At 66.3% G+C, this 56,308-nt stretch carries 57 protein-coding genes (2 of these 57 cut by a window edge); 28 read left to right on the top strand and 29 right to left on the bottom strand.

Going from position 1 to position 56,308, the window contains the following annotated elements; all coding sequences use genetic code 11:
* Nucleotides 1-473 carry the final stretch of a DNA primase regulatory subunit PriL gene (priL, locus tag NP511_RS10950; protein WP_049965161.1) on the top strand. 619 nt of this gene lie to the left of the window's left edge, so 473 of the gene's 1,092 nt are visible here — the last part of the coding sequence; its start codon lies off the left edge, out of view; it ends in the stop codon at nt 471-473.
* A gap of 93 nt (nt 474-566) precedes the next feature.
* On the opposite strand, the gene NP511_RS10945 is transcribed toward priL, so the two are convergent.
* Nucleotides 567-830, bottom strand: coding sequence for a DUF7472 family protein (locus NP511_RS10945; RefSeq protein ID WP_006183232.1), 264 nt, complete (start codon nt 828-830; stop codon nt 567-569).
* 189 nt (nt 831-1,019) lie between these two features.
* On the opposite strand from NP511_RS10945, the gene NP511_RS10940 reads away from it, so the two are divergent.
* Nucleotides 1,020-1,658: a hypothetical protein gene (locus tag NP511_RS10940; RefSeq protein WP_084158262.1), complete on the top strand. Its 639-nt coding sequence runs from the start codon at nt 1,020-1,022 to the stop codon at nt 1,656-1,658.
* Nucleotides 1,659-1,753: 95 nt separating this feature from the next.
* The gene (locus NP511_RS10935) at nt 1,754-3,589 is read left to right on the top strand and encodes an acyl-CoA dehydrogenase family protein (RefSeq protein WP_049965163.1); all 1,836 of its coding nucleotides are present in this window, start codon (nt 1,754-1,756) and stop codon (nt 3,587-3,589) included.
* 6 nt (nt 3,590-3,595) lie between these two features.
* Here the strand turns inward: NP511_RS10935 and hjc are convergent, their stop codons facing one another.
* The 3 genes from hjc to NP511_RS10920 form a co-directional block, all read right to left on the bottom strand.
* The gene (gene hjc / locus NP511_RS10930) at nt 3,596-4,117 is read right to left on the bottom strand and encodes a Holliday junction resolvase Hjc (RefSeq protein WP_006648579.1); all 522 of its coding nucleotides are present in this window, start codon (nt 4,115-4,117) and stop codon (nt 3,596-3,598) included.
* 83 nt (nt 4,118-4,200) lie between these two features.
* Nucleotides 4,201-5,013, bottom strand: a complete 813-nt coding sequence (locus tag NP511_RS10925) for a CPBP family intramembrane glutamic endopeptidase (RefSeq protein ID WP_049965164.1) — start codon at nt 5,011-5,013, stop codon at nt 4,201-4,203.
* A 76-nt stretch (nt 5,014-5,089) separates the two neighbouring features.
* Complete coding sequence (locus NP511_RS10920; protein ID WP_049965165.1) at nt 5,090-9,586, bottom strand: PAS domain S-box protein; 4,497 nt, start codon at nt 9,584-9,586, stop codon at nt 5,090-5,092.
* A 260-nt stretch (nt 9,587-9,846) separates the two neighbouring features.
* Between NP511_RS10920 and ddfA the strand changes: the two genes are divergently transcribed.
* Complete coding sequence (ddfA, locus tag NP511_RS10915; RefSeq protein ID WP_006183226.1) at nt 9,847-10,104, top strand: DdfA family disk-determining factor; 258 nt, start codon at nt 9,847-9,849, stop codon at nt 10,102-10,104.
* Nucleotides 10,105-10,167: 63 nt separating this feature from the next.
* Nucleotides 10,168-10,941 carry a PAS domain-containing protein gene (locus NP511_RS10910; RefSeq protein WP_049965166.1) on the top strand — a complete coding sequence of 258 codons (774 nt, stop codon included), beginning with the start codon at nt 10,168-10,170 and terminating at the stop codon, nt 10,939-10,941.
* 3 nt (nt 10,942-10,944) lie between these two features.
* On the opposite strand, the gene NP511_RS10905 is transcribed toward NP511_RS10910, so the two are convergent.
* The 3 genes from NP511_RS10905 to NP511_RS10895 all read right to left on the bottom strand — a co-directional run bounded on the left by NP511_RS10905 (nt 10,945) and on the right by NP511_RS10895 (nt 14,831).
* Nucleotides 10,945-12,234, bottom strand: coding sequence for an adenosylhomocysteinase (locus NP511_RS10905; protein WP_006648574.1), 1,290 nt, complete (start codon nt 12,232-12,234; stop codon nt 10,945-10,947).
* Nucleotides 12,235-12,486: 252 nt separating this feature from the next.
* Entirely contained in the window at nt 12,487-13,383 is an 897-nt protein-coding gene (locus NP511_RS10900) for a hypothetical protein (RefSeq protein ID WP_049965167.1), read from the bottom strand.
* Nucleotides 13,384-13,532: 149 nt separating this feature from the next.
* Nucleotides 13,533-14,831: an amidohydrolase gene (locus NP511_RS10895; protein ID WP_049965168.1), complete on the bottom strand. Its 1,299-nt coding sequence runs from the start codon at nt 14,829-14,831 to the stop codon at nt 13,533-13,535.
* A gap of 133 nt (nt 14,832-14,964) precedes the next feature.
* Between NP511_RS10895 and NP511_RS10890 the strand changes: the two genes are divergently transcribed.
* Nucleotides 14,965-15,642 carry a stage II sporulation protein M gene (locus NP511_RS10890; RefSeq protein ID WP_049965169.1) on the top strand — a complete coding sequence of 226 codons (678 nt, stop codon included), beginning with the start codon at nt 14,965-14,967 and terminating at the stop codon, nt 15,640-15,642.
* Between the two features lie 101 nt (nt 15,643-15,743).
* Nucleotides 15,744-16,751: a DUF4382 domain-containing protein gene (locus tag NP511_RS10885; protein ID WP_049965170.1), complete on the top strand. Its 1,008-nt coding sequence runs from the start codon at nt 15,744-15,746 to the stop codon at nt 16,749-16,751.
* A 95-nt stretch (nt 16,752-16,846) separates the two neighbouring features.
* Here NP511_RS10885 and NP511_RS10880 read toward each other — a convergent pair whose 3' ends face one another.
* Complete coding sequence (locus NP511_RS10880; RefSeq protein ID WP_049965171.1) at nt 16,847-19,444, bottom strand: heavy metal translocating P-type ATPase; 2,598 nt, start codon at nt 19,442-19,444, stop codon at nt 16,847-16,849.
* A gap of 84 nt (nt 19,445-19,528) precedes the next feature.
* Nucleotides 19,529-20,119, bottom strand: a complete 591-nt coding sequence (locus NP511_RS10875) for an AsnC family transcriptional regulator (RefSeq protein WP_049965172.1) — start codon at nt 20,117-20,119, stop codon at nt 19,529-19,531.
* A 126-nt stretch (nt 20,120-20,245) separates the two neighbouring features.
* Here NP511_RS10875 and NP511_RS10870 point away from each other — a divergent pair, with 126 nt between their 5' ends.
* Nucleotides 20,246-20,443, top strand: a complete 198-nt coding sequence (locus NP511_RS10870; RefSeq protein WP_049965173.1) for a CopZ family metallochaperone — start codon at nt 20,246-20,248, stop codon at nt 20,441-20,443.
* A 28-nt stretch (nt 20,444-20,471) separates the two neighbouring features.
* On the opposite strand, the gene NP511_RS10865 is transcribed toward NP511_RS10870, so the two are convergent.
* Complete coding sequence (locus tag NP511_RS10865; RefSeq protein ID WP_049965174.1) at nt 20,472-21,869, bottom strand: permease; 1,398 nt, start codon at nt 21,867-21,869, stop codon at nt 20,472-20,474.
* Between the two features lie 405 nt (nt 21,870-22,274).
* On the opposite strand from NP511_RS10865, the gene NP511_RS10860 reads away from it, so the two are divergent.
* The 3 genes from NP511_RS10860 (at nt 22,275) to hisG (ending at nt 24,356) form a co-directional block, all read left to right on the top strand.
* The gene (locus NP511_RS10860; RefSeq protein ID WP_049965175.1) at nt 22,275-22,643 is read left to right on the top strand and encodes an SHOCT domain-containing protein; all 369 of its coding nucleotides are present in this window, start codon (nt 22,275-22,277) and stop codon (nt 22,641-22,643) included.
* 10 nt (nt 22,644-22,653) lie between these two features.
* Nucleotides 22,654-23,292, top strand: coding sequence for a hypothetical protein (locus NP511_RS10855; protein WP_006648566.1), 639 nt, complete (start codon nt 22,654-22,656; stop codon nt 23,290-23,292).
* 206 nt (nt 23,293-23,498) lie between these two features.
* Nucleotides 23,499-24,356, top strand: a complete 858-nt coding sequence (gene hisG / locus NP511_RS10850; protein ID WP_049965176.1) for an ATP phosphoribosyltransferase — start codon at nt 23,499-23,501, stop codon at nt 24,354-24,356.
* 16 nt (nt 24,357-24,372) lie between these two features.
* Here the strand turns inward: hisG and NP511_RS10845 are convergent, their stop codons facing one another.
* Both NP511_RS10845 and NP511_RS10840 read right to left on the bottom strand, forming a co-directional pair.
* Entirely contained in the window at nt 24,373-24,792 is a 420-nt protein-coding gene (locus NP511_RS10845) for a DUF7344 domain-containing protein (protein WP_006648564.1), read from the bottom strand.
* 452 nt (nt 24,793-25,244) lie between these two features.
* Complete coding sequence (locus NP511_RS10840; protein WP_004267580.1) at nt 25,245-25,805, bottom strand: TATA-box-binding protein; 561 nt, start codon at nt 25,803-25,805, stop codon at nt 25,245-25,247.
* 170 nt (nt 25,806-25,975) lie between these two features.
* Here NP511_RS10840 and NP511_RS10835 point away from each other — a divergent pair, with 170 nt between their 5' ends.
* Together NP511_RS10835 and NP511_RS10830 are read left to right on the top strand one after the other, a co-directional pair.
* Complete coding sequence (locus tag NP511_RS10835; RefSeq protein ID WP_049965178.1) at nt 25,976-27,097, top strand: RNA methyltransferase; 1,122 nt, start codon at nt 25,976-25,978, stop codon at nt 27,095-27,097.
* A 273-nt stretch (nt 27,098-27,370) separates the two neighbouring features.
* Nucleotides 27,371-28,309 carry a hypothetical protein gene (locus tag NP511_RS10830; RefSeq protein ID WP_211249102.1) on the top strand — a complete coding sequence of 313 codons (939 nt, stop codon included), beginning with the start codon at nt 27,371-27,373 and terminating at the stop codon, nt 28,307-28,309.
* Between the two features lie 698 nt (nt 28,310-29,007).
* On the opposite strand, the gene NP511_RS10825 is transcribed toward NP511_RS10830, so the two are convergent.
* Nucleotides 29,008-29,445 (bottom strand): acyl-CoA thioesterase, encoded by a 438-nt coding sequence (locus NP511_RS10825; protein ID WP_049965179.1) that lies wholly within the window; start codon nt 29,443-29,445, stop codon nt 29,008-29,010.
* A gap of 98 nt (nt 29,446-29,543) precedes the next feature.
* Between NP511_RS10825 and NP511_RS10820 the strand changes: the two genes are divergently transcribed.
* A complete protein-coding gene (locus tag NP511_RS10820) occupies nt 29,544-30,059 on the top strand; it encodes a CNNM domain-containing protein (protein WP_049965180.1) in 516 nt (171 codons plus the stop codon).
* 31 nt (nt 30,060-30,090) lie between these two features.
* Here the strand turns inward: NP511_RS10820 and NP511_RS10815 are convergent, their stop codons facing one another.
* Nucleotides 30,091-31,095, bottom strand: coding sequence for an AAA family ATPase (locus NP511_RS10815; RefSeq protein WP_049965181.1), 1,005 nt, complete (start codon nt 31,093-31,095; stop codon nt 30,091-30,093).
* 63 nt (nt 31,096-31,158) lie between these two features.
* Nucleotides 31,159-32,277, bottom strand: coding sequence for a DUF7282 domain-containing protein (locus NP511_RS10810; RefSeq protein ID WP_049965408.1), 1,119 nt, complete (start codon nt 32,275-32,277; stop codon nt 31,159-31,161).
* A 268-nt stretch (nt 32,278-32,545) separates the two neighbouring features.
* Here NP511_RS10810 and rnz point away from each other — a divergent pair, with 268 nt between their 5' ends.
* The gene (gene rnz / locus NP511_RS10805) at nt 32,546-33,484 is read left to right on the top strand and encodes a ribonuclease Z (RefSeq protein ID WP_049965182.1); all 939 of its coding nucleotides are present in this window, start codon (nt 32,546-32,548) and stop codon (nt 33,482-33,484) included.
* Nucleotides 33,485-33,674: 190 nt separating this feature from the next.
* Nucleotides 33,675-35,651, top strand: coding sequence for a DUF460 domain-containing protein (locus NP511_RS10800; RefSeq protein WP_049965183.1), 1,977 nt, complete (start codon nt 33,675-33,677; stop codon nt 35,649-35,651).
* A gap of 6 nt (nt 35,652-35,657) precedes the next feature.
* Here NP511_RS10800 and NP511_RS10795 read toward each other — a convergent pair whose 3' ends face one another.
* Both NP511_RS10795 and NP511_RS10790 read right to left on the bottom strand, forming a co-directional pair.
* Nucleotides 35,658-35,912, bottom strand: coding sequence for a DUF8015 family protein (locus NP511_RS10795; RefSeq protein WP_049965184.1), 255 nt, complete (start codon nt 35,910-35,912; stop codon nt 35,658-35,660).
* 59 nt (nt 35,913-35,971) lie between these two features.
* Nucleotides 35,972-36,151: a DUF7470 family protein gene (locus NP511_RS10790; protein ID WP_006648556.1), complete on the bottom strand. Its 180-nt coding sequence runs from the start codon at nt 36,149-36,151 to the stop codon at nt 35,972-35,974.
* 136 nt (nt 36,152-36,287) lie between these two features.
* Between NP511_RS10790 and eif1A the strand changes: the two genes are divergently transcribed.
* Both eif1A and NP511_RS10780 read left to right on the top strand, forming a co-directional pair.
* Nucleotides 36,288-36,578 (top strand): translation initiation factor eIF-1A, encoded by a 291-nt coding sequence (gene eif1A, locus NP511_RS10785; RefSeq protein ID WP_006183204.1) that lies wholly within the window; start codon nt 36,288-36,290, stop codon nt 36,576-36,578.
* A gap of 449 nt (nt 36,579-37,027) precedes the next feature.
* The gene (locus tag NP511_RS10780) at nt 37,028-38,371 is read left to right on the top strand and encodes a S8 family peptidase (protein ID WP_049965185.1); all 1,344 of its coding nucleotides are present in this window, start codon (nt 37,028-37,030) and stop codon (nt 38,369-38,371) included.
* A gap of 18 nt (nt 38,372-38,389) precedes the next feature.
* Here NP511_RS10780 and NP511_RS10775 read toward each other — a convergent pair whose 3' ends face one another.
* The 6 genes from NP511_RS10775 to NP511_RS10750 all read right to left on the bottom strand — a co-directional run bounded on the left by NP511_RS10775 (nt 38,390) and on the right by NP511_RS10750 (nt 43,249).
* Complete coding sequence (locus NP511_RS10775; RefSeq protein WP_257720305.1) at nt 38,390-38,524, bottom strand: hypothetical protein; 135 nt, start codon at nt 38,522-38,524, stop codon at nt 38,390-38,392.
* Between the two features lie 124 nt (nt 38,525-38,648).
* A complete protein-coding gene (locus NP511_RS10770; RefSeq protein WP_049965186.1) occupies nt 38,649-39,761 on the bottom strand; it encodes a pyridoxal-phosphate-dependent aminotransferase family protein in 1,113 nt (370 codons plus the stop codon).
* Nucleotides 39,762-39,913: 152 nt separating this feature from the next.
* Entirely contained in the window at nt 39,914-40,555 is a 642-nt protein-coding gene (locus NP511_RS10765) for a plastocyanin/azurin family copper-binding protein (protein WP_049965187.1), read from the bottom strand.
* Nucleotides 40,556-40,621: 66 nt separating this feature from the next.
* Nucleotides 40,622-41,200, bottom strand: coding sequence for a plastocyanin/azurin family copper-binding protein (locus NP511_RS10760; RefSeq protein ID WP_233274325.1), 579 nt, complete (start codon nt 41,198-41,200; stop codon nt 40,622-40,624).
* Between the two features lie 226 nt (nt 41,201-41,426).
* Nucleotides 41,427-41,894: a plastocyanin/azurin family copper-binding protein gene (locus tag NP511_RS10755; RefSeq protein WP_049965189.1), complete on the bottom strand. Its 468-nt coding sequence runs from the start codon at nt 41,892-41,894 to the stop codon at nt 41,427-41,429.
* 122 nt (nt 41,895-42,016) lie between these two features.
* Entirely contained in the window at nt 42,017-43,249 is a 1,233-nt protein-coding gene (locus NP511_RS10750; protein ID WP_049965190.1) for an MFS transporter, read from the bottom strand.
* A 118-nt stretch (nt 43,250-43,367) separates the two neighbouring features.
* On the opposite strand from NP511_RS10750, the gene NP511_RS10745 reads away from it, so the two are divergent.
* Nucleotides 43,368-44,024, top strand: a complete 657-nt coding sequence (locus tag NP511_RS10745; protein WP_049965191.1) for a DUF6517 family protein — start codon at nt 43,368-43,370, stop codon at nt 44,022-44,024.
* A 32-nt stretch (nt 44,025-44,056) separates the two neighbouring features.
* On the opposite strand, the gene NP511_RS10740 is transcribed toward NP511_RS10745, so the two are convergent.
* Complete coding sequence (locus NP511_RS10740; RefSeq protein ID WP_049965192.1) at nt 44,057-44,395, bottom strand: DsrE family protein; 339 nt, start codon at nt 44,393-44,395, stop codon at nt 44,057-44,059.
* A 147-nt stretch (nt 44,396-44,542) separates the two neighbouring features.
* Here NP511_RS10740 and NP511_RS10735 point away from each other — a divergent pair, with 147 nt between their 5' ends.
* The 3 genes from NP511_RS10735 (at nt 44,543) to NP511_RS10725 (ending at nt 48,107) form a co-directional block, all read left to right on the top strand.
* Nucleotides 44,543-45,922 (top strand): O-acetylhomoserine aminocarboxypropyltransferase/cysteine synthase family protein, encoded by a 1,380-nt coding sequence (locus tag NP511_RS10735; RefSeq protein WP_084158264.1) that lies wholly within the window; start codon nt 44,543-44,545, stop codon nt 45,920-45,922.
* Complete coding sequence (metX, locus tag NP511_RS10730) at nt 45,919-47,178, top strand: homoserine O-acetyltransferase MetX (RefSeq protein WP_049965193.1); 1,260 nt, start codon at nt 45,919-45,921, stop codon at nt 47,176-47,178. Before NP511_RS10735 ends, metX begins: the two co-directional genes overlap by 4 nt.
* 137 nt (nt 47,179-47,315) lie before the next feature.
* Nucleotides 47,316-48,107, top strand: a complete 792-nt coding sequence (locus tag NP511_RS10725; protein WP_006648544.1) for a DUF7978 family protein — start codon at nt 47,316-47,318, stop codon at nt 48,105-48,107.
* Between the two features lie 147 nt (nt 48,108-48,254).
* Here NP511_RS10725 and NP511_RS10720 read toward each other — a convergent pair whose 3' ends face one another.
* Together NP511_RS10720 and NP511_RS10715 are read right to left on the bottom strand one after the other, a co-directional pair.
* A complete protein-coding gene (locus NP511_RS10720) occupies nt 48,255-48,632 on the bottom strand; it encodes a hypothetical protein (protein WP_049905506.1) in 378 nt (125 codons plus the stop codon).
* Between the two features lie 166 nt (nt 48,633-48,798).
* Nucleotides 48,799-49,491, bottom strand: coding sequence for an HAD family hydrolase (locus NP511_RS10715; protein WP_049965194.1), 693 nt, complete (start codon nt 49,489-49,491; stop codon nt 48,799-48,801).
* Between the two features lie 119 nt (nt 49,492-49,610).
* Here NP511_RS10715 and NP511_RS10710 point away from each other — a divergent pair, with 119 nt between their 5' ends.
* On the top strand, nt 49,611-49,778 hold the full coding sequence (locus NP511_RS10710; RefSeq protein WP_158413753.1) for a hypothetical protein: 168 nt from the start codon (nt 49,611-49,613) through the stop codon (nt 49,776-49,778).
* Between the two features lie 140 nt (nt 49,779-49,918).
* Complete coding sequence (locus tag NP511_RS10705; protein ID WP_049965195.1) at nt 49,919-51,376, top strand: PAS domain S-box protein; 1,458 nt, start codon at nt 49,919-49,921, stop codon at nt 51,374-51,376.
* 9 nt (nt 51,377-51,385) lie between these two features.
* Here the strand turns inward: NP511_RS10705 and NP511_RS10700 are convergent, their stop codons facing one another.
* The gene (locus tag NP511_RS10700; protein ID WP_006183188.1) at nt 51,386-51,841 is read right to left on the bottom strand and encodes a universal stress protein; all 456 of its coding nucleotides are present in this window, start codon (nt 51,839-51,841) and stop codon (nt 51,386-51,388) included.
* Nucleotides 51,842-51,985: 144 nt separating this feature from the next.
* Here NP511_RS10700 and serA point away from each other — a divergent pair, with 144 nt between their 5' ends.
* Nucleotides 51,986-53,572, top strand: a complete 1,587-nt coding sequence (gene serA, locus NP511_RS10695) for a phosphoglycerate dehydrogenase (protein ID WP_049965196.1) — start codon at nt 51,986-51,988, stop codon at nt 53,570-53,572.
* A gap of 69 nt (nt 53,573-53,641) precedes the next feature.
* On the opposite strand, the gene NP511_RS10690 is transcribed toward serA, so the two are convergent.
* Both NP511_RS10690 and NP511_RS10685 read right to left on the bottom strand, forming a co-directional pair.
* Entirely contained in the window at nt 53,642-54,082 is a 441-nt protein-coding gene (locus NP511_RS10690) for a PIN domain-containing protein (RefSeq protein WP_049965197.1), read from the bottom strand.
* Nucleotides 54,079-54,375: an AbrB/MazE/SpoVT family DNA-binding domain-containing protein gene (locus tag NP511_RS10685; protein ID WP_049965198.1), complete on the bottom strand. Its 297-nt coding sequence runs from the start codon at nt 54,373-54,375 to the stop codon at nt 54,079-54,081. Before NP511_RS10685 ends, NP511_RS10690 begins: the two co-directional genes overlap by 4 nt.
* A gap of 182 nt (nt 54,376-54,557) precedes the next feature.
* Between NP511_RS10685 and NP511_RS10680 the strand changes: the two genes are divergently transcribed.
* The 3 genes from NP511_RS10680 to NP511_RS10670 form a co-directional block, all read left to right on the top strand.
* Nucleotides 54,558-54,815: a hypothetical protein gene (locus NP511_RS10680; protein ID WP_006648537.1), complete on the top strand. Its 258-nt coding sequence runs from the start codon at nt 54,558-54,560 to the stop codon at nt 54,813-54,815.
* 77 nt (nt 54,816-54,892) lie between these two features.
* Nucleotides 54,893-55,261, top strand: coding sequence for a phosphoribosyl-AMP cyclohydrolase (gene hisI, locus NP511_RS10675; RefSeq protein ID WP_006648536.1), 369 nt, complete (start codon nt 54,893-54,895; stop codon nt 55,259-55,261).
* Between the two features lies 1 nt (nt 55,262).
* Nucleotides 55,263-56,308 carry the 5' portion of a DUF7118 family protein gene (locus tag NP511_RS10670; RefSeq protein ID WP_049965200.1) on the top strand. 133 nt of this gene lie beyond the right edge of the window, so only the first 1,046 of its 1,179 coding nucleotides appear in the window; its start codon is at nt 55,263-55,265; its stop codon lies off the right edge, out of view.

Here is a 56,308-nt window from a genome sequence, read left to right as displayed (position 1 = left end):
AGGCCGACGAGATCCGCGAGGTACTCGCGGAGATGGACCTGACACAGGACATCGACACCGTCGTTCCCGACCTCTTCCCGCCGTGTATGAAGGCGCTGCTCGACCAGATCCAGAAGGGCGAGCATCTGCCACATCACTCCCGGTTTGCGATCACGGCCTTCCTGACGAGCATCGGGATGGACACCGACGAGATCGTCGACCTCTATCGGGTCAACTCGTCGTTCGGCGAGGAGATGACCCGCTACCAGACCGACCACATCCGCGGGGACACCTCGCCGACGGAATACTCGCCGCCCTCGTGTGCCACGATGCAGTCCTACGGCGACTGCGTGAACAAGGACGACCTCTGCGAGCGGATCCCCCACCCGATGGCCTACTACGAACAGCGGATCGACGACGCCGACGACGAGGAGTTAGAGGACTGGCGGGAGAACGACGACGGGAGCGACGGCAGCGCCGCGAGCGGCGACTGACGGCGTTCGCTCGCGCGGAGGAAGTGGTACTGCACGGTCGGTTCTCGAGCAGTATCGGCCGGGACGAACCGAAAACGGTGACCGAATACCGCCTCAGAACGTTCCGTTCGTTTCCGTCTCGTCGGCCGTCGCGTCGAGGTCCTCCTCGTCTTTCAGGGTGTAGGCCAGCCCGATACCGACCGCCGTCACCAAGAGGATAAAGCCAGTAATAGCCACAACGAGCAGCTGTGCCCCTTCGGAGGAGAGACTCCCGTTGTCGGCAGTGTAGGAAGAGCCGATGGCGATCATCGTCGCAAGCAATAGGAGGACCGCACCGACCGCCGAAACGATTTCGATGAGCTGTTCGCGATCGAGCATTGTCGGATCGGTTTCGTCGGCCCGGTGAAAAGCGCTTCGAAGGGGGCCTCGGCGGTGGTCGGACGGGAGCCGTCTCGCTTGCTCTTTTAAACGCCGACCTTGCGAGTTCAGGCGAGTTCGTTATCCCCATCGGCCCCCTAGCGCGCTCGAATCGCCAGCCGACCACCGAGTTCACCCCTTGACGCATCCATGAAAACAACAGCGTCACCGAAAGCGCCGCTGCCAGTACCGTCCGCGGATCACCTCACCGAGCGATCCCGCCGCGCCCGCACCGAACCGATGTCGGTGCTGGCGCTGGGCGACGGCCTCTACGAGGTCGAGTCCGCGAGCGACCACACCTATCTCGTCGATCTCGAGGCCGGCAGGTGTACCTGCCCGGATCACGTCTTCCGCGAGGCCCGCTGTAAGCACGTCCGCCGGGTCGCGATCGAGATCACGGAGGGTCGGACCCCGCCGCCGGGCGAGATCGCCGTCGCGTGTCACGACTGCGGCGAGACGTGTTTCGTCGCGGACAACGACCCCGCGCCGTGTTACTGCGACGACCACGCAATTTCGCCGGGCGACATCGTCGTCGATCGCGAGACCGGCGACCGGCTCACTGTCGTCGACGTCTCCGAGCTGCGGGCCGACGCCGTCGAGATCGGGGCGGCCGACTGCACCGTCGCCGAATACGGCACCAACGAGGACTACGATCCCGATGTGCCGGTCGTCGGCGCGGTCTACCCCCACGCAACCGTCGCCGCGAACGGTGTCGTCCCCTCGTCGCTGAAAGTGTACGTCTTCCCGCGGACCCGCCTCGAGCGAGCGACACCGAGGGCGAGCGACTGAGACCGCCGTTCCCTCCAGTCGGGAGACAACGGCTTGCAACGCGCGTGTCGTTGCTATCGTCCCGTTTCTTGTTACCCGGTATCGAATGACGACCTATGGGAACCGGTATCGAGTACGGCGAGTTCGACGAGGGACGGCACGTGAACTACTGGGAACTCGACCGCACGCTCCAGCGGGAACTACGGCGGGTGTACGACGCCGACGAGTTCGAGTGGGCCGAGCCCCGACTCGCCGAGTTCGGCGAGCTGATCGGGCACACCGTCGCCGACAACGCCGATTACGTCGACGACCACGGGCCGGAACTCGAGACCTACGACAAGTACGGCGACGTACACAACGCCGTCCGGTATCCGGCCGAACAGCTCGAGAACGACGAACTGGCCTACGGGGCGGGCATCGTGGCCGACGCCTTCGAGGCCCCGCCGGACCGCGACGAGCCGATGCCGATCAGTCACTTCCTCGGGATGTTGCAGTTGCTGTGTTACGCCGACGCCGGGTTCGGCTGTCCCGTCGCGATGACTGCCGGGTCGGCGCTGATCCTCGAGCGCTTCGACGACGGCGACCTCGAGCCGTACTACCGGGCGCTGACCAGCCGCGACTACGACGACCTGATCGAGGGCGCAATGTTCCTCACAGAAGAGCAAGGCGGCAGCGACGTGGGAGCTAACGAGACGACGGCGCGGTACGACGACGAGGCGGACTGCTGGCGGCTCACCGGGGAGAAGTGGTTCTGCTCGAACATCGACGCCGAGGGGACGCTCGCGCTCGCACGGACCGAGGACGCTCCCTCGGGGACCGACGGCCTCTCGATGTTTCTCGTGCCCCACGGCGATCCCGACGAGGGGGTCCTGACGAAGGGTGATCGCCGCGAGTTCGAGGGGCCGCCGCCGGGCGACGCGCTCAACGACCAGCTGTACCGCCGCCTGAAGGACAAACTCGGAACCACCGCCGTTCCGACCGGCGAGGTCGAGTTCGACGAGACGAAGGCCGCCCTCGTCGGCGAGGAGGAAGCCGGCTTCAGACAGATGACCGAGATGCTGAACCTCGAGCGGCTCGCGAACGCCGCGGCCTCCTGCGGACTGATGGGGCGGGCCCTGCTCGAGAGCAAGGTGCAGGCGGCCACCCGCGAGGCCTTCGGGACGACGATCGACGAGTTCCCGCTGATGCGCGAGGACCTCGTCGACATGACCGTCGACTACGAGGCCGCGACGGCGTACGTCCACGAGGTCGGGCGGCTGTTCTCGGCGCGCGAACGGGCGCGACGCAACGACGCGGCGACCGAGGACGAGGACGCCTACCGGCTGCTGCGACTGCTGATCCCGATCGCCAAGCTCCGCACGGGTCGAATGGCCGTCGACACCGCCTCCTACGCCATGGAGATCCAGGGCGGGAACGGCTACGTCGACGACTTCGTGACCAACCGCCTGCTCCGGGACGCGCAGGTGCTGCCGATCTGGGAGGGGACCGAGAACGTTCTCTCGCTCGACGTCGTCCGCGCCCTCGAGCGCGAGGAGGCCCACGAGCCGTTCACGGAGACGGTCGAGCGGCGACTCGAGGCCGTCACCCACCCCGCGCTCGCGGACGCGGCCGAAACCGTCGCCGCCGAGTACGAGGACCTGACCGGCGCGCTACTGACGCTGGCCGGCGAGGATTCGGAGTACGCCCAACTGTCGGCCAAGCGGCTGGCACACTACCTCTTCGAGGTGTTCACGGCCGCGCTGTTGCTCGAAGAGGCACAGGCCGACCTCGAGGACGGCGACGGACGGACGGCGATGGTCGCACGGCGGTTCGTCACGAACGAACTCGAAGCCGAGGAGGCGCGGGGGATCACCGACGGCGACCGGTTCGTCCTCGAGGCGTTCGAGCCGATCGTCCACCACGCGGCGGTCGATCCCGAGGCGGTCGCGGAGGCGGTGCCGGCAGACGACTGAGATAGGCTACTCGAGGGCGTCGGCGGCCTCGTCGACGTCCATCACGCCCTGCTTGACGGCGTTGAGGACGCGCCGCAGGTCCTCGTCGGTGTCGTCGTCGCCCCCGTCGGCGGCCTCCTCGAGGGTGACCTTCTCGGACTGCCCAGTGAATTCGGGGAAGTCCGTGCCCTCCGCCAGCGCCGTTTCCTTCTTGACGCGGTAGTTGCCCCCGTCGGTGACGTAGAGATCGCCGGGGTGGAAGAAGTACCAGTCCTCGCGGTCGAAGCGGACGCCGATCCGGGGTTTCGCGCCGAAGTTCCGCGCGAAGAAGGTCAGCGCCTCGACCTCCTCGCCGGTGAGATAGATCGGGTCGCCCGAACTCGATTTGGCCTCGATCGCGTAGAAGCGCTCGCCGTCGCCGGCCAGCACGTCGGGGAGTTCCCGCTCGGTCGCGGAGCCGCTGGCGGGCGCTCGCATCACCGCGAAGCCGGCCTCGTCGAGTTCGTTGACGAGTTCCCGCTCGCGGCGGTCGCCCTTCGCCTGAGACATGGACGATTCTCTTCCGCGGGCGGTAATAAAGGACCGGACGGCGGCGGATGGCGCAGTGAAAGTGGTCGCCGATGCAGCAGGCGTTACAGCGGGATCGCCGTGACGACCGCGAGGATCGCCTCGCCGGCCGGCGTCGCCTCCTCGAGGTCGTACTCGAGGGCGAAATACAGCAGGCCGAACTGGAGGGCGTTAAAGGCCGCATGAGCGGCGATCGGGACTAGCAGGTTGTCGGTCTTCGCGTAGAGGTAGCCGAAGACGGCGGCACCGCCCATGACGACCGCGACCGGGACCATGGTCGCGAGCAGCGATGGCGAACTGACCGCGTAGACGGGGAAGTGGATCAGTCCGAAGACGAGACTGGCGATGGCGACCGCCTGCAGCCGGGTGAAGGCGTCGTAGAGGCGTTTCTGGACGATGTTCCGGTAGAGGAACTCCTCGGCCGGCGCGTTGAAGAAGAAGACGATCGCGATCATGACGAGGACCATCGTCTGGTCGTCGCCGATGAAGCTCGCGACCTGGTTCTCCGAGGCCGGCAGCGAGAGCAGTTGAATGGTCACGCTGATCAGGACGTAAAACGCGACGCTGGCGACGATACCGAGCAGGACGTACGCCCAGCCGCGTCGCGTCGGCGGCCGAACGTCGACGTACGACCAGCCCCGGTCGGTGACGACGAGATAGACGGCCCCGACCAGCACGAACCCCGCGAAGTTGAGGACGAAAAAGAGCGTTCGGCTGGCGATCGACGTCTCGGTCGGTGCCGTGGCCAGCCGGACATCGAGCAGGAGTGCGGGCAGCGTCGTGAACTGCGTCGCGAGCAGGCCGACGATCGCGAGTCCGGCGGCGACGAGCGTCGAGCGGAGCGGCCCGTCGGTCCGGCGGCGCGTTGATGTTGCCATGACCGGTCGTACGGCCACCGGACCCTTGGGCGTTTCACTCCCGGCCATGGAAACGGTCGCTCGAGCCGGCTCGAACTCAGTTCGAGTCGAGCGGGATCTGATCCTCGAACAGCTGTGCCAGCAGTCGGCCCTGTGCGAGCCGCAGGTGACGGTTGACCGTCGGCTGCGTTACCGCGAGCATCTCGGCGATCTCCTCGCCGGTACTCTCGCGGGGCCACTCGAAGAAGCCGGCGAAGTAGGCGGTCCGGAGAACCTCGAGCTGGCGGTCGGTCAGGGCGTCGAACAGCGACGTCACGAGTTCGCTGCGCGTCCCCATCGACCGCTCGACGTGGCGACGCGCCCGCAACTCGACGCCACCGTGTCCCTCCCCGAGCGTCTCGACGAACTCGCGGACGTCGGTCCCGGTCGGGACGTCGACGACGACCTCGAGCCCCTCGCCGTCGGCCCGTATCGAGCGCGGACTGCCGCCGTGACGGACCAGCCGGGCGGCCAGTGGGTCGCCGGAGACGGTCGCCTCGAACCGACACGTCCCGTCGGCTTCGCTGATCAGCCGGGAGTCGGTGACCGACACCAGCTCCGCGAGCGCCGATCGAACGTCGTCGGGCGCAACGCCGTCGGTCTCGACGAACAGCAGCGTCTCGTCGCTCGAGTGTGACCCCATGCCCGCGTACTCGACGTCGGCCCCTGTCTTCGCCGCGAGCCGCGAGAGGGGGTCCTCGTCGCCGGCGATCCGGAGCGTAAGTTCGAGCAACCGTTCGGCGTGGAGCGCCTCCCGGGTTTTCATCGCGGTGATCGAGTTGGCGATTCCTTCACCCAGTTCCGTCAGGACCGTCCGCTCGAGGTCGCCGAAGGCGTCGGGTTCGTCGGCGTAGATCGTCAGGACGCCGTAGGAGTACTCCGCGTGGGACAGCGGGACACTGATGACCGACTGGAACCCCCGGTCGACCGCCCGACGCCGCCAGGGATCGCCCTGCAGCCCCTCGACGACGTTGGAGACGACCGTCGGCGTCCCGTCGATGGCGGTTCGGACGGCCGGCTCGGCGGCGTCGTCCGCGAGCGAGACGTCGTCGAGATACGCCTCCCCGTCGCCGGCCCAGGCACGGGGCTCGAGACGGGTCCCGCTCGGGTCGCGGTCGCCGATCCAGGCGAACGCGACCGAGTCGGCCTCCAGTAGTCGCTCGGGAACGGTCCGCTCGATCTCCCCGCGGCTCTCGGCCCCGATGAGGACCTGATCGATCCGCCTGATCAGTTCCGTCGTCTCGATCTGTCTGTTGAGCCGCTCGTTTCGGGCCTCGAGTTGTGCCTCCCGCTCGCGGAGGCTGGCCTCGCTCTCGAGGCGGTCGAACGCGGCCTCGGTCGTCGCGACGAGCGTCTCGATCAGCCGCCTCGCCTCGGCGTCGATCGGCTCCGCGTCGGTCGCGACCGTGAAGACGCCGTAATCGCCGATCGGGACGATGACCCCGCTCTCGACGGTCGGACCGAAGACCTGCGACCGATCAACCGACGACGGATCGTCGACGACGGTCCCCGTCCCGGTCACGTAGGTACTCCAGAGGGCGGACTCGCCGTCGCCGATGGCGACCGACGGAGCCCCGTTACAGAGGCGGTCGAACGCCTCGGTCGAGGCGGCGGGGACGAGTCGATTGACCGCCGGATCGAGCCGGTACACGGCCGCACCCGACGCCTCGAGGATGTCCGCGGCGGTCTCGACGACCAGCGCCGATACCTCCGCTTCGGTGTCGGTGCCGAGCAGGTCCCTGGCCGCGTCGTGTAGCGACTCGAGGGTCAGTTCGCGCTCCTTGCGGTCGGTGATGTCCTGAATCGTCCCGCGGACACCGACGATGCCGGCGTCATCGGCACCGTCCGCACGGATCGGCTCGCCGGTCGAACGGACCCACCGTTCGTCCCCCGTCATGGTCCGCATTCGGTGTTCGATGTCGTATCCCTCGCCCGCTTCGATCGTGCGATCGACGATCTCGAGGACGCGTTCTCGGTCCTCGGGATGGGGGAACGAGGTCGCCAGCTCCGAGTCGACCGTCGCGTCCAGCGGGAGGTCGTAGAGACGATGCAAGCCGTCGGTAAAGGTCACGTCCCGCGTCTCGCCGCTGAGGTCGAGTTCCCAGCCGCCGATGCCGGCGAGGCGTTCGGCCTGTTTGAGCAGTTCGGTCGTCCGCTCCAAGTCGCGTTCGCGCTCTTTGCGCGCCGTGATGTCGCGGACGACCCCCGCGGACCCCACGAACTCGCCGTCGTCGCTTGGCAACAACGCGATGTGGTTTTCGACGTCGATCACCTCGTCGTCGGCGGTCTCGAGGACGATCTCGACCGTCTGGGAGGGAACGTCCGACCGAAGGAGTTCGCGGATCCGGTCCTGTGCCCGCTCGACGTCCGCCGCCGGGATCACTGTCGCCGCGGGTTTGCCGATCAGTTCCTCGGGCTCGTAGCCGAGGATCGGCTTGGCAGCGTCGTTCAAATAGGTGAATCGTCCCTCTTCGTCGAGCGTGTAGACCAGTTCGTCCAGCGCCTGTACGATCGCCTCGAACCGCTCTAGGTCGCGTTCCCGTTCCTTGCGATCGGTGATATCGCGAAGGACCCCCGCGGTCCCGGCGAACTCGCCGTCGTCGCTGGGCAACAGCGCCATGTGATTTTCGACGTCGATCACGTCGCCATCGGCGGTCTCGAGGTCCATCTCGAAGGTTCGAGTGGGCTCGCCGGCACTGCGGAGGTCACGGATCCGGTCCCGGGCCGTCTCGAGGTCGTCGTCGTCCATCATCGTCGAGACGTGGTCGCCGATCAGGTCGTCGGGCTCGTAGCCGGTGATCCCCTCGAGGGCGTCGTTCAGGTAGGTAAACTCCCCGTCCGCGTCGATCGTGTAGACGAGTTCGTCCAGCGCCTGGAGGACCGTCTCGGCGCGCTCGAGATCGCGTTCGCGCTCTTTCCGCTCCGTAACGTCCTGGAACGAGCCACGGAGCGTGACGATCTCGCCGTCCTCACGGACCGGTTCGCCGATCGTCCGCACCCACCGCCGATCGCCGTCGGCCGTCCACATGCGAAGCTCTATGTCGTAGGGCTCCCCGTCGGTGATCGCACGCTCGACCGCCTCGCGAATGCGGGGACGGTCCTCGGGGTGGTAGAACTCGAACGCACTCTCGAGGTCGATCGGTTCGTCCGGTGAAACGCCGAGAATGCGGCGGATCTCGGCGGTCCACTGGAGGTCGTACGGCTCCGTGGAGACGTCCAGTTCCCACGCGCCGACGTCGGCCAGCCGCTGGGACTGCTCGAGCAGGGACGTCGTCCGTTCGAGGCGGCGCTCGCGTTCCTTGCGGTCGCTGATGTCGCGGCCGATCCCGACCTCGACCGGGTTCCCGTTCGGATCCTCGAGTACCGACGCGATGAACTCGTAGGGGATCCGCTCCCCCGATTTCGTCCGGAGTTCGGCCTCGACGAGGGTCTCGCCAGTCTCGAACGCCTCCTGCATCGACTCCCGGATCGCCCCCTCGTTCTCGGCGTCGAAGAAATCGAGGGCGTTCATCTCCGCGATCTCCGCGTCCGAATAGCCCGTCACGTCGACCAGCGTCTCGTTCCACCGCCTGAGGTCGCCGTCTTCCTCGAGCAGGTAGACAACGTCGTCGACGGCATCTAACATGTCGTCGGTAAACGCCTGTGTCCGCTCGAGGCGGCGCTCCCGTTCTTCGATGGCCGCGACGTACTCGCGGCGTTCGAACGCCCCGCTGACCCACCGGGCGAGCAGATCGACGAACGACCGTTCCGCCGGCGAGAACGGCCGGTCCCGCGGATCGTCGCTCACGAAACAGACCGTGCCGTAGAGGTCCCCGTCGACGCGTATCTTCCCGCCGATGTAACAGCCGACGACGGATTCGACGGCCGCACCCACGTCGACGTCGGCCGCCGGCGTCTCCGAGATCCCGACCACGTCGTCCGACGTAACGGTGTTCCGGCAATGGGTCTCCGAAAGGTCCAGTACCGCTCCCTCGAGGTCGGCCTCGGCTCCGACGGCCGCCTCGATCTCGTACCGGTCGGCCGGTTCGTCGACGTGCGAGACGAGTCCCGTCTCGAGACCGAGCCGCTCACAGCCCAACTCGAGCAGCCGGCGGATCTTCGTCTCGGTCCCCAGCCCCGATTCGGACGTGATCCGGGCGATTTCCCGCCGGTAGCGCTCGCTCTCGGCCCGTTGCCGTTCGCGGTCCCGGACCGCCGTCGCCAGGTCGTCGACGGCCGCGGAGAGCCGGCCGATCTCGTCGTCTCGGTCGCGCCCGCACTCGGCCAGATCCGGCTCGGCCGGGAGGGAGCCGTCGTCGGCGGTCGGATCGGCGTCCTCGAGCCGCGAGACGAACCCCCGGAGTTCGTCCGTGAGTCGTTCGATATCGGTCGGGCGGTCGGCGTCCCGACGGGCGGCGAGCCCGAAGACGACGAGTCCGGGAATCTGCTCGGCCGGGAGCGAGACGGCGGGCATCGTCCCGAGGACGAGCGCGACGAGAACGGCGATCGTCCCAACGACCGTGAGCCGTCCCCGCCGTCCCGCGAGCGCCTCGAGAGGAGCCACGGCAGCGATCATACGTTCCCTACGAAACCACACACAATGATACGAGCGGTTATTTTCACTCCCTGTTCGACGGCCGAATAGTAACACACGAGATCCGATCGGTCGACGGCTCGAGCGGCGGTTCCGGGGACGGCGTGACGATAGCCGCCCAGACGGTCTGCCCCGACCGTCCCATCGTCGGGACGACGCTATACACATAGTGTCGGGGTCGCGAGGAGATTACGTGTATAACGGCCAGCCCGATACCACCGGGACGCATTGGTGAGTCTACAATGACCGGCGCTACTCTCGACTACCACACTGACTCCGTCAGTCTGCAAGTAATCGACGCGCTTGCGGACGCGACGAACACCGACGCCAGCGACCTCGAGCCGCTGTACGACGTGGTCGATCCCGAGGCGCTCGACCAGCTCTTCCAGTCGGGTTCGGGAGCAGCCGTCCGCGTCGAGTTCGAGTATCACGGCATGCCCGTCGAAGTCCGAGGCGACGGCACCGTCACGGTCAACGGGACGGTCCATGGGAGTAGATAGGTCGGGACGGTTCGACCACACCGAAACCGACCGCCGATCACGACCCGACGCCGGTGATCGACGATGCTGAGTCCGCTCACCGACGCAGCCGATGACGGAATTCGAGTACGACCGACCGAGCTGCAGCTCTGTGTCGTCGGCGACGACCTCCGTGAGGCGGTCGCCACTGCCTGCGGCGAGCGCGATGACTACGCCCTCGAGACGGTGCCGTCGCTTTCGGCCGCGCAGGAAGCCGGCAGCGACGCCGACTGTCTCGTCGTTCCGGCGGCGGCGCTCGGCGACGACGAACGCGCGGCGGAGGACGCCGACTCACGCGAGCCGGACGAAACGGTCGCGGCCGACGAACCGATGATCGTCGTCGCCGACGGCACCGGTACCGGTTCGGATCACCGTTACGAGCGCCGGCTGACTGCCGTCCTCGATCGGGACACCCTCGAGCGGCTGCCGGCACGGGCGTGGGACCTCGTCGAGCGGCGGCGGCTGGCCGCGCTGTCGCGGCGCTCGCTGGCGAGCGTCGAGTTCGTCGGGGAATCGATCGCGATCGTCACTCCCGACGACGAGATCCAGTTCGCGAGCCGCTCGCTCGCGGTGCGGTTCGGCTACGACCTCGAGACGCTCTCGGGGACCGACTGGCGGGCGCTGTTTCCCGACGCGACCGTCGACCGACTCGAGTCGACGGCGATCCCGACGGTCGCCGACGGCTGGCGGTGGACCGGCGGCTGTACGGCGATGCGGCGGGACGGAGAGACGTTCCCCGTCCAGTTGCGACTGGGCGGGCTCGCGGACGGGAGTCTGGTGTTCGTGGTCGAGAGTGGCGACGACGGACCGGAGCGCTGACCGCTATGTCCCGTGGTCCCAGCTGTCCATATACTCGTGTTGGGTGTCGGTCAGCGAGTCGAAGTCGACGCCCTCGGCCTCGAGTTTGATCTCGGCGATCTCCTTGTCGAGTTCGTCGGGGACGTCGTGGACCCCAGCGTCGTATGCGTCACCGTTTTCGAGCATTTCTCGGACACAGACGGCCTGAATCCCGAACGACTGGTCCATGACCTCGACGGGATGGCCCAGCGAGACGGGCGCGGCGAGGTTCACGAGTCGTCCCTCGGCGATGACGTTCAGTTTGCGGCCGTCGTCCATCTCGTAGGCCTCGACGCCGTCGCGAGCCTCGTAGCGCTCGACCGCGAGATCGTCCAAGGCCTCGAGGTCGATTTCGATGTCGAAGTGGCCCGCGTTCGCGAGCAAGACGCCGTCCTGCATTTTCTCGAAGTGGTCCTCGACGATGACGTCGCGGTTACCCGTCGTCGTCAGGAAGACGTCGCCGACTTCGGCCGCTTCGGCCATCGGCATGACCTCGTAGCCCTCCATGTGGGCCTCGAGCGCGCGCCGGGGCTCGACCTCGGTGACGATGACGTTGGCGTTCTGGCCCGCGGCCTTCTGTGCGACGCCTTTCCCGCAGTAGCCGTAGCCGGCGACGACGACGTTCTTGCCGGCCCACGAGAGGTTCGTGGTCATGGCGATCGAGGCCAGCGAGGACTCGCCGGTGCCGTGAACGTTGTCGAAGAGTCGTTTCATCGGCGTGTCGTTGACGGCGAAGACGGGGTACTCCAGGGCCCCGTCGTCGTCCATCGCGCGCAGGCGGTGGACGCCGGTGGTCGTCTCCTCCGCGCCGCCGACGATGCCGTCGATCAGTTCGGGGTAGTCCTCGTGGATCGCGGCCACGAGGTCCATCCCGTCGTCGACCGTGATCGTCGGCTCGTGGGCGATGACGGCCTCGATCGCGGCGTAATACTCGTCGTCGTCGACGCCGCGTTTGGCATAGCTGGTGATGTTCTCGTGGGTGTCGAGCGCCGCCGAGACGTCGTCGTGGGTCGAGAGCGGATTACAGCCCGTGACGGCGACCTCCGCGCCGCCCTCCGCGAGCGTCTCGACGAGGATCGCCGTCTTGGCCTCGACGTGCATCGCCATCCCGATACGCTCGCCCGCGAAGGGCTGGTCGGCGACGAACTCCTCGCGGACGGACTCGCAGATCGGCATGTGTTGGGCGGCCCAGTCCATCTTCCGACGGCCCTCCTCGCGAGCGGACTCGAGGTCGTCGAGTTGCTCGCTGATCGGGGGATACTCGGTGTCGGTCATGGCTCGACAGAGTGGGACCGTGGCCAAAACGCTACCGAACCCGGTTCGGCTCCGAACGGTTTCCGGGACTCGAGGCGGCCGCGTACCGACTCGGCGACTGTGAAAAAGGCGTAACGAAAGTGGTGGGTGGATCGGCCGCACTACGTGCCCGCACGATCGCGGCGATCCGGAGACGGCCGCGATCGGGTTCCGCCACCGGCGACGCCGATCCGCTCGGTCATCCCCGGTGTCTGGTATCGATTTCGAGGGGGATTACTGCTCGCTGTCGGGAGTGTCAGCGTCCGAATCGTCGGTGTCGTCGGCGTCCTCCTCGTCGTCGGTGTCGTCTTCGTCAGTGTCGTCGGTGTCCTCCTCGTCGTCGGTGTCGTCTTCGTCAGTGTCGTCGGTGTCCTCCTCGTCGTCGCCGTCAGCCGGCGGACCGGCGTGTTCCGGCGGACCGTGTTCGTCGTCATCGTCGTCGACCTGCTCGTCGTCGCCTTCGTCCTCGTCGTCGCCGTCAGTCGGCGGGCCGGCGTGTTCCGGCGGACCGCGTTCGTCGTCATCGTCTTCATCCTCGTCGTCCTCGTCGTCGTCATCCGCGTCCGGCGGGCCGGCGTGGCTCGGCGGACCGGCGTGGCTCGGCGCGTTGCCGGGGTTGTTGGCGACGACGAAGTTCGCGACGGCGATACCGGTCGACTCGTTGGACTCGTTTTGCTGGGTCTCAACGAAATCGGAGACGAGCGAACCGAAGCTCGTCTCGTTGGCCGACTCGTTGTCGGTCTCGTTCCCATCCACGGTCTCGTTGCCGTCCAGCGTCTCGTTGCTCGCTGCGGTCAGCGTCGCCGTGGTCGAGGCCGTCCGATTGTCGGCCGTCGCGGTCACCGAGACGGTGACGTTTTCGACGGGGTCGGGAAGTTCGACCGTCCCGTCGTTGTCCGTCGTGTACGTCCCGGTCCCCTCGTAGGTCGCGTTCTCGTCAGTTGTCGATACGTCGACGGTCGCGTTCGCGACCGCAGTGTCGTTTGCCGTGACGCCGACGACGACGTCCTCGCCGTCGTCGACGGACACGTCGAGGTCACCGTCGACGGTGGCCGCGGCCGCGCCCGCCGAGGCGAACACGGACGTGACCATAACGGCGACCAGCGTCATCGTGAGCAGTTTGTTCTTCATCCGCTCCTGACTTTCCCGGTTTATTAGATAAACCCCGCCGGCAGTTCTCGGCGTTTGCTTCGTGTTAAAACGGATTCAAACGAGGTTTAAGCGTTTATGGAGCGTTTTGAGCGTTTATCTCGAGTGAGTCGGTGGGGTGTCTCACTGGTTCACTCGCTGGCGCGAGCCACCAACGACTCGGCGGACTCGAGCGCTCGGTCCCGGACCGCCGCCTCGTCGAGGGTCAGGACCTCGTGGTCGCGCATGAGTACCCGGCCGTCACAGACGGTGTGGCGCACGTCGGCCGCTGCGGCCGCGTACGCGAGGTGGCTCACGAGGTCGTGACGCGGCGTCAGATGCGGCGTCTCGAGGTCGATCACCGCGAGGTCGGCCGGCGCGCCCGCCTCGAGCCGGCCCGACTCGAGGCCGATCGCGTCGGCGCTGCCGTGCGTCGCCATCTCGACGACCGCCTCGGCGGGCACCGCGCTCGCGTCGTCGGCCGCGAGCTTGCCCAGCATGGCCGCGTCGCGGGCCTCGTCGAGCATCGAGAGGTCGTTGTTCGAGGCCGCGCCGTCGGTGCCGAGCCCGACGGTGACGCCGGCCTCGCGCAGCCGCTGGACGGGTGCCATCCCGCTGGCGAGTTTCATGTTCGAGGCCGGACAGTGGATCACGCCGGTCCCGGCCTCGGCCAGCAGTTCGATCTCCCGGTCGTCGACGTGGACGCCGTGGGCGATGAAGTCCTCGGACTCGAGCATCCCCCGTTCCGCGGCGTACTCGAGGGGACGCTCGCCGTGTTCGTCGACGATCGGCGCGACCTCCTCGGCGGTCTCGTTGGCGTGGTAGTGGATCGGAACGTCGAGGTCGCGGGCCTGTGGCACGAACTCCGACAGGTACTCGCTGTCGACGGTCGTCAGCGAGTGGGGCATAAAGGCCGACGAGATCCGGCCGCCGGCCAGTCCGTCGACCTCCTCGGCGACCGCGAGTCCCTCGCGGGCGTCCTCGCGGGCCGCCTCGTCGTCCTTGCCCACCGAGATCACGCCGTGGCCGAGTCGGGCCCGCAGGCCGGCGTCGGCGACCGTCTCGGCGATCGTCGGTACGAAGAAGTACATGTCCGCGAAGGCGGTGACGCCGGATTTGATCATCTCGAGAACGCCGAGTTCGGTCCCCGCGCGGACGGTCTCGGCGTTCAGTTCGGCCTCGGCCGGCCAGATGTCCTCTTGGAGCCAGGCATCCAGCGGTTTGTCGTCGGCGTACCCCCGCAGCAGCGTCATCGCGACGTGGCAGTGGCCGTTGACGAACCCCGGGGTGACTAGCGATCCGTCGGCGTCGAGGGTCTCGTCGGCCGCGCCGCCGAGGTCGGGACCGACCTCGAGAACCTCGCCGGCATCCCCATCGATCAGTACGTCCGCGGTCGTCACCGTCAGATCGGGTCGGAGGACCCGCCCGCCGGTAATCGCAAGCGTCGTCATTGCTCGAGGGTTCTCGCCGGGTGGCCTTATACTGTCGATCTGGCGTACCGAGTTCGGTTTCGGCGAGGATCGACGGCTCGAGCCCGACCGGACCAGTCGGCGGGTTTAACAGTTCGGTGACGGAACATCCGGTATGGACGACCCACCCCGACGGAACGGAGTCAGCGCGTTCGTCGCCGGCTACCCGCCGAGAGCGGCACTGGCCGACGCCTGGGACGAACACAGTCGGTTCGTCGGCTTCGCGGCCGGCCTGTTCGCTATCGGCGTCGTCGTCGGCGTCCTCCTGCTGGCGGCCGGCCACAACCTCCTCGAGATCATCGCCGACCTGCTCGGCGAGGGTCTCTTCCCCGAGGAGATCGCCGACTTCTCCGGGCTCGAACTGGCGCGGTTCCTGCTCGTGAACAACAGCCGGGCGTTCCTGCTCTCGATCGTCGGCGCGCTATCGCTGGGGCTCCTGACCGCGTGGGCGATGGTGTTTAACGGGATCATCGTCGGCAACGTCGGTGCCGCCATCGCCGCCGACGTGGGGCCGGGCTTCATCCTCGTCGGCCTGCTCCCCCACGGGATCTTCGAACTGCCCGCCCTGTTTATCGCCGCCGGCGTCGGCTTCCGGCTGCTATACCGGGTCGGACAACGGCTTCGGGGCAGCCGCGATGCGATCCTCACGAAGCGGTACCTCTACCGGACCGGCCTCCTCGTCCTCGCCGGCTGGCTCCTGCTGGTCGTCGCCGCGTTCGTCGAGGCCTTCGTCACGCCCGCCCTGCTCGAGGCGCTGTTCGCCGAGCGGCTCGGGGGGACGGGGGCGCCCTAGGACGCGACCCGACGGTTTCGGCCAGTTCAGCCCGGATGAACGGTCCTGAACGGAGCCAATCGTCGCGCCCCTTTTTACAGGCACACTGACTGTCAGTGGCTATGGACAGACGCACGATCCAACTGGTAGTCGTCGCGGCCCTCGTGGCCGTCGCCGGCTGTGCCGGCGGCATGGGCGGACAACCGGCGACCGACTCGGCGGGCGACGATCCCTCGAGCGTGGACGACTCGAGCGACGGCGGCATGGGAACGGCCGCCTTCTATGTCAGCGACGAACCGAACGTGATCGACGACTTCGAACACCTCAACGTGACGATCACGAAGGTCGGCTTCAAGAAGGCCGGCGGGTCGTCCGACGCGGACGACGGAAACGAAAGCGGCGACGAAACGGACGACGGGAACGAGACGGACGACGAAGAGGGCGAAACCGACGACGGGACGGCGAACGAAACCGACGACGGCGCGGCCAACGAGACTGACGCCGACTGGGAGGAGCAGACGGAAGACGACGGGGACGGAGAGGACGACGAGAAAGACGGCGACGAAAAAGAGGAGGAAGGCGACAGCGAGAAAGACGGCGACGAAAAAGAGGAGGAAGGCGACAGCGAGAAAGACGGTGACCAAAAAGAGGAGGAGGGCGATGGTGACGAAAAAGACGGCGGCGACGACTGGGTCGAGTACGACGTCGACGAGCGGACGGTCGATCTCACCGAACTGAAGGGTGCGAACGCGTCCATGATCGACGAGTTCGAACTCCCCGCCGGCGACTACGAGAAGGTCTTCATCTACGTCAGCGACACCGAGGGCGTCCTGACAGACGGGAGTACGACACGAGTGAAACTCCCGAGCAGCAAGCTCCAGCTGAACAAGAAATTCACCATCGGAAACAACGAACCGGTCGACTTCGTCTACGACATCGCGCCCCACAAAGCGGGCGGGAGCGGGAAGTACATCCTCAAGCCGGTGATCAGCCAGAGCGGCACCGGCGACGACGTCGAGATCCGTGATATCGACAAGGACGACAAGAAAGAAGACGAGGAGAAACGCGGCAACGGCGGTGGAAACGGCGGGAACGGAAACGGTGCGCCCGAAGCGAACGCCGACGACTGATCGGTCGACCGTACCGTACTGACTCCTCGAGCGCGTACGTTCGACGCGACGCGGTGGACTCTTCTAAACCGGATCGACGGCCGCTCGAGCGCCGATCAGCGCCGGAGTCGGCCGAGCAGTTCGTAGTCCCGGTCCGGCGTGTACCGGCGGAACAGCAGGCTGTTCGAGAGGACCGACACCGACGACAGCGCCATCGCGCCGGCCGCGAGGACAGGCTGGAGCAGTCCGAGCGAGGCAAGCGGGATCATCGCGGTGTTGTACCCCAGCGCCCAGACGAGGTTTTGCTTGATCTTCGCCAGCGTGGCCTCGGAGATCCGGATCGCCTTCACCACGTCGAGCGGGTCGTCGCGCATCAGGGTCACATCGGCGGCCTCGATGGCCACGTCCGTCCCGGAGCCGATGGCACAGCCGACGTGGGCGACCGCCAGCGCGGGCGCGTCGTTGACCCCGTCGCCGACCATCATCGCCTTACGACCCGTCGACTGGATGTCCTCGAGGGCGTCGGCCTTGTCCTCGGGGAGGACCCCCGCGCGGACGTTGTCGGGGTCGATCCCCACGCGCTCGGCGACGGCCCGGGCCGTCCGCTCGTTGTCGCCGGTAATCAGCATGACGTCGAGGCCGCGCTCGCGCAGGGCCGCGACCGCGTCCGCGGCACTGTCCTTGACGGTGTCGGCGTCCGCGACCACGCCCGCGACCGCGCCGTCGACCGCGACCAGCATCGCCGTCTTGCCCTCGCGCTCTAACCGCTCCATCTCCTCGGCGGCAGGCGCGGGATCGACGCCCTCGCCCTCGAGTAGCCGCCGGTTGCCGACCAGCACCTCGCGGCCCTCGACGGTCGTCCGGACGCCCTGTCCGGGGACGTTCTCGAACTCCTCGGGGTCGGCTAGCTCGAGGCCCCGCTCTTCAGCGCCCTCGACGATGGCCTGCGCGAGCGGGTGTTCGCTGTTGCGCTCGGCGCTGGCGGCCAGACGGAGGACGGCGTCCTCGTCGAGCGAGTCGCGGGTCACTACCGCCCCACCGTCGGTCGCCGTCTCGCCGCCGTCCGCTGCAGTCGCCTCACCCTCGAGTGCGACCACGTCGGTCAGCGTCATCTCGCCGGTGGTCAGCGTCCCGGTCTTGTCGAAGACGACGGTGTCGATGTCTCGCGCGCGCTCCAGGATGTCACCACCCTTGAACAGGACGCCGTTTTGGGCACCCAACGTGGAGCCGACCATCGTCGCGGCGGGGGTCGCCAGCCCGAGCGCGCAGGGACAGGCGATCAGCACCGCGGAGGCGAAGACGACGATCGCGAACTCGAACGTCGAGAGGGCCGCGGGGCCGCCGCCGACCAGGCCCAGCACCGGCACGGCGTCGACGACGCCGGCGAGCGCCGTCGGGAACAGGAACCAGACCAGCCCCCAGAAGATCGCGTTGAGGATGACCGCGGGGACGAAGTACGCCGAGATCCGGTCCGCGAGGTTCTGGATCTCCGGCTGCCGGGATTGGGCCTCCTTGACCGTCTGGACGATCCCCTGGAGGGCCGTGTCCGAGCCGACCTTGGTCGCCTCGACGACTAACACGCCGTTCTCGTTGATCGTCGAGCCGATTACCTCGTCGCCCTCGCCCTTTTCGACCGGGACGGACTCGCCGGTGACCATCGACTCGTCGACCGCCGACTGCCCGTCCACGACGACGCCGTCGGTCGGCACCTTCTCGCCGGGCCGGACCTTCATCCGGTCGCCGACCGCGACGTCCTCGAGCGGGACCTCCTCCTCGGTGCCTTCCTCGTCGACCAGCGTGGCCGTCTCGGCTTCCATCTCGAGGAGTTTCCGCAGGGCCTCGCCGGCCTGGCCCTTCGAACGGGCCTCGAGGTAGTTGCCCAGCGTGATGAACACGAGGATCATCGCGGCGGTGTCGAAGTAGAGATTGCCCGCGAGCAGGTCAAGCAGGACGACGAGGCTGTAGACGTACGCCGTCGAGGAGCCGAGCGCGATCAGGACGTCCATGTTGGCGGTCCGGTTGCGTACCAGCGCCGTGTAGGAATTGACGAGGAACTCCCGCCCCAGCAGGACGTAGACCGGCGTCGCGAGCAGGAACTCGACCCAGCCGAAGGAGACCCCGAAGACCGTCTCCGGGACGTAGGTCCCGCCGAGCAGGAACTTGTCGGCGAGGAAGAACAGGAACGGGGCGGAAAGCACTGCACCGAAGAGGGTCAGCCGGAGCTGTTTGCGGATCTCCGCCTGACGGGCCGCGTCACGGCGGTCCTGATCGGACGCTTCGTCGCCCCCGTCCCCGTCTCGAACGGGCGTGTAGCCGGCGTCCTCGACGGCCTCGTAGAGGGCCTCGAGCGAGACATCGGCCGGGTTGTACGTGACGGTCGCCTCGTCGGTCGCATAGTTGACCTCCGCGTCGATGACGCCGGGCACGGACTCGAGAGCCGTCTCGTTGGTCTCAGCGCAGTTCGCACAGCTCATGTCGGTGATCCCGATCGAGCGGCTCGCACGGTCGGCCTCGTAGCCGGCCTCGTCGATCGTCTCGTAGATCTCGGCCAGCGTGATCGTCTCGGAATCGTATTCGACGGTGCCGTCGTCGGTCGCGAAGTTGACGGTCGCTTGCGCCACGCCGTCACGGGATTCCAGGGCGTCACTGATAGTCTGTGAGCAGTTCGCACAGCTCATGCCCCGGATGTCCAAGTGTGTGGTCTCAGTACTCATTACCAGCTAGTAGGGGATCCCGTCTTACCCCCTTTACTGACCAGAATCCAAAGGATATCGAGGTGTTTACTTTCGAGTCGAAAGTCAGGCACCCTCCTCGAGCCGGTCGTAGCGGTCCTCGAACCGACCCTGACAGGACGAACAGCAGAAGTGATAGACGTCGCCGTCGATCCGGCTCGATTCCCCTTCGCTGTCGACGGTGTTGCCACACTCCGCGCAGGTCAAGGCGAACTGCGTCCCATCGAGCGACGGCGTCCACTCGGCGTCGTCCATCAGCGTCACGTCGTAGGCGATGCCCGCAGCGTCGGGGAGCAGTCCCTCGAGCCACTCGCGGACCCGCTGGACCTGTGCGCGGGCGTAGAACCAGACCCCGCCGTCGGCGGTGACGAACACGTGTTCGACGGCGTCGGCCTCGGCGGCCGCCGTTCGGCAGTCCTCGACTGTGCCCGGCGGGGCCGTGACCTGCACGAACACCGGCACCCCCGCCCGGAGCTGTGACTGGTCTACGTCGATCGTAAACCGGTTGATAATCCCGGCCTCCTCGAGGCGGTCGACGCGGTCGGAGACGGCGGGCCCGGAGAGGTCGACTTCGTCGGCGATCTCGCTGAACGGCCGCCGGGCGTTCTCGCCCAGCAGTCGCAGGATTTTCATGTCGGTCTCGTCGAGGTCGCGCATACCGCCCGTTGGGACTCGAGCGCAAAGTTCGTGTCGACTCTCGCTTTGGAATCCGAACTCGAGAGTTGTCCGTCCCTCGTCTCGAAAGCGATAACGTACAAAGAGCCGGCGTCCCTACACCCGCGTATGAGTCGGACCATCACCGTCGAAGGCATGTCCTGTGAACACTGCGAACAGACCGTCGAAGAGGCGCTCGAGGGCGTCGACGGCGTCGAATCGGTAGCCGTCGACCGGGAGACCCAACAGGCCACCGTCGAGGGAGATGCGGACCCGCAAGCGCTCGTCAGCGCGGTCGACGAGGCCGGCTACGACGCGTCGGCCTAACCCGTTTTTTCAACGACTGACGGCGGCGTCAGTGGTGGTCGTGCGACGACCCGTCGTCCGACACCCGCGGCGGGTGCGCCGCGAAGTCGGCCGGCGCGTCCTCGAACGCCCGCTTGCAGGTGGTCGAACAGAAGTAGTAGGTCTCGCCGTCGTGTGTCGCGCTCGGGCCGTCGTCGTCGGTTCGCATCCCACAGACCGGGTCGCGGTACTTCCCGGGGGCACCGAGCCCGCGACGGTACACGAACAGGAGGAACCCGGAGACGGCGAAGGCGACGAGGTTGAGATAGAAGGTATAGTTCAGTTCGAAGTACCGCTGCTCGGTCGCCGTCTCGCCGCCGGCCAAGTTCGGGACGATGCCGAGCGCGTCGAACAGCAGTTCCATGAGAAAGCCGGTAAACGCCATCGTCACGAAGAAGACGCCGAGGATGTACAGCATGACCGCCCAGCCGTAGTACTTCCGGTAGACGTTCAACACCGGAACCGTAATGAGATCGGCGTAGACGAACGCGATGACGCCGGCGAAGCTGATCCCGCCACCCCAGAGGGCGACCGCGAACGGGACGTTGCCCATGCTCCCGACGAAGCTGATGACGGCGATCACGACGCCCATCACTGCGTTCTCGGCGGTCACGAGCAGGCCGTCACCCTCGAGAAACAGCGCGTTCCAGACCGACTGGGGGACGAACACGATGACGAAGCCCGAGACGAGAAACCCCGCGACGACGTCCGTCCAGAGCATCGACCACTCCTTCCGGTACTGGTTCGCGATCTTGTACCAGCCGCCCCACGACCGGAGTTCGTCGGTCCACGCGCCGTTGCTGGCGGTCTGTTGCCGATAGGTCTCGAGACAGCCCTCGGAGCAGAATCGGAGCGTCTCACCGCCGTCGGTCACGATGGCGTGTTCGTCCGACCCCTCCATGCCGCAGGTCGGATCCGTCATTCCGCCGCTCTCGCGGTCCTCGCGCTCGAGTTCCGCACGGACCTCGTCGAACAGCGGCTCCGGGAGCGTCAGCCGGACGATGACTGCCATGACCGCGATGAGGACGAGACCGCCGAGCAGTTCCGCGACGAGGAACTCCCAGCCGAGCAGGAGCAGGATCATCAGGCCGAGTTCGACGATGAGGTTCGTCGAAGCGAACATGAACGCGAGGACGTTCACCGCGTGTGCGCCCTTCGCGAACAGCCCCTTCCCGATGGCGACGGCACCGAAACTACAGCCGCTGCTGGCCGCGCCGAACACCGTCGCCGTCGCGAGACTCGAGAGGTCGCTCTCCCCGAGAACGCCCGCCATCCGCTCCTTCGAGACGTAGACCTGCACGAGGCTAGTGATCGTCAGTCCCATGATGATCGCCCACGCCGCCGTCCAGAGGAATCCGACGCCGATCCGGAGCGACTCGAGGACTCCCTCGACGAGTGATACGTCCATGTGTAGGAGGTCGTGGGAATCGACTATTGCGATTTCCCTTGGGAAACCGATGTCATCGCCCGTCCGGAACGACGGGGTCGAAAGCGGTCGGCGAACCACACGCCGTAGTGGTACGGACCGACCGCCCAGAAGCACCAGAAACCGGTTCAGGAAGACTACACGGTGATCTCCGGGTTACAAGCACCGTCTCCTCGTGGCCGTCTCGCGTCGAACTCCCGATGGGGCGGGAACCGCCTCACTGTGACAGCGAGGGATCACGGTTCGATCGCGTCAGTGGCCGACGATAGAACTGTGAAAGTCGAAGTGAGGGCATTTTCAGACATTGCATTCCAAAGGAGAACCGCATTGAGTCACAACCCCGTATCCCTAGCCGGAGACGGACCGTTCCGTCGCCGGTGAGATCTCATGGCAACCGACACACGCGACACGCGACTCGCCACGATCGTCCTCATCGCCATCGGTGCCCTCGTGGTACTGCCAATGGCGTTCATGGGGGTTGGAATGATGGGATTCGGCCCCATGATGGGCGGCATGTGGGGCCACGGGATGTGGGACGGCGGAACGACACCCGGCTGGCTGCCGCTCGTCGCCGTCCTGATGCAGCTCCTGTTCGTCGCCGCCGTCGTCGGCGGCGGCTACCTCGTCTACCGGGCGATCGCCGGCGGAGACGACACCGACCGCGCGCTCGAGGAACTGCGGCTGGCGTACGCTCGGGGCGACCTGAGCGACGAGGAGTACGAACAGCGCCGAGACGCGCTCGAGCGGGACGAGTAAACGGAGACCGATGCCCGACACTAGCACGGCGGTCGTCGGCCCCGATCGGCACGCGGTCTCCCGGTGGCTCGAGCAGTATACGACGGTCGGACTCGTCGGGCTCGTCGTCGGGACGGGGCTCTGTCTTGCGGCGCTCGTGACGAACCCGGTCCCCGACCCGTCGTTTCCGTGGCTGACGCTGCCGCCGTCGCTCCGGCTCCCGATCGAACAGCCCCGCATCGAACACTGGCCGATCAGCTACACGGTCGGGATCTGGCTGTGGGTCGGTTGTTTCCCGTCGCTGTTTCTGGCCGGCTACCGGCGGTGGGGATCGCGGGTCCGACGCGGGGCCGAGCTGTGGCTCGTCGGCCTCCCGGCGCTTTCGATGCTCAGCCTGACGACCTACTGTCGGTTCTTTTGGCCGAAACTCGAGCCCGCGACGTGGAACGCGCCGTCGTACACGCTGGTCTGTTGGCTGTACTGTTCGTCCTACGACCCGCTCTGGAGCAACGCCGCCTACGCCGTGGCGCTGCTCGGGCTCGGAGCGGCGGCGCTTGCGATTCGACGTCATGGGCTCGCACCGATCGCCATCGTCGGGTTCGGAACGCTGTCGCTTCCCCTGGGGCTGCCCGCACTCTACGAGGGGTATCGACGGCTGCAGGGATCGTGACGGACCGTGCCGATCTACTCCTCGAGCGTTTCGACCGAGCCCGTGCCGGGAAGTCGTCCCAGCGCGGCCCCCACGTCATCGGACCCGATACCGCGCAGCCAGGGTACCCCTCAATGGGCCCGTTTACCTGACGCACGAATCGCGGTCCCTCGAGCCGACCGCTCGGATGAAAAGACAGTTCCCCGCCGCCGTCCAAGGACGTGCATATGCGAATCGCCGTTCCCAACAAGGGCCGCCTGCACGAGCCGACGATCGATCTCTTAGAGCGGGCGGGGCTGCACCTCGAGAACGGAGCGGACCGAAAGCTCTACGCGGACACCGTCGACCCCGACGTGACGGTGCTGTTCGCCCGCGCCGCGGACATCCCGGAGTACGTCGCCGACGGCGCGGCCGATCTGGGCATTACGGGCTTCGACCAAGTGCAGGAAGCACGCGTTGACAACGTCTCGGAGCTACTGGATCTCGAGTTCGGGCGCTGCCGACTCGTCCTCGCGGCACCCGAGGACGGCGGTATCGATGGTGTCGATGATCTGGCGGGCAAGACGGTCGCGACCGAGTTCCCGAACATCACGGCGGACTTCTTCGCCGAAACCGGCATCGACCCCGACATCGTCGAGGTGTCGGGCGCGACCGAACTCACCCCCCACGTCGAGATGGCCGACGCCATCGTCGACATCACGAGTACCGGGACCACGCTGAAGATGAACCGGCTGGCGGTCGTCGAGGAGGTCCTTGCCAGTTCGGTCCGGCTGTTCGGTCGCGAGGACGTCCTCGACGACCCGAAAGTCGATGAGGTCCGGACCGCCCTGGGCTCCGTCAAGCAGGCCGAAGGCAAACGCTACCTGATGATGAACGTCCCGCAGGACCGACTCGAGGCGGTCCGTGACGTCATTCCGGGACTGGGCGGGCCGACGGTCATGGACATCGCCGACGACGCGGACGGCGAGAAGGTGGCCGTCCACGCGGTCGTCGACGAGAGCGACGTCTTCGAGACGATCACGGCGGTCAAGGAGGCCGGCGCAAGCGATATTCTGGTCACGGAGATCGAGCGACTCGTCGAGTAGCCGCGGGCGGTACTCCTTACTCCAAGCGAGCGGAGATCGGCCGCTCGAGCGAGTCGATCTCGAGGACGGATTCGAACGCTCCGCAGTTGGCGGCCGGGCCGACGAGGCTCCGGGTGCGGTCCCAGGTGACGATATCGTGATCCTCTAGCAGCGGCAGGTGGGTTCGACACAGCGAGGTGTGGATCCGCTGGCGCAGTCGGTGGATCGTCGTCCCGACGGTCGGATCGTGTTCGGCGTCTGCGAGTCGGCCGACCAGCGTCCGCAATGGGACGGGGCCGTCGGCGACGAGGACACAGCGGATGACCTCGCGCCGCCGGTCGCTGTCGACGGCCTGACGGATCGTCTCCCGCGAGGGCGGTCGGCGACCGATCCCGCCGTCGTTGCCGAGCCGCGACCGGTCCGAAACGACCGTCGAGCGGTCTGGGTGGATCGTCATGGGCACGTGAGAGTCAGGGACGGAGACCCGGATAAACGCGAGCGGTCGTTTCGACGAGTCCGACTCGATTCAGGCGAGTGGGACACGCTGGGCGGGAATTGAACAGTCGATAATTCGGTGAAAGAGACGATTGAACAGGCGACTATCGAACCGAGCGATGCGGGCCGAACGGAACGGACGACACTGAAGGCGAGTAAATCGGGATTACCGGTGGACGATACCGCCATCGCTGCTCGCGGTGAGTCACTGCTGGATCCGCTGTTGCTGGAACCGTTGGACCGATTTCACGGCGCGACCGCAGGACGATCGCGGTTGTGCCGAAAACGACGGACAACAGTCCACACGAGAGGAAGGAAACAGTGCCGTCGGATGCGCCGGCATCAACCGGCGTGTCCGCGACTGAAGAGGTGGTAGCGTCGGCCGCGGGTGACGCGGCACGAAAACGGACGCCGTTACTCGAGCAGGCCGAGGTCCTCGAGCCGGGAGACGATCTTGTCGACGGCGTGTTCGGCGTCTTCGGGCTTCTTGCCGCCGGTGATGACGAGCTTGCCCGAGCCGAACAGGAGGGCGACGACCTCGGGGTCGTCGAGTCGATAGACGAGCCCGGGGAACTGCTCGGGCTCGTACTCGATGTTCTCCAGCCCCAGCCCGATCGCGATCGCGTTCAGGTTGAGGTTCCGACCGAGGTCGGCGCTGGTGACGATGTTCTGGACGACGATCTCGGGGTCCTCGTTGACCTGGATCTGGAGTTCACGGAGCTTGTCGAAGACGATTCGAAGACTCTCGTGAACGTCGTCGGTGCTTTTTGCGCCGGTACAGACGATCTTCCCCGACCGGAAGATCAGCGCGGCGGACTTGGGATTCTGGGTGCGGTAGACGAGACCGGGGAACTGCTCGGGATCGTAGTCGGCCCCCTCGAGGTCCATCGCGACGCTCTGGAGGTCGAGTTCCTGTCCGATGCCGGTCGACGCCACCACGTTTTCGATGTTGATGGTGTCCTTCGGATCCGTCATTAGTCGCTTAAAAAGACGTATTTAAGGTTTATAAAGGTTGGTACCGCCACCTGATATATCCGGTATATACCCTCCGTGCCGAAGCGGCCGAGACGCCGATTCCGGGCTGCTTGCGGTTTCAGGCCGTGGTATTCGATCACAGTATACGGTTCGCGGAAAGCGGTAGGCTCATGGCCGCGCCGCCGCGACCATCGGGCGTGTATCTGCTCGAATTGGGCGGCGAGGACGACGCCTTCGCGGCCCGAGAGGCCGAAAGCGCCGCGGTCGGCGTCGAAAGGATCGCGCCCGGGCTGGCCGTCGCCGACGCGGTCGTCCCCGAGCGGGTCCGCGGCCTCGCCTACACCCACCGCGCGAGCGAACTGGTCGGGCGGGGCGACGCCGACCTCGCGAGCGCCCGCGCGATCCTCGAGGCCGCCGCGATCGACCGCGAGGGGTCGGTCGCCGTGCGCGCGACGGACGTCCACGGCTCGACGGGCGTGAGTACCGAACGGGCCGAACGCGAGCTGGGCGCGGTGTTGGTCGACCGGGGGTTTTCGGTCGACCTCGAGGACCCCGATCACTGCCTGCGGGTCGGCTTTTCGGAGGGGGCGCTCGCGGGCAGCGGTGACGTCCTCGAGTCGGCCGGCGACGAGACGAGTGTCGGGGCCGGAACCGACGGCGACCCGGCCTCGGTCTGTGCGCTTGGCTGGCTCGCGGCCGAGAGCGTCCGCGATTTCGGCACGCGCGCACCGACGGACAAACCGTTCTTCCAGCCCGGCAGCATGGACCCCCTGCTCGCGCGGGCGGTCGCAAACGTCGCGGGCGCTCGAGCGGGAGCGACGATCCTCGACCCGATGTGTGGGACCGGTGGCGGCCTCGTCGAGGCCGGCCTCGTCGGCGCGGACGTGATCGGTACCGACGCACAGGCGAAGATGGTCCGGGGCGCGCGGGAGAACCTGACCCACTTTCTCGAACCCGAGCGCCCGTCGCCGACCGGCGTCGCCCGCGGGGACTGGCACGTCGCCCGCAGCGACGGGACCCGGCTGCCGCTGGCCGACGACGCGGTCGACGGCGTCGTCTTCGACGCGCCCTACGGCCGCCAGTCGAAGATCGACACCCACCGGCTCGAGGACCTCGTCGCGGGCGCGCTCGCGGAGGCCCACCGGGTCGCGCCGCGGGCCGTCATGATCGCCGACCGCTCGTGGGCCGACGAGGCGCGGGCCGCGGGATGGGAACTCGAGTCGGCCTTCGAGCGCCGCGTCCATCGGTCGCTGACGCGGTACGTGCTGATCCTCGAGCGGCGCCCGTCTTGATCGATTCCTCGAGTCCGTCGGAGGCCGAAACGGCTGAACCACAGCGGCTAGGCTATTTCAGTAACCTGAACCGCTCGGCGTGTTCCCGGTATCGTTGTGATTTCTGAATCTGGTCGGGCTCGAAAATGGAGTGATTCGAATCGGTGTCGTACTGAGACCCGAGCTGAATTCGGCCAGAACCAACCCATATATAATTGAACAGAATTAGAAGCCACCATAAATATCATCCTAATAAAAAATTTATATTTATATGCGTCAACATTAATCTGGACCATGGGAAATAGACGTGAAAGCCCATTCTCACGACGATCAGTTCTTCGAAATACTGCCGCTGCAGGCATCGGCCTTGGAGCGCTCGGGACCGGATCCAGTTCTGTAGGAGCAGTCGGTTCGGAAACAGATCCGCTTATCGAGGAGATCGAAAACAAGCAGGCAGACAGACTGAAAGAACTAGTTCTCGAGAGTAATGAGCTAGCAAAATATAGAGAATACATACGGAATGAATGGGGCGGTGGAATTGCCGAGAGCGATACAAGTGTCTACAAATACCAGCGGAAGAACGCTGGATACGTCGTTTCCTTGCTCGTTGAGTCTGACGGACAACCAATCGCTGATCTGGCGTTTTTGGTTCAAGATGGCCGTATCCAAGCAAGTCAGTCGATGAGAAGTTGGGCTTACAAGAACTGGTCCGGTGAACAGAGATTAGTTCTGGAGCGGCTGACAGCAGACGGAGGAGAGTCTAATTCCTCCGGTCCGGGTGTTCTCAGCACTGGTAATTATGATGTTCAGGTTTCACGGGCTGGTGTAAACCTCAATGATCTCGGTTCACACTCCGTTTCTACCAGTGAACACGACAAGAGTGTTACAGCGGCCGGACTTATTCCGGATGTGCCTAGTTTCGATCCTGAACTTCCTGAGATAGATGGGCCGGAAGATATCCCTCACTGGGACGACATCCCTGGGATGCCCGATATAGATCCCTCTTGTGGCGATTGTAAGGGAACGTACGAAGCCGCCTGTACAATAGGATGCGGTGTATCAATTGGCACTATCTGTTTAACTGCCACCGTCGGAATCGGGTCGCTGGCCTGTGGCGCATTAGCATCAGTCATCTGTATAGTCTTCGATAAATTTGGCCAAGATGCTTGTATGCCGGCTGGAAACGATTATATCAATGCAGAAACAACTTGCAGTAAATTAGGATTCTGCTAGGCTATCTATTGACTACGATTATCTATACCAGGTTTTTTTGGGACGTAGAACAAGTAGAATAATGTGAAAAAACGGGGAATCCAATCACGACGAACAAGACCGCAGTAGATACGTCCCAATCTAAGAATAGAACACCAACTACTGCTGCAATTCCCATACCCGCAACCGCTGCAAGAGCGCGGCCTAACCTCTGTGTATCCACCATATTGTTTTTACATCTCCCCCACATTTCATTTTTTCCCACCTTATCTTAACAATGAGTTGGACAAACACTGGTTGAGACCTAAAGGACACGGCCAATGATACAGGATCGACGCCACCGATCATCCCCAGCCAACTCACGAGAAGTGGGCGGCTAGTCCCGGACATCAGATGCACACATTGCCGACACCGCCGACACGTTGCACAAAACTGGGATCGCAGAGCCATCCACCACGGTACGCTCTGGTATGGTAAGTTCGGCCCCGTCAATGCGCTGTTCGCGGGCGCACGCACTGGCTGTGACGGGACACTCGTGAACGAACTGGGGTGGAGTACCTCGCTCGTCGGAACTTCGACGGCGCCCTATCTTGGCCCGGTCACGCCCCAAGTCCGTGAATCTGAACCTCGTCGACAGGGACAACGACCTGATTACTTCCTCCTTCGGCTCCAAACTCTGAACGCATTGCCGTGGATTCTCTTGCTCGAGTGAGACAGAGTCAGTCCCCGAGCTCGTGGACGCGATCCCGAAGCCGTTCCCCCTTCTCGGTCTCGACGGTGATATCGGGAACCGGGACCTTCTCGCCGTTCTCGTCGATCGCGACGAAGGTGAACGTCGACTCGGTGGTCTTCTCGGTCTCGCCGCTGCGGGGCTCCTCGCGCCAGGCGCGCAGGGCCACGTGGACGCTCGTCCGGCCGGCGTCGTAGACGTAGGCCTCGACCAGCGCCGTGTCGCCGATCTGGATCGGGCGCTCGAAGTCGAGTTCGTTCACGCGGGCGGTGACGCAGGTCTCGCCGGCGAACCGCATCGCCGACATCGCGCTCACCTCGTCGAGCCACTTCATCAGGTTGCCGCCGTGGAGCGTGTCGTTGTTGTTCGCGTGGTTCGGCTGAACGCGGAACCGGTTCCGGATGTGGGTCTCGAGAAGCGTCGGCATACCCGCCCTTCGAACGGCGATCGGATAACGACCCGTACCGTACCCATATTGTCCGGAGAATCCCGCTCCTTCTTGAGTGTCGTCTCCAACACGGGTACATGGTCGACCTCACGCTGGCCTGGTTCGGACTCGGTGCCACCGTCGTCTTGCTGTGTTGTAGCGCCTTCTTCTCGAGCGCGGAAACGGCGATCTTCACGCTGCCGATGGCGTGGATCGACGAGCGGGCGGCGACCGACGATCCGCGAGCGGGCGTACTCAAGGGGTTGCGCGACGACCCACACCGGCTGCTGGTGACGGTCTTAGTCGGAAACAACGTCGTCAACGTCGCCCTCTCGAGCATCGTGACGGTCGTCTTCGCCACCTACCTGCCGACCGGCATCGCCGTCACTGCCGCGACGGTGGCCGTCAGCGTGGTCATCCTCGTCTTCGGCGAGATCGTCCCCAAGTCCTACGGACTGGGCAACGCCCAGGGGTGGGCGATGCGGGTCGCCCGACCGGTCTCGCTGGTCGAGCGCGCACTGTCGCCGCTGGTGACCGTCTTCGACGTCGTGACGGGGTGGATCAGCGACCGGCTCGGCGGGACGGCCGATATCGAGAAGCCGTACGTCGACTGAGTAAAACGGATCGGACAGGTATCCGGGACGGTCAGGCGTCCCGACCCAGTTCCGCCAGCAGTCCCGAGACGTGGAGCCGGTCGCTGGTCCCCTCGTGCATCTCGAAGTCGACGTCGGCGGCCAGCCGGTGGATCTCGGCGAGCTGCTCGCCCTGATACCGCTTGCGCGCGATCCGGAGGATCGCCTCGAGGACCTCGTTGCCGTCGAGCCCCTCGTCGACGAGCAGGTCGTCCAGCGTCGAGCGGGCGTCGGTGAACGCGCCGGCCTCGGCGTCGTCGAGCATCGACTCGATCTCGTCCTCGAGGCCGACCTCGCCGAGGGTCTCGTAGGCCGCGCTCATCGTGAGTTCGCCCGCGTCCTCGACGGTCGTCTGCGCCGCGAGAATGGCCTGCCGGAGGTTGCCGTCGGCGTAGCCCGCGACGAACTCGAGGCCGTCGGCGTCGTAGTCGACGCCCTCGCGCTCGACGACCCGCTCGAGGACGGCCACGATCTCCTCGCTGGTCGGCGAGGGGAAGGAGACGGGGAAACACCGCGAGCGGATCGGCGGGATGAGCTTGGTGGGCTGGCGCGTCCCGACGATGAACTGGGTCGTGCGGTGGTGTTGCTCCATGATCCGGCGCAGGGCCTGCTGGAAGTCCTCGCGGACGTCCTCGGCGTTGTCGAGCAGGATCGTGGTGTAGCCGCCCGAGACGGGCGCGTAGCTGGCCGACTCCTTGAGGACGTGGTTGATCATGTCCCGCTTGGACATCGACGACCGGCCGACGAGGAAGTGTTCGAACCGCGGGTCGTTCTTGATCTCGGTCTTGGTCCGGCCGAAGAAGTCGGCGACGTTGATCTCGACGAAGTCGTTGTCCGGGTCCGCGTGGGCCTCGCGGGCCAGTGCGCGCGCCGCGGCGGTCTTCCCGCTCCCGGGCGGGCCCTGCAGGAGGAGGTTGATCGGCTCCTCGACGGCCCGCTCCAAGTACTCGCGGGCGTCGTCCTGTGGCAACTCGGCCAGCTCCGGGGCGTGGGTTTCGGTCCACAGCGGCGCGTCCATCGCCAGCCGATAGGGGACAGGCGGGTAAGAATCGGTCGGTTAGTCGTCGGCCGGGGCGGGTCGCTACCCGCCGTCGGACTCGTTTCCGCCGCCGTCGTCCGCGCCATCTCCCACGTCCGCGATCGTGAACGTCGTTTCGACCGGCTCGCCCTCGAACTCGATCGGCGACGCCGCGTCGGCGTCGGCCGGGCTCCCCGCGTAGAGGGCGGCCGTCAGTTCGTCGTCTTCATCGATCGACGCGTCGTCCGAGAGAGCGATCGTCACGTTCTCGTGTTCGCCCGGCTCGAGCTGGTCACTCGTACCGACCACCGACCCGTTGTCTTCGACGGCCACGAACCCCTCCTCAGGCGTGGCGGCGGCCACCGTCACGCTCCCGTTGCTCGCATCGGTGACCGAGACGCTCGGCTCAGTGTGGAACTCGAGGTCGATCGTCGAGACCGCGCCGTCGGCGTCGGTGTAGATCCCGATCGTCCGCTCGCCCGGCGGCGCGCCGCTCGTATCGGTCTCGAAGGTGACGGTTCGGGACTCGCCACCCTCGAGTTCCAGGATCTGCCGTTCGAAGACCGCGCCGTCGATGCGGACCTCGACGGGCTGTTGGGTCTGGAACTCGGTCGGGTTGCGGATCGTCGCGTTCACCCGGATCGTCTCGTTGGTCGTCGCCGACGCCGGCGCGTCGATCGATTCGACGGCGAAGGAATCGCTCAGGGCGTCTTCCTCGCTCGTGGTCACCGTCGCGGTGTCGCTGACCGGGAACCCGTCCTCGAGGTAGGGCTGGTCCTCCTCGCCGTCGGTCTCGCCGTAGGCGTAGCCCTCCTGGTCCGAGGTATCCCGGTGGACCGTCGCCGTCAGCTGGCCGACGAGTTCGCGGGTCGCGTCGTCGGCGCGTTCGACGGTGACGTCCTCGTGAGTGCCGGCCTCGAGCCGGTTCGACACCGCGAGCGGCTCGTCGCCGCCGTCGGTGACGACGACGTAGCCGCCCTCGGAGAGTGAGACCTCGCGGATCGTGACCGCGGTACCGTTGCCCTGCTGGTCCTCGAACGTGACCGAGGCCTCGGGGTCCTCCTCGACGCCGAAGATGGCGGGGGCCTGCCCGACCACGATCCCGGCGGCGAGGACGATCGCGATCGCGAGCAGGATTGCGCCGATCCGCTTTACCGTGCCGAACGTCAGTTGCGGGCTCATCTGGGGGTCGTCGTTCCCCCATTCGGGCCGACGGTGGTAAAACGCGTCGTCCGTTCGCAGGACGGCGAATCGGTTCGAATCGGTTTCCCCGAATAGTCTCCGCTTACCACAGTTCACGGAGGCTGTCCGTTCGGACGCTGACCCGAAACTCGACCGGTACGCGCCCCCGCTACGGCGTTTGTCACCGCCTACTATCGCACGGCGGTGTCGAACGCCGCCCTCGAGCGATCCGAAGCCGGTTTAGTCGCGGCCCGCCGAGTCTTGGGCGATGCCACTGCGCGTGACGTTTCTGGGGACGGCCGGGGCGATCCCGACGACCGACCGGAATCCGAGCAGCGTCTTCGTCGCCCGCGAGGGCGAGGAGTTGCTGTTCGACGCCGGCGAGGGGACACAGCGCCAGATGATGCGCTTCGGTACGGGATTTTCCGTCTCGCAGCTATTCGTCACGCACTGTCACGGCGATCACGTCCTCGGGATCCCGGGGCTGCTCCAGACGATGGCGTTCAACGACCGCGAGGAGCCGCTGGCGATCCACACCCCCCACGGGACGCGCGGGCAGATCAAGGGCCTGATCAACGCGCTCGGAAACCGCCCCTCGTTTCCCGTGCGGATCAGCGAAGTCGGGGACGGCGACGTCGCCTACCGCGCCGACGAGTACGAGGTCCGCGCGTTCGGAACCGATCACGACACCCGCTCGGTCGGCTACGCGCTCCTCGAGGACGACCGCAAGGGCCGGTTCGACCGCGAGCGCGCCGAGGAACTCGGTGTCCCCGTCGGCCCGAAGTTCTCACGACTCCACGAGGGCGAGTCGGTCGAACTCGAGGACGGCACCGTCGTCGACCCCGAACAGGTCGTCGGTGACTCCCGCCCCGGCCGGTCGATCGTCTACACCGGCGACACCCGCCCGACCGAGGCGACGATCGAGGTCGCCGACGACCCCGACCTCCTGATCCACGACGCCACCTTCGCCGACGACCGCGCCGACCGCGCGGCCGAGACCGCCCACGCCACCGCGAGACAGGCCGCCGAGATCGCGAACCGGGCGGGTGCGGACCGGCTCGCACTGCTGCATCTGTCCTCCCGGTACGCCGGCTACACCGCCGATCACGAGGAGCAAGCTCGCGAGGTCTTCGCGGGCGACTCCGACGCCGTGTTCGTCCCCGACGACGGGGACCGCCTCGAGATTTCGTATCCCGGCAGCGAGTAGAGACGGTTTCCTGTCCGTCGTCGCCGGCGGGACCGCGACCGCCCTGCGGCCCCAACGGGGCAGCAAACCGTATGAGAGACGACTCGCGGCCGATCGAAACCGCTCGTCTGTCGGCGACGAGAGCGCACGTTCGATCGACATACTGCGAACCCGCGTCGGATTTATAGCCGCCTCGTCCCTACGACCTCCTGTGAGTACCCGAACGAGTGCGCTCGATGCAGTCGTCTTCGGTGTCGATATCCAGAGCGGTGACGTACGCGGCGACGCGCCATCGTACGCACTGGCCGTCTACGACGGCGACGACGTCAGCCGTGACGTCGTCACCCACCGGAAACTCCGGCGACTGATCGACGACGAGGAGCCGGCGATCGTCGCGACCGACAACATGTACGAGCTGGCCGCCGACAAGGACCAGCTCATCCACTTCCTGGGATCGCTGCCCGCCGACACCATGCTCGTTCAGGTGACGGGTGCCGAGCAACCCGAACCCCTCTCGAGGGTCGCGAAACGCCACGGCGTCCCCTACGGGAAAGACCCCATGCAGGAGGCCGAGGCCGCGGCCCGACTGGCCGCCCACAACGTCGGCCACGAGGTGTCCGCCTTCACCGACACGACGGAGGTCAAGGTCGCTCGGGGCCGCTCGACCGGCAGCGGCGGCTGGAGCGAGGACCGCTACACCCGCCGCATCCACGGCTCGGTCAAGAAGCGGGCCCGCGAGGTCGAGTCCGAACTCGAGGACGCGAACCTCGCCTACGAGCGCGAGGTCCGGGAGGCCTACGGCGGCTTCGCCAACGCCGTCTTCACCGTCGAAGCGCGGCCGCAGGACATCCCCGTCTCGCGCAACCGCTCGGGCGACGTCCGCGTCGAGATCGAACGGGAACGACGGGACGGCATCGAGTTCCGCCCGCTCGCGAAACGGCGCGATCACGTCGTCGTGGGGATCGACCCCGGGACGACGACCGCCGTCGCCATCGTCTCCCTCGAGGGCGAGGTGTTGGACGTCTGGAGTTCCCGCACCAGCGACACCGCCGACGTGATCGAGTGGATCGTCGAGCGCGGCCGGCCGGTCATCGTCGCCGCGGACGTGACCCCGATACCCGAGACCGTCGAGAAGTTCCGCCGGAGCTTCGACGCCGCCGGCTGGACGCCCGACAGCGATCTGCCGATCGACGAGAAACAGCACCGCACGCGCGACCACCCCTACGACGACGACCACCAGCGCGACGCGATGGCCGCCGCCCTCTACGCCATCGACGACCACGCGGATCAGTTCGACCGGATCGCCGACAAGCTCCCGCCGGGGATCGACCGCGGCGAGGTCACCGCCCGCGTCGTCGCCGGCGAGGAGAGCGTCGAGGCCGTCCTGACGGACCTGCGTGACGACGGCGGCGGCGAGGACGACGAGGCCGCCGAACACGAGCCCCGCGAACTCACCGAGGAAGAACAGCGGATCAAGGACTTGGAGCGGCAGGTCGAACGGCTGCAGTCACACGTCGAGACCCTCGAGGGCCGGGTCGAGGACCGCGACGACCGCATCGACGAACTCGAGTCCGAACTCTCCCTCGCTCGGCGCGAGGAACGCACGCAGGTCCGCAAGGACCGCGAGGTGAACCGTCTGGAACGGAAGGCGAACCGTCTGGAGCGCGAGCGCGACGAGGCCCGGGAGACGGTCGAAGACCTCGAGGGAAAAGTCGAGCGCATGAAGGCCCTCTGGAAGCTCGACCACTCGAACTTCAGCGACGTCTCCGCGGAGAAGGAGGGGCTGGTCCCGGTCAAGGTCGTCGAGAAGTTCACCAAGGGCGCGATCCGCGAGGCCGACGAGCAGTACGGGATCGCCAGCGGCGACGTGGTCTACATCCGGGACGCGAGCGGCGCGGGTCGCTCGACGGCCCAGCTCATGGCGGAGTTCGACCCCCGTGTGATCCTCAAAGAGGGCGGCCTCTCGGAGATCGCCGACGAGATCCTCTTCGAGGCCGAGGTTCCGGTCGGCCCCGCCGACGACGTGGCGATGCAGGAAGTCGACGAACTCGCCGTCGCCCGCGAGGACGACGTCGAGGCCGTCGTCGACGACTGGCACGACCGGGCCCGCGAGCGACGGAAACAGCGCAAGGCCTCGATGGTCGACCAACTCATCAGCGAACACCGGGCCGGCGACAACGAGGTCTGATCGAGATCAGTCGGCCGATTCGGTCGGCGACAGCACCTGCGGCACCTCCTCGAGATCGAGTTCTGCGCCGAGGTCCTCGGTATCGTCGACCGGGCCGTTGATAAACAGCGCGTGCCCGATGAAGGCAACCGCGACGACGCCGAGGGCGAGGATCCCCATCGGTGACGGGACCGGTGTCGCGTCCTCCACGAGGGCACCGATCCCGAGACTCGCCGCGATGGCGAGCAACACGAGGTCGGAGTAGTGAAGCGACGGTCCCATACCGGAACCGACGAAAGGGAGACCAAAACACAGCAGGGGACGGAACGGGCTCGAGACCGTCAGAACATGCCGAAATTCTGGAGCATGCCGGAGATCAGGGATTTGACCACGAGCCCGAGCCCGGCCAGGACCAGCGCCATCCCGACGGCGACGATCCAGTTCGCGTACGCGATGAGGCCGATTCCCGCGAGCAAGAGGACGATACCGGCGAGACCGAGCGCGCCGAGATTACGGAGCATACGCTGGGTTGCAGAGCCAAGCGAAATAAGCGGCGTGGTTTCGGGGGCTGAGCGATCGGGCCGTAACCGCGACGGCTAGCGATTCCGTCCACGCAATCAGTAAAGGGTTAAACCCCTCGACCGCCAATCTGGGGCCATGAGCGACGACGGCGAGGGCGGTCGGAAGAACCTCCGGATGCCCGAGGACGACGAGGTCTTCGCGACCGTCACGAACATGCTCGGGGCGAATCGAGTCAAGGTACGCTGTGCCGACGGCACCGAACGCACCGCGCGGATTCCCGGGAAGATGCAAAAACGCATCTGGATCCGTGAGGACGACGTCGTCCTCGTCGAACCCTGGGACTGGCAGGACGAGAAAGCCGACATCACCTGGCGCTACGAGAAAAGCGAAGCCGACCAGCTTCGCGACGAAGGCCATATACAGTAGACCGAACTTTTCCTCTGCGGGTGCGCCGAAGGCGCACCCTCGGGAAAACTTCGATGAAAAGCGCCGGAAGACGCTTTGCGTCTTCCGAGCCCTCGTTCGTTTTCACTCACGAGGACACTCCTCCTTCCCCTCCATTCACTGCGTTCATTACGGGTCAGTCGTCGGCCCGCGAGCGCCATACGGCGCTCGCGGTGAGCGGCGTCGTTCGGGTTCTTCGAACCGCTCACGGGTCGCTACGCTCCCCGTTCACGTTCTCGCGGTTCTCACTCGCTCCGCTCGTTCCGAACCGCGCACCGCTCACTCGCCGACGATACGAGTGGGGTTAGTTCCGCTTTCCGACACTATTCACTATCGCCGGCACCGATACCGCTCAAGGACGAGACAGATCGCTCCGACTGACTGTCGGCCGACACAGAAGACTTATTCGGTCGTTGTGCATCGACCCGCGCATGAAATGCAGCCGGCGGCGAGTACTCGGCGGTATCGGGGCCGGCGCTGTGGCCGGGCTGGTCGGCACGCCCGCGTCGGCTACGGAGTTCGAACCCGACACCGAGCGGGTGTTCGTCCACCCCGAAACGGGGCTGCTCGACGGACTCAGCGACCTGTTCGACCTCGTCGATGCCGTCGGCGGAACCACGCTCCTCGAGTTCGACAACTTCGAGTTCGTGGTCGCGGAGGTCCCGTCGGCCGGACTAGAGGAGTTGCGTCGCGACGACCGGGTAGCGTTCGTCGAAGACGACGACGAGACCGGAATCCCCGGGGACTGGTCGCCGTCCCTGCCGGACCTCCTGAATCCCCCTGACGGCTCCGACTGTGCCACCCATCCCGACCAACGACCGTCGTGGGGGGTAGAACGCATCGGTGCCGACGGCGTCGACCCGAACGGAGCGGGCGTCGACGTGGGGATCCTCGACACGGGGATCCAGTCGGGACACTGCAGTCTGTCGGTCGCCGGCGGGCGGAACTTCACCGGCGATGGGCCGCCCGGGGACTACGAGGATCGCCACGGCCACGGGACACACGTCGCCGGGATCGTCGGCGCGCTGGACAACGACCGCGGCGTCGTCGGCGTCGCCCCCGACGTGAACCTGCACGCGGTGAAGGTCCTCAACGACGACGGCTCCGGCCGCTACAGCCAACTGGTCGCCGGGATCGACTGGTGCATGTCGAACGACATCGAACTGATCTCGATGAGCCTCGGCGGTGAGTCCGAGAGTTCCTCGCTGGCTCGGGCCATCGACAAAGCACACTCGGCGGGACACCTCCTGCTCTGTGCGGCCGGCAACGAGGGCAACGACGGGCCCGACTCCTGCGACGCGGCGACGATGACCTACCCGGCGACCCACGAGAACGTCGTCGCGGTCACCGCGATGAACGAGGACGAGACGCTGGCGTCCTACAGCAGCGTCGGGTCGGCCGTCGACCTGTTGGCTCCGGGAACGGAGATCAACTCGACGACCGTCGACAACCGGTACGCACAGGCGAGCGGGACGAGCATGGCCTGTCCGTTCGTCACCGGCGTCGCGGCGCTCGTCTGGGAGAGACGCGATGAAAACGGGCCGGGACCGAACGATCCAGTCCGGGAGATCCTCGGCGGGACGGCCGAGACGGTCCTCGGAACGTGTGCGGAGGGAGACGGGCTCGTCAACGCCCGGGCGGCGGTCGGCGACGAACGCGCGACCGAGGGTACCACCTGGAACGACGGCGTCGTCGCCGGACTGCGATCGCTTCTCGAGCGGGTCGTCGATCTGATCGCCGACTTCTTCGAGTGGCTCCGGGGACTGTTCTCGTAGCCGCGGCGACGACCGACTCTAGAGCCCGGCGACGTCCTCGATCGCGTCGGTCAGTTCTTTGATCGACTCGAGGTCGTGTTCGCCCACGTAGACCCACCTTTTGCGCTGCGGGCTGGCATAGCCAGCCCTCGGCAAAAGCTGGACCAAAAGCACTCCTCACTCCCGGTGGTCGTTCGTCGGCCCGCTCGCTCACTGGCTCACGGCTATCGCCGTTCGCCTATTCGCGGCGCGACGCGCCGCGAAACCGTTCGTTCGCGGTGAATCCCTATGGCCCCCCTCACAGCCCGGCGACGTCCTCGATCGCGTCGGTCAGTTCTTTGATCGACTCGAGGTCGTGTTCGCCCATGTGGCCGATGCGGAAGGTCTTCTCGCCGAGTTGCGAGCCGTAGCCGTTCGAGAAGACGAAGTCGTACTCCTCGGAGACGGCCTCGATCGTCGCGGCGACGTCGATGTCCCGCGTGTTCTCGATGCAGCTGACCGTCTGGGACTCGTAGCCCTCCTCGGGGAACATATCGAAGTGGTCGCGCGCCCACTCGCGGGTGTACTCGGCCATCTCGCGGTGGCGCTCGTCGCGGGCGTCGTGGCCCTCGGAGAGCATGTGTTTCATCTGCTTGCGGTAGGCCAGCATGATCGGGATCGCCGGCGTCGAGTGGGTCTGGCCCTTCCGCTCGTAGTAGTCGATCGTCCGCTGGAAGCCGCCGTACCACGAGGCGGAGTCCTTCTCGAGTTCGCGTTCGTAGGCCTCGTCACTGACGACACAGACCGCCAGCCCCGGCGGCATCGCGAACGCCTTCTGGGTCGACGCGAAGATGACGTCGATATTGTGTTCGTCGATGTCGACGTAGTCCCCGCCCAGCGAGGAGACGGCGTCGACGACGAAGTAGGTGTCCGGATACTCGGCGACGACGTCGCCGATCTCCTCGATGGGATTGCGCACGCCCGTCGAGGACTCGTTCATCACGGTCGCGACGACGTCGTAGTGTTTGTCGCTTGCCTCGAGTTCCTCGCGGATGTCCTCGGGTTTGATCGCTTGGCCCCAGTCGTACTCGAGGCGGTCGACGTTCTTGCCCAGTCGCTCGGCCACGTTGGCGTGGCGCTCGCTGAAGCTACCACAGGTCGGGACGAGGATGTTCTCGTCGACGAGGTTGAGCGTCGACGCCTCCCAGAACTCCGTGCCCGATCCCGTCAGGATGACGACCTCGTTGTCGGTACCGAGGAACTCCTTGGTGTCCTCGACGATGGTCGTATAGAGGTCGGTCATCCGGTCCATGCGGTGGCCGAACATCGGCTCGCACATCGCCTCGATGACGTCCTCGCGCACCTCGGTCGGGCCCGGAATATACAGCGTCTTGTCGGGGTAGTCGCCCGTGTATTCGCGTTTTTCGGTCACGGATATCACCTGATACGGGCTACTGCGAAGCGAGGCGGTATGGTACTTTTGATGCCATCCTGAGAGCGGGGATCACCGGCGAGAAGCACCCCGATGCGAGCAGGCGGACGGCTCGATCGGGGACTCGCTCTCGAGCGGCGAGCGCGATCGAACTACTGGTCGCTTCGGACCCGGATAGTCCCCTGCATGGTGAAGTAGTGCGGATGGCAGACGTACGCGGCCATCTCCTCGCTGGCGGTGACCGTCAGCCGCTGCCCCTCGTCGGGCTCGACGACCAGTTCGGTCTCGAGGTCGTCGACGACGGCCTCGTTTTCGTCCCAGATCTCGATGTTGTGTTGGGCTCCGTCTCCGTCGGTCCAGCCGATCGTGTACTCCTCGCCCGCCTCGAGAACGAGCGTCGGGTTCGCTACCCCATCGATCGCGGACGGCTCGAGACCGACCCATTCGGTGGTCTCCCCGCCGAACAGGATCTCCGTTCCGGGTTCGATCTCGTACTCGCGATCGGTCTCGGTCGGTTCGGTCCCCCCGTCCTCGGGGTCGGTCTCCGAATCGGCGTCGTCGGTATCGGCATCGTCAGAGGCCGCGTCACCGTCGGACCCGTCCGCTCCCGAACCGTCGTCTCCATCGGTCTCGTCCCCGGTCTCGGGTTCGTCGCCATCGCTGTCATCGGTCGAGCCGCCGGGGTCGTCGTCGGTCGTACTCTCGTCCAGACACCCCGCGAGGACGCCGGTCACAGCCGCCAATCCGGTACTCCGAAGCAGTCCGCGACGAGTTCGATCGCTGTCGTTTTCCATAGGTTCGAAGGCGCCTCAAGCGCGCTAAAAAGTGCTGATTTCGCCCGAATCACGGCGTCGACTCCGTTATTCGAGTTCGATATTGCCCTTCATTCCGACGTCGTAGTGGGGCTCGCAGACGTACTCGACGGTGTCACTCGAGGCTTCGAACTCGACGCTCAGGTCGGGTTCGTCCTCGCTGACCAGTTCAGTCGGTCCGGCGACGGCCGACTCGCTGTCGTCGTAGATCGCGAGGTTGTGCATCCCCTGCTCGTTCTCTGCCCAGGTAATCGTGTAGCTCTCGCCCTCTTGAAGGATGAGGTTCGGGTTCTCTGCGCCTTCGATCGGTGACGGCGCGACCCCTTCCCAAGACATGGCCAACGATCGGAACACGACGGTCGTCCCGGGCTCAATCTCGTATCCGCGATCAGTCTCGGTCGGTTCGCCCTCCCCGTCCTTCGAATCAGTGTCGTCGGTATCGACGGTATTGTCCCCGTTCGACGCCGCGTCACCGTCGGACCCGTCCGCGCCCGACCCGTCATCTACGTCGGTTTCACCGCCAGTCCCGGGTTCGTCGCCATCGTCGTCGTCAGTCGAGTCGCCGGGGTCATCGTCGGTTGTACTCTCGTCCAGACACCCCGCGAGGACACCGGTTACAGCCGTCAATCCAGAAATCCGAAGCAGACGACGACGAGTCGGACCACTGTCGTTTCCCATAGATTCGGTAAAACGTCAACGGGACTAAAGTTACCCGGTTCGACGTAGAACAGCGATCGCTACCGACTGCTGTGTCGCCGTCGTCTCCCGCCGAAGAAAACCGTCAGAAAGCGATCCGAAACTGCAACGGTCAGACGGTATCGACCGTTCCGCCCGAATCGTGGCGTCGACGCCGTTATTCGAGCTGGATGCTGCCAGCCATCCCGATGTCGTAGTGGGGCTCGCAGACGTACTCGACGGTGTCACTCGAGGCCTCGAACTCGACCGACGCGTCGCTGGGTTCGCTGGTCTTTTCAGTCGGTCCTGCGACGGCCGACTGGCTGTCGTCGTAGACCGCGAGGTTGTGTGTACCCTGCTCGTTCTCGACCCACTCGATCGTGTAGGTCTCGCCCTCGGTGAGGCTGAGGTCGGGGTTCTCCACGCCTTCGATCTTGGACGGCGCGACGCCTTCCCAGGACTGGGCCAGCGATTTGAGTTCGATGGTCGTGCCGGACTCGATCGTGTACGGGCCCTCACTGTCGCCGTTGCCGTTACCGTTGCCGCTGTCGTCGCCACCGCTACAACCGGCGAGGAGCGCAGTCGTCGCCGCCGCGCCCGTCACCTTCAGCGCTGTCCGCCGTGAAACCGGATTATCTCGTGCCATCACCGGGAATAGGGACTGAGAGCATAAAAGTTGATACCTTCTCCCACTACAATGATGTGAATATACATACCACAATATTTGTACGATCAAGACGGGTTGGCCTGTCGGACGCACGGCCACCGTCAGGCATCGCCCCGGTCGCCGGATCGGAACCGCTCGGTCGGCTCGAGCGAGAGCCGGAGAAACGCCGGGATCGTGACGACGGCGATCGCGATCTCGAAGCCGCCGACGACGAGGAAGGCCAGGTCGTAGCCGTGGTTGCTGGCGACGGTGCCGCCGACGAGGAAGCCACCGAGGAAGCCGAGGCTTCCGGCGAGGTTGAACCCGGCCATGGCGACGCCGCGTTCGCTCTCGTCGGCGAGGTCGGTAACCAGCGCCATCGTCGCGGGGGAGACGAGCGCGCCGAGGATCCCGACGCCGATCATCGCGATGGCGGCGGTAGCGACCGACGGGGACGACCCGACGAGGAGGATGCCGCCGCCGTAGCAGGCCGAGCCGACGACGATGGGGACGGTTCGTCCGATCCGGTCCGAGAGCGCGCCCATAGGATACTGTAACAGGGCGAACGGACCGAAGAAACACGCCAGCATGAGACCGGTCGCCCCGGCGTCGAGTCCGAACGTCTCCTGGAAGTACAGCGTGCCGACGAGCGCGAAAAACCCCGCGGTGAGCCGGTCGACGAAGCCGAAGGCGTACGGGATCGACAGGACCGGTTGCCGTCGGAGACCGTCGACGAGGGCGCGAGCGCTCCGCCCACGGTCGGGCGTTCGGTCCTCGACGCGGGTCACGAGCGCTCCGACGCAGACGAGGAGCCCGGCGGCGACCAGCAGCGGCGCGAGCGGATCGACCTCGGTCAACTGGCCGCCGATCGGCGCACCCAGGGCCGCGCCGGTGCCGATGGCGATTCCCGCCGCCCCCATGTTTCGTCCGTGGCCCCCCTCGAGGTCCATCAGCATGGTCATCGTCAGCGAGAACGCGCCGATGGTCATCGCACCCTGGAGGACCCGGAGGGCGAGGATGCCTTCGAAGGGAATCGAACCGACCGCCGGCACCGCGGCGAGGGACGCGTAGCCGACCGCGCCGGCGAACGAGCCCGCGACGATGAACGGGACCCGTCGCCCGGTCGCGTCGCTCGCGACCCCCCAGACGCCGACGAAGCCGACGTAGGCGGCGAACTCGGCCACGAGGAACCACATGCTCGCGTCGAGCGGCGTCGCCGCGAACGCCGACGTCGCCGCGTCGGCCCCCAGCGCCTCGACGAGCGTCGCGACGCCCGGATAAAGCAGCAGCTGGGAGAACATCACTGCGAAGACGAGGGCTGCCAGCACGACCCGATCACGGTCACTCGAGTGCACGGGCGGCCCTTGGTACTACGGGGGTATCAAGTCGTCCGTCTCCGACGACGCCTTCGGCCGCGTCCCCCGTGTAGCCGAAACCGACGCGCTTTCGTCGGCGAACGACCTGCATCGATCGATGGCACTCACGCGTCGCCGACTGCTCGCCACGGGTATGACCGCCGGGACCGCGACCGTCGCCGGCTGTGCCGGAGTCCTCGAGGACGAACTGGCCTCGGAGGCGGCGACCGTCGCCCCGGCCGCGCTCGAGGAGACCGGGTACGAGGAACGCACCGTCGAGGACGTGCCCGTCGAACGGACCGTGAGCCGGTTCGGGATCGAACGGACGATCGAGGCCCGGAACTGGTACGCCGAGTACGACCGCTCGATTTCGCTCGCTGCCGTCGGACTGACGCGCGTCCAGGCGGCGGTCGTCGCCGTCCTCTCGACGCCGCAGGTGTCGGTCCTCGGGAAGACGTTCAACCCCGTCGGTGACTACTCGACGGACGAACTCGTCGCGTTGCTCCAGGACCGATACGACCGACTCGAGAACGTCGAGCGCGTCGGATCGGAGTCGGTGTCGGTCCTGGGGACCGAGACGACGCTCGCGCGGTACGAGGCGCGCGCACGACTCGTCAGCGCCGGCGCATCGCTCGAGGTCTTCCTACTGGTCGGCGAACCGGTGACCCACGGCGACGATTTCGTGATTCCCGTCGCGGTCTTCCCCCGGGTTCACGGGTTCGAGACCGAGTCCGGGGCCGTTCGGACGATGCTCGAGTCGCTCGAACACGCGTAGCGACGCCCGAGCCGAGGCCGTGCGGAGGCGGGCTACGGACGAATATAAGCGTAGCCTTCGTTCTGTAGTCGCGTGAGTTCGCCGCCGCCCGAGGGGACGGTCTCGACGCCCTCGACCAGGTCCGATTCGGCGAGGTCTTTCAGGTCGAGCGTGTTCCCGCAGGCCTTGACCGCGACACCCGACTCGAGCAGCGATTCGACCATTTCGCTGCCGTCGCCGCCGGCCGTCAACGGTTCGATGCCGTCGGCCTGTGCGACGATAGCGATGTCGTCCACATCGACGGAGTCGTCCTCGGTGAGGTTCTGCGCGATCGTGAGTGCGGTCGCTCGCTGTGCCGACTCGTCGGCGATGAGGTGAAACACTGTCTGCACGGCTCGAGGGTAGCGGCCCCCGCGGATAGCGATTGAGCCTGCAGGTGACGTGGAGTCGTCGACGGAGCCCGTGCATGTGAATGTCTAGGCTGCTATTTTTGCCGTTACTGCGGTGCATATGAATGTGGAGAAGTATGCATATGAAACATGAACGACGACGCCAGCGACGGGTACGACGCCGACGGTGAGACACCGGAGGTGTCCCGGGATGGAGGCGGTGATACCGCCGATAACGAGGAGCGCGGGCTCGGCACCCGCAGCGTCCACGCCGGCCAGTCTCCGGATCCGGAAACCGGTGCAATGGCACCGCCGATCTATCAGACGACCTCCTACGTCTTCGAGGACGCCGATACCGCCGCCGACCGATACGCCCTCGAGGACGATGGCTACATCTACTCGCGGATGGCCAACCCCACGGTCACCACGCTCGAGGACCGCCTCGCCGACCTCGAGGGGGGTGCGGGCGCGGTCGCGACCGGCAGCGGCATGGCCGCCCTTGACGCCGCCGTCCTGATCCTCGCCGAGGCGGGCGACAACGTGGTCTGTTCGACCGACACCTACGGCGGGACGACGGCCTACTTCTCGAAAACCGCAACTCGGCGGGACATCGAACCGACGTTCGTCCCCACGCTCGAGTACGACGCCTACGCTGAGGCCATCGACGAGGACACCGCTTTCGTCCACGTCGAGACGATCGGCAACCCCTCGCTGGTGACGCCGGATTTCGAGCGGGTCGCCGAGATCGCCCACGACAACGGCGTCCCCCTCGTCGTCGATAATACGTTCGCGACGCCGGCGCTGTGTCGACCGCTGGAACACGGGGCCGACATCGTCTGGGAGTCGACGACCAAGTGGCTCCACGGCTCCGGGACCACGGTCGGCGGCGTCCTCGTCGATGGCGGCTCGTTTCCCTGGGGCGACCACGGCTACGACGAGATCGCGGGCCAGAACCACGCCTATCACGACGTCGACTTCTCGCGGGACTTCCCCGAGGCTCCCTTCGCCGCCGCGGCCAGGTTCCGCTCGCTGCGCAGCCTCGGTAACCAGCAGTCGCCGTTCGACGCCTGGCAGACGCTGCAGGGCCTCGAGTCGATGCCGCTGCGCGTCGGGAAACACTGCGAGAACGCCCGGATCGTCGCCGACTACCTCGACGATCACGAGGCCGTGGCCTGGGTCACCCATCCCGGCCTCGCGGACCACCCGACCCACGACAACGCCGAGCGATATCTCGAGGACTACGGCGGGATGGTCGCGTTCGGCCTCGAGAAGGGGTACGAGGCGGGCAAGGCCTTCTGCGAGAACGTCGAGTTGGCCTCGTTCCTCGCGAACATCGGCGACGCGAAGACGCTGGTGATCCACCCAGCCAGCACCACCCACGGCCAACTCACGCCCGAAGAGCGCAAGGAGGCCGGCGTCACCGACGATCTGGTCCGAATGTCGGTGGGTATCGAGGACCCCGAAGACATCCTCGCGGACCTCGAGAGTGCGATCGCCGCCGCGACGCAAGCGGCGGGTGAGACGGCGTGACGACGAAAGAGACGGCCGACCTCGGGGAGTTCCAGTTCCTCTCGGGGGAGTCGATCCCGACCCTCGAGGTGGCCTACGAGACCTACGGCGAGTTCACCGGCGATAACGCGGTGCTGATCTGTCACGCGCTGACCGGCAGCGCCCACGTCGCCCGCCGGCCGGACGCGGGCGACGAGACCGCAGGACAGGCCCGGGCCTGGTGGGGCGACGTGGTCGGCCCCGGGAAGGCCATCGACACGACGGAGTACTACGTCGTCTGTGCGAACGTGCCGGGATCGTGCTACGGGACGACCGGCCCAGCCAGCGAGAACCCCGAGACGGGCAAACCCTACGGCACCGACTTCCCGCCGGTCACGGTCGGCGACTGGACCCGCGCCCAGCGGAAACTGCTCGACGAACTCGGCGTCGGCCGGCTCCGCGCGGTCGTCGGCGGCAGCGTCGGCGGGATGAACGTCCTGGACTGGCTCCGGCGCTATCCGGACGACGTCGAACGCGCCGGTGCGGTCGCGACCGCCGCCCGCCTCGATCCGCAGTGTCTCGCGCTCGATACCGTCGCCCGCCGGGCCATCACGAGCGATCCCAACTGGAACGGCGGCCACTACTACGGCGCCTCCGAGAGCGACGCGAACGGAGGGTCGTCGGACTCGTCCGACGGGAGGGCCGAACCCGAGGAGGGGCTGGCTCGAGCCCGCCAGATCGGCCACATCATGTACCTCTCGAAGGCCTCGATGGGCCGGAAGTTCGGCCGGCGGTCGGCGGGCCGGGAGACGGTCCGCGAGGAACAGCCAGACCCCGCGGCCGCCTTCTTCCCGTATCGGGAGGTCGAGTCCTATCTGGACTATCAGGCCGACAAGTTCGTCGATCGGTTCGACGCCAACAGCTACCTCTACATGACCCGCGCGATGGACGACTTCGATCTGTCGGCGGGCTACGAGGGAGACGCCGATGCGCTGGCGGCCTTCGAGGGCGAACTCCTCTTGCTCTCCTTTACCGGCGACTGGCACTTCACCACCGAGCAGGCCGAAGCGCTGGCCGAGGCCGCCCGCGCGGCCGGCGTCGACGTCGCCCACCACGTCGTCGAGTCCGATCACGGCCACGACGCCTTCCTCGTCGAACCCGAGAAGGTCGGCCCGCCGCTGTCGGACCTGCTCGCAAGCGGGCTCGAGGGGCGGGCGATCACCGACACCGAACCGGAATCCGAGTCCGACGACTCCGGTGAGTTCGCGCCGGTCCACACGAGCCTGTTCTCCGAGTGAGATCGTGCCAGCACCGATACCAGACGGAAAGTCGACAGGTAGTTGGGACGGTTCACACGGTATTTCGCCAGCCAATATCGGTATCAGCGGGAAACAGTGCCGTAAATTATAATACCTGTCTGGCTGATGTATTGGTGATGTCAGACGGGAAGCAACTCGATTACGAGGATGAATCGGATGTACAGCGGCAGGTCCCGCAGGGCAGCGGGAACGAACTGCCGGTCAAAGAGGGGGCGGTGTTCGGGGCCATCGCCGTCGTCGCGACGTATCTCACGCACCTGCTCCTGACGATGATCGCGACGGCACAGTCATCGCCGATCGCCGAGGCGGTCGGAACGGGTGAGGACTCGTTGGTCATCACGGAGATGGTTCCTTCCTGGAAGGCTGCCGGGTGGAGTTACCTCAGCGTGTTCGGGACGGGATTCGAAGTCGACGGCGAAGCCGCGGCGCTCGGCGATGCCCCGAATCACGCTGCCGCGTTCGGCAGCGGCCCGGGTAGCCCATTTTTCCTGTCGGCGCTGTTTCTCTTCCTCGTGACGGTCGGGGGGATCGTTGCTGCCGGGTACGCGGTCGCCAAGTACACCGACGCCGACGATACCGTCGACGCCGCGAAGGCGGGTGTCACCGTCGCGCTCCCCTACGTTGCGTTCGCCGCCATCGCGGCGTTCCTGATGAGCCACAGCTACTCCGAAGTGCCCACCGTCGCGAGCCTCATCGGTTCCGAGGGCAGCGGTGTGCTGGGCCTCGAGGTCACCGAGTACCTCAACGACGCGGGCGATTCGGTCACCACTAACGCCAAATTCGGTCCGTCGATGACCGACGCGCTCCTCTTCGCTGGGATCATCGTGCCGGCGATCCTTGGTGCCGTCGGCGGCCTGCTCACCCAGCCCCGCGACGCCCTCGAAACGGTGATGGCGAAGATCCAGTAACGATCGGTCCGCATCGACGCACGGAGCCGACTCGCTCAATAGACCGAACCAATCGGTTTCTCACCCGGTCGAGACGAACACAAACGGACTGTCACGACCGTGGGATGGTAGAATGGCGGGTTCAGCACGAGACTATAGTCGAAGGAGTCAGTACTGTTGTTCGCGACCCTGCTCGAGCGCGAGGTACTGTTCAGCGTGAGAATCGGCCGATCGGCGGCGCGCGAGCCAGTACTGGAGATCGGAGACGAACAGCGCGAGGTTCTCCCGGGCGAACAACTTCATCGAGATGCCCTGGGGCGATCGGAACAGCGCGATCAGCGACCACATCGAGCCGGCGGCGAACGCGCCCATCGCCGAAAAAGTCATCCCGAGCGTGAAGAACGTCGTCGCGTAGACGAAGCCGATCCCCATCGACGGGAGACTCGTGCCGAGGGGGACCCGCGCGCTCGAGTCGCGCAGGGTCGGCGCGAGGAAGACGATCGAGAGGCCGCTGCCGAGCATGAATACGAGGTCTTGCCACATCATCAGCAGTACTTACTCGGCCACGAGTTAATAACTCCCTCGGTGCGGAAATCGGCAGTTAGACCCGAGATTCACGCCGAACTAGAGGACGAGCAGAAACGTCGAAGGGAGACGGTCAGTGGCGGAGATCGAATATCGGCGCGTGATACAACCAGCGATTACGGGACGGTCACTCGTCGGCGAGGACGCCGTCCGCGACGAGCGTCTCGCGGGCCTCGGCCATCGTCGAGACAACGGTATCACAGTGGGGTTCGACCGCCGGTTTGGGTTCGAACCCGATCGCCAGCCCCGCGACCTCGAGCATCGGCAGGTCGTTGGCCCCGTCGCCGACCGCGACGGTGTCGGCGAGGTCGACGCCGACCTCGTCGGCGAGGTCCGCCAGCGCGTCGTCCTTGGTGCCCTCGATCAGCGGCCCCTCGACCGCGCCGGTGAGTACTCGCGGCTGATCGCCGCTCGTACTGTCCGAGGCTGTCGCCTCGCTCTCGCCCGCTTTCATCGGCAGCCGGTTCGAGACGATGTGATCAACGGAGACGCCCTCGCGCTCCAACGCGGCCGCGACCCCGCGCTCGAACCCACCCGTGAGGATGGCGGTCGTGACGCCGGCGTCGTTCAACTCGGCGATGAGGTCGGCCGCGCCCTCGCGGAGGACGACCTCGTCGAAAGCGGCCTCGGCCTCGGCTTCGGGCAGTCCCTCGAGCAGGGCCGCGCGCTTGCGCAGGCTTTCGGCGTACTCGATCTCGTCGTTCATCGCACGCTCGGTGATCTCGTCCATGTCCGCGGCGACGCCACGGCGGTCACCCAGCAGGACCGTCATCTCGGAATCGGAAAGCGTCCCATCGAAGTCGAAAGCGACGACTGTCATCGCTCGCCGGTTGACCGTCCCGGGATAAACCAGTTCAGGTTTCCCATCGCGAGAGTTGCCGTTCGTTCAGCCAGAGCCGAACCGAAACGTAGTATCGAGCCGCCCACAGTAGCGCGTATGTGTCAGAGATACTATGTTTCGGGTACGAGAAGGGGTCGAGTCTCGAGGAAGCGGACCGGTCGGACGGCGACGCGGACGCCAACGAGAGCGACGCCGACCCAGCGGAGAGCGGTCGGCCGACGGGAATCGCCGTCGCGCCTTGGAAAGGGGACTCGCCGCCGGCGTGAGCGCGTTCGCGGTCGTGGTCGGGGCCGCCGTCGCCGCCGTTTCGCGACTGGCCGGACCGTCTCGGTAACCGACGCCGATCGTCTCACGTTTCCGCCCGGTGGCCGATGTTTATATAGGTTCAGCGCACTGTTTCCCTGGCGTGACCGACGGCGACCGGGCGCGTGAGCGGTCGAGTTCGACCGACGACCTCGAGTCGCCGCTGTTTCCCTTCGAGGAGGGCGAGTTCTTCCGGCAGTTGGTCGCCAACACTTCCGAGGGGTTGCTGACCATCGACGAAGAGAGTACCATCGTCTTCGCCAACCCCGCGATCGAGGAAATCCTCGGCTACAGCCCCGCGGAACTCATCGGCTCCTCGAAGATGACATTGATCCCCGAACGGCTGCAGGACGCCCACGCCGCCGGGTTAGAGAAGTATCTCCGAACCGGCGAGAAACACATCGACTGGGACGGGATCGAACTCCCCGCGTTACACAAGGACGGCCACGAAGTCCCCGTGCTGGTAAGCCTCCGGGAACACACCCACGAGGGCCAGCGGCTGTTCACCGGCCTCTTTCGTGATCTCTCCGACCGGAAGGCCCGACAGCGCCGCTTCGAGGCCGTCTTCAACAACACCTACCAGTTCACCGGTCTCCTCGAGCCCGACGGGACCGTCCTCGAAGTCAACCGGACGGCGCTTTCCTTCGCCGGGGTCGAACGAACCGACGTCGTCGGCAAGCCGGTCTGGGACACCGACTGGTTCCAACTGGACGACGCGGCGCGCGAAACCGCACTCGAGGCCGTCAAACGCGCCGGCGACGGAGAGCTGTTCCGGGACGAACTCCGGATCCGAGGTGCCGACCGAACCGCGATCATCGACTTTTCGATCCGGCCGATCACCGACGAACGGGGCGAGATTCAGCTGCTCGTCACCGAGGGACGGGACATCACGCCGCTGAAACTCCGGGAACAGCACCTACGAGTCCTCCACCGACTGCTCCGGCACAACCTCCGCAACGAACTCAACGTCATCAGCGGGTTCGCGGAGACACTGCTGGCGGAACTCGAGGACGAGACTCACCGCGAGTATGCGGCCGAAATCGCGGCGACGGCCGCGTCGTTGATCGATCTCAACGAGTCGGCGAAGGAACTCGCCGACGTGACCCTCGAGGACGGTCGCCCGCGGCGGCCGGTGGCCGTCGGTGACGTCCTCGAGACGGTCGTCGACGACCTCCGTGACCGACATCCCGCGAGTACGATCACGATCACCGGGGCGACGGCCGCCGTCGTCGCCGGCGACGATCGGCTCGCGACCGTTCTCGAGGAACTCGTCCACAACGCGATCGTCCACGCCGACGCGGCCGAGCCGGCCGTCGAAATCGGCGTCGACGAAAGCGCCGAAACGGTCGCCGTTCGGATCGCCGACACCGGGCCCGGCATCCCCGCATCCGAGCGGGCCGGCATCTTCAACGACGAACCGATCACGCAGGTCAGACACGGCAACGGGCTGGGGCTGTGGCTCGCCAGCCTCATCGTCGACGACTACGGGGGCTATCTCGACTACACGTCCCGCGACGGCGCGGGGAGTTGCGTCGTCGTCCGCCTCCCGCGAGCGAAATAACGGACGATCCTACTCGCCGTCCTCGACCGGGGTCTTGACGATCGTCACCGGACGAGAGGCCAATCGCGCGACGCGATCGGTGACGCTCCCGAGCAGCTGGCGGTAGTCGCCGGACCGTTCCTTCGACCCCATTACGAGCATGTCGACGTCGGCCTCGTCGGCGTACTCGAGGATCTGTTCGTGGGGGCGGCCGTGTCTGACGACCGTCGTGGGCTCGAGACCCGCGTCTCGGGCCGCTTCGGCGGCCGACTCGAGGGCCTCCTCGCCGACGTGTTCCAGCGCGGCCTCGAGGCTCTCGAACTCGTGGACGTACTCGTCCCCGCTGTAGGAGTTATAGACGTCGCTGTCGACGACGTACAGCAGGTGGAGGTCCGCACCGGTGTCCTCGGCGACGGCGACGGCGTGTTCGATCGCGAGTTCCGTTCCTTCCGCAGCGTCGGTCGGCAGCAGAATTTTGTCGTACATACGTACATACTGTCGTCCGTCGATTGATAACTCTTGGCCGTAATTCTCGGTCGATGGGACGACGAGGGCGGACAGACAGCGGTATTTTTTGCCGGCCCCGACCACAACGGAAGGGTTTACGTGTTCCGCCCGGTTGTCTCGCGCATGAAGGTTCTCGTCACGGATCCGATCGCGGACGCGGGTCTGGACGTACTCAGAGACGCCGGCCACGAGGTCGAAACGGGCTACGAACTCGAGGGCGAGGCACTCCTCGAGGCGGTTTCGGACGCCAACGGCATGATCGTTCGCTCCGGGACCGAGGTCACCGAGGAGGTCCTCGAGGCCGCCGAAGAGCTGGCCATCGTCGGCCGGGCCGGCATCGGCGTCGACAACATCGACATCGACGCCGCAACGGACAACGGCGTCATCGTCGCCAACGCCCCCGAGGGCAACGTTCGGGCGGCCGCCGAACACACCGTCGCGATGACGTTCGCGACCGCTCGCTCGATTCCCCAGGCACACATCCGCCTGAAAAACGGCGAGTGGGCCAAAAGCGACTATCTCGGAGCCGAACTCGACGGCAAGACCTTGGGCGTCGTCGGCCTCGGCCGCGTCGGCCAGGAGGTCGCCAAGAAACTCGACTCGCTGGGCATGGACATCGTCGCCTACGATCCCTACATCAGCGAGGAGCGCGCCGACCGCATCGGTGCCGAACTCGTCGAGTTCGAGGACTGTCTCGAGGCCGCCGACTTCGTGACCGTCCACACGCCGCTGACCCCCGAGACGGAGGGGCTGATCGGCGAGGACGAACTCGATCTGCTGGGCGACGGCTACCTCGTCAACTGCGCCCGCGGGGGCGTCGTCGACGAGGATGCGCTGGCCGCCAAGGTCGAGGACGGGACGCTGGCCGGCGCGGCGATCGACGTCTTCGCCGAGGAGCCCCTGTCCGCTGACTCACCGCTTCTAGAACACGACGAGATCATCGTCACCCCCCATCTCGGCGCGTCGACGGAGGCGGCCCAGGAGAACGTCGCCACTTCGACCGCCAGTCAGGTCAACGCTGCACTGGCCGAGGAACCCGTCGCGAACGCCCTGAACGCCCCCTCGATCGACGAGAGCGCGTTCCCCCGCGTCGAGCCCTACATCGAGATCGCCGAGACCGCGGGCAAGGTCGCCGCGCAACTGCTCGAGGGCCGCATCGAGGACGTCGAAGTCGTCTACGAGGGCGAGATCGCCGACGAGGACATCGAGTTCGTCACCGCCTCGGCGCTCAAGGGCGTCTTCCAGCCCCTCGAGTGGCAGGTCAACGCCGTCAACGCACCCCAGATCGCCGAGGATCGGGGCGTCGATGTGACGGAATCGAAAACGCGACAGGCCGAGGACTTCCAGAGCCTGATCTCGGTGACCGTCAGCAACGACGACGACGAGGTCTCCGTCGACGGAACCCTGTTCGCCGGCAACGATCCCCGGATCGTCCGCGTGGACGGCTACCGCGTCGACGCCATCCCCCACGGCCGGATGGTCATCGCCCGCAACACCGACGAGCCCGGCGTTATCGGCCAGATCGGCTCCGTGATGGGCGAGTACGACGTCAACATCGCCGGCATGTTCAACGCCCGCGAGACCATCGGCGGCGAGGCACTGACCGTCTACAACGTCGACAGCGAGGTCCCGGTCGAGGCCAAGGAGGAACTCGAGTCCGACGAGCGGATCATCGGGATCAACGACATCACGCTGAACGGTCAGAACTGAGCGATCGGGACGGACCCGCTTTCGACCGTCGAGACGGTCCACGCACGTCGATTGCGTCTCGGCTGGAGACTATACGCCGTGGTCACGGAACCGCTCGCACGACACCTCGAGCGGGAGATCGTCGAAATCGTCATCGCCACCGACGACGAGCGTCGCGTCGCGTTCGGACGCGAGTGCAACGGCGGCCGCGTCGGCCAGCGAAATGCGTCCGTCGCCCTTTACTTCCCCGACGAGTCGCCAGTCGGGAGTTGCGACGGCCACTCCGCGTCGCTCGAGGGCACGGAGATCGCGGTCGGCGACGCGAAACGAATGGGTGGTCGGCGTTCCGTCGTTGGCCCCCTCGAACCGAGCGACGAGATAGAACACTTCGCTGGCGTTCGCGTCCGCGAGAAAGCCGTCCGCGTCACCGGCGAAAACGTCCGAAAGGAGGTCTGCAACGACTTCGTGTCCGGGTTCGCCGTAGAAGTATGCGATGATGGCTTCGGTGTCGAAAACGTAGCACTCGGTCATTCGTCGCTATCGGGCCGTAGTCGTTCGAAGCGCTCTGCCTCACGGCGGCGGTCTTCGTCTTTGAGTTCGTGCATCCGTTCGGTAATCGAGCCGGGTTCGTGTGCGTCGGCGTGGATTCCGTGGAGTTCGTCCGGTGACGGAACCGGTTCGATGACGATTCGATCACTCTCCTCGTAGACGAACACCTCGCCAGGCGTCTCGATACCGAATTTCTCACGTAACGCCTTCGGGATGGTTGCCTGCCCCTTCTGCGAAACGCGTACTACCTCTGGACTAGTTGTATTACCACTCATTCTTAGTTGTACTCTTAGTGCCGTATCTTACTAAAAGCACCGTAGTAGCAGTACCGTCCGCTACTAGAGGCCGGACACTCACGCTCGAGCGAACCTGATCCCTCCACCACACGGACAGTCCAGCCGCTCGTGAACGCGCTTTATCCCCGTCGGGAGCCTCAGTTCTAGCGGAGGCGAACGACATGACAATTCAGGATCGCGGGACCGTACAGCAGCCGACCGACAGCGCCCGCGAGGACGCTGCCGACACGAGATGGGGTATCCGGGAGGGGATCGGCGTCTCGCTGGTCTCGATCTTCGGGCTGTTGTTCTTAGTGATCGGCCTGCTGCTGGCCCCGGGGTTGGCCGAAGCGGCGTCGACGGTCGCCATCACGGTCGGCCTGCTGGCGGTCGCGGTCGCGCTTGTCGTCGTCGGCCGCTGGAGTTGGCAGGGACGCTAGGGGACCATTTTTCGACGCGCTTGCGACGACCGAGTCGCGGCAAAAGACCTATCGCTCGGACGACCGATACCGCGAGTATGGACGAGGCAGTTTCGGTCGACTTCGGCGAGGACGGACTCGTCCCCGCCGTGGCACAGGACGCCGACTCCGGCGAGGTACTCATGCTCGCGTACGTCTCGCCGGAGGCCTTAGAGCGGACCCGCGAGACGGGCCGGGCACACTACTACTCGCGGAGCCGCGAGGAGTTATGGGAAAAGGGCGCAACCAGCGGCCACGTCCAGTCCGTCAGGGAGGTCCGCGTCGACTGCGACGCCGACACCCTGCTCTATCTGGTCGACCAGGAGGGCGGCGCGTGTCACACCGGCCACCGGTCGTGCTTCTACCGGACGATCGAGGGCGAGACCGTCGGCGAACAAGTGTTCGACCCCGACGCCGTCTACGAATAGGATGAGCGAACGCGCTCCGCCCTCCGACGCGCACGCAGGCGCTACCGCAGGGAGCGACGACGGGCCGACCCCGCTCGAGGAACTCGAGGCCGCCCGGAACCGTCTCGAGACGATCGAGGACCGCATCGCCGACCACGACGAAGAAACGGTCGACGAGGTCGCGACGGCCTATCGGCGGGCCGAGACCCTGCTCGAGGACTACGTCGACCGCGCGACCGGCACCGGCAAGGAGAACTTCCAGGCCTACATCGAACTCGAGGGGAAGTTCGACGGGCTCGTCTCCGGGCTCTCCGAGGACCTGCCCGAACACGAGGCCTTCGAGGACGCCCTCGAGGCGATCGACAAGCGCCGGCTCAGCGAGTCGGACTTCGAACGGGCCCGCGAGGCCCTCGAACCCGCCGCCGAGTACGCCGATTTGCTCGACGACCGCGAGAGCGCCCGCGCGGAGTTGGCCGAGGCCCGGAAGACCGCGAGCAAGCGCCTCCGGACCGTCGAGGACGAGATCGACGACCGCAAGCGCCTGCTCGAACTCGCGACCGCCGACTTAGACGCCCCCGTCGAGCGGCTCCGCGAGCCGATCGAGCGCTACAACGAGGCCGTCCGCGAGGCGTTCCGCGAGTACCGGCTCGAGGCGAGCGCCCGCGAGGTGTTCGACCTGCTCGAGCGGAGTCGGTGGTACCCGTTCGTGGGCTACGAGCGGCCACCGGCGGACCTGTCGCGGTACGTCCGCGAGAACGACGCCGGCGAGTACACGATCCCCGAACTGCTCGAGTACGCCGACTACTCCCGGTCGAAGCTCTCTCATTACGTCGACAGCGCGGACGAACTCAAGCGCAACGTGGCGACCCAGCAGACGTTTCTCGACGGGATCGACGCCGAACCGCTGACGGTCGACTGGCCGCCCGAACCGGCCGGCGCACTGCGCCGCCGGGCGCGGGAGTATCGCCCCTTCGTCGCCCGGATCGCAGACGAGGACGTCGTGGCGAACCTCCGCGAGGTCCGGCTGCTCGCGACCGATCCCGACTACGATCGGCTCCAGACGGCCGC

The sequence above is a fragment of the Natrinema thermotolerans genome (assembly GCF_031165565.1).
Taxonomy (GTDB): domain Archaea; phylum Halobacteriota; class Halobacteria; order Halobacteriales; family Natrialbaceae; genus Natrinema; species Natrinema thermotolerans.
The sequence above is the reverse complement of the archived record's forward strand: the minus strand, read 5'-3'. Positions and strand labels throughout refer to the sequence as shown.

Coding starts and splice junctions, on each gene's coding strand:
- NP511_RS10945 (WP_006183232.1), bottom strand. CDS start 830: ATGCTCGATCGCGAACAGCTCATCGAAATCGTTTCGGCGGTCGGTGCG.
- NP511_RS10940 (WP_084158262.1), top strand. CDS start 1,020: ATGAAAACAACAGCGTCACCGAAAGCGCCGCTGCCAGTACCGTCCGCG.
- NP511_RS10935 (WP_049965163.1), top strand. CDS start 1,754: ATGGGAACCGGTATCGAGTACGGCGAGTTCGACGAGGGACGGCACGTG.
- hjc (WP_006648579.1), bottom strand. CDS start 4,117: ATGTCTCAGGCGAAGGGCGACCGCCGCGAGCGGGAACTCGTCAACGAA.
- NP511_RS10925 (WP_049965164.1), bottom strand. CDS start 5,013: ATGGCAACATCAACGCGCCGCCGGACCGACGGGCCGCTCCGCTCGACG.
- NP511_RS10920 (WP_049965165.1), bottom strand. CDS start 9,586: ATGATCGCTGCCGTGGCTCCTCTCGAGGCGCTCGCGGGACGGCGGGGA.
- ddfA (WP_006183226.1), top strand. CDS start 9,847: ATGACCGGCGCTACTCTCGACTACCACACTGACTCCGTCAGTCTGCAA.
- NP511_RS10910 (WP_049965166.1), top strand. CDS start 10,168: ATGCTGAGTCCGCTCACCGACGCAGCCGATGACGGAATTCGAGTACGA.
- NP511_RS10905 (WP_006648574.1), bottom strand. CDS start 12,234: ATGACCGACACCGAGTATCCCCCGATCAGCGAGCAACTCGACGACCTC.
- NP511_RS10900 (WP_049965167.1), bottom strand. CDS start 13,383: ATGAAGAACAAACTGCTCACGATGACGCTGGTCGCCGTTATGGTCACG.
- NP511_RS10895 (WP_049965168.1), bottom strand. CDS start 14,831: ATGACGACGCTTGCGATTACCGGCGGGCGGGTCCTCCGACCCGATCTG.
- NP511_RS10890 (WP_049965169.1), top strand. CDS start 14,965: ATGGACGACCCACCCCGACGGAACGGAGTCAGCGCGTTCGTCGCCGGC.
- NP511_RS10885 (WP_049965170.1), top strand. CDS start 15,744: ATGGACAGACGCACGATCCAACTGGTAGTCGTCGCGGCCCTCGTGGCC.
- NP511_RS10880 (WP_049965171.1), bottom strand. CDS start 19,444: ATGAGTACTGAGACCACACACTTGGACATCCGGGGCATGAGCTGTGCG.
- NP511_RS10875 (WP_049965172.1), bottom strand. CDS start 20,119: ATGCGCGACCTCGACGAGACCGACATGAAAATCCTGCGACTGCTGGGC.
- NP511_RS10870 (WP_049965173.1), top strand. CDS start 20,246: ATGAGTCGGACCATCACCGTCGAAGGCATGTCCTGTGAACACTGCGAA.
- NP511_RS10865 (WP_049965174.1), bottom strand. CDS start 21,869: ATGGACGTATCACTCGTCGAGGGAGTCCTCGAGTCGCTCCGGATCGGC.
- NP511_RS10860 (WP_049965175.1), top strand. CDS start 22,275: ATGGCAACCGACACACGCGACACGCGACTCGCCACGATCGTCCTCATC.
- NP511_RS10855 (WP_006648566.1), top strand. CDS start 22,654: ATGCCCGACACTAGCACGGCGGTCGTCGGCCCCGATCGGCACGCGGTC.
- hisG (WP_049965176.1), top strand. CDS start 23,499: ATGCGAATCGCCGTTCCCAACAAGGGCCGCCTGCACGAGCCGACGATC.
- NP511_RS10845 (WP_006648564.1), bottom strand. CDS start 24,792: ATGACGATCCACCCAGACCGCTCGACGGTCGTTTCGGACCGGTCGCGG.
- NP511_RS10840 (WP_004267580.1), bottom strand. CDS start 25,805: ATGACGGATCCGAAGGACACCATCAACATCGAAAACGTGGTGGCGTCG.
- NP511_RS10835 (WP_049965178.1), top strand. CDS start 25,976: ATGGCCGCGCCGCCGCGACCATCGGGCGTGTATCTGCTCGAATTGGGC.
- NP511_RS10830 (WP_211249102.1), top strand. CDS start 27,371: ATGGGAAATAGACGTGAAAGCCCATTCTCACGACGATCAGTTCTTCGA.
- NP511_RS10825 (WP_049965179.1), bottom strand. CDS start 29,445: ATGCCGACGCTTCTCGAGACCCACATCCGGAACCGGTTCCGCGTTCAG.
- NP511_RS10820 (WP_049965180.1), top strand. CDS start 29,544: ATGGTCGACCTCACGCTGGCCTGGTTCGGACTCGGTGCCACCGTCGTC.
- NP511_RS10815 (WP_049965181.1), bottom strand. CDS start 31,095: ATGGACGCGCCGCTGTGGACCGAAACCCACGCCCCGGAGCTGGCCGAG.
- NP511_RS10810 (WP_049965408.1), bottom strand. CDS start 32,277: ATGAGCCCGCAACTGACGTTCGGCACGGTAAAGCGGATCGGCGCAATC.
- rnz (WP_049965182.1), top strand. CDS start 32,546: ATGCCACTGCGCGTGACGTTTCTGGGGACGGCCGGGGCGATCCCGACG.
- NP511_RS10795 (WP_049965184.1), bottom strand. CDS start 35,912: ATGGGACCGTCGCTTCACTACTCCGACCTCGTGTTGCTCGCCATCGCG.
- NP511_RS10790 (WP_006648556.1), bottom strand. CDS start 36,151: ATGCTCCGTAATCTCGGCGCGCTCGGTCTCGCCGGTATCGTCCTCTTG.
- eif1A (WP_006183204.1), top strand. CDS start 36,288: ATGAGCGACGACGGCGAGGGCGGTCGGAAGAACCTCCGGATGCCCGAG.
- NP511_RS10780 (WP_049965185.1), top strand. CDS start 37,028: ATGAAATGCAGCCGGCGGCGAGTACTCGGCGGTATCGGGGCCGGCGCT.
- NP511_RS10765 (WP_049965187.1), bottom strand. CDS start 40,555: ATGGAAAACGACAGCGATCGAACTCGTCGCGGACTGCTTCGGAGTACC.
- NP511_RS10755 (WP_049965189.1), bottom strand. CDS start 41,894: ATGGCACGAGATAATCCGGTTTCACGGCGGACAGCGCTGAAGGTGACG.
- NP511_RS10745 (WP_049965191.1), top strand. CDS start 43,368: ATGGCACTCACGCGTCGCCGACTGCTCGCCACGGGTATGACCGCCGGG.
- NP511_RS10735 (WP_084158264.1), top strand. CDS start 44,543: ATGAACGACGACGCCAGCGACGGGTACGACGCCGACGGTGAGACACCG.
- NP511_RS10725 (WP_006648544.1), top strand. CDS start 47,316: ATGTCAGACGGGAAGCAACTCGATTACGAGGATGAATCGGATGTACAG.
- NP511_RS10720 (WP_049905506.1), bottom strand. CDS start 48,632: ATGATGTGGCAAGACCTCGTATTCATGCTCGGCAGCGGCCTCTCGATC.
- NP511_RS10715 (WP_049965194.1), bottom strand. CDS start 49,491: ATGACAGTCGTCGCTTTCGACTTCGATGGGACGCTTTCCGATTCCGAG.
- NP511_RS10700 (WP_006183188.1), bottom strand. CDS start 51,841: ATGTACGACAAAATTCTGCTGCCGACCGACGCTGCGGAAGGAACGGAA.
- serA (WP_049965196.1), top strand. CDS start 51,986: ATGAAGGTTCTCGTCACGGATCCGATCGCGGACGCGGGTCTGGACGTA.
- NP511_RS10690 (WP_049965197.1), bottom strand. CDS start 54,082: ATGACCGAGTGCTACGTTTTCGACACCGAAGCCATCATCGCATACTTC.
- NP511_RS10685 (WP_049965198.1), bottom strand. CDS start 54,375: ATGAGTGGTAATACAACTAGTCCAGAGGTAGTACGCGTTTCGCAGAAG.
- NP511_RS10680 (WP_006648537.1), top strand. CDS start 54,558: ATGACAATTCAGGATCGCGGGACCGTACAGCAGCCGACCGACAGCGCC.
- hisI (WP_006648536.1), top strand. CDS start 54,893: ATGGACGAGGCAGTTTCGGTCGACTTCGGCGAGGACGGACTCGTCCCC.